This is a genomic window from Rhodococcus sp. ARC_M12, assembly GCF_022810385.1.
Lineage (GTDB): Bacteria > Actinomycetota > Actinomycetes > Mycobacteriales > Mycobacteriaceae > Rhodococcoides > Rhodococcoides navarretei.
The window spans coordinates 54818-112488 of the sequence record NZ_JALGQI010000010.1; the positions used below are offsets into that span (position 1 = coordinate 54818).

Below are 57671 nucleotides of genomic sequence, written 5' to 3' on the forward strand. Positions count from 1 at the left end.
GCAGACTCTCGACACTGGCGATCAACGCGATCGTGATGACGCCGGTCGCGAAAGCGCTCCACTGCCCGTCGGGCATGATCGGGAAGCTCAGCGATTCGATCAGGTTGCCGGGCAGTTCGATTCGTTCGACATCGAGCGAGAAGAAGATCGAGACCGCGGTCGCGGTGACCACTGCGACGAGCGCCGCCGGCACCTTCGTCACCTTCGCCATCATGCCCGACACTCCAGCCAATCGCGGCCAGACGAACATCAGCACGACGACGATTCCGCCGACGACGATCGACGGCCACTGCCCGTTCGCGACGGAGGTGGGGATGGCCAGGAGGTTCCGCACGGCAGAACTCTCGGACTCGCCTCCGAGCAGCACGTGAATCTGCTGCAGCGCAATGGTGATGCCGATTCCGGCAAGCATGGCATGCACCACCACGGGCGAGATGGCCAGTGCGCTGCGCGCGATCCGACTCATACCCAGCAGGACTTGCACCGCTCCGGCCAGAACCGTGATGGCACACGTTACGCCCCAACCGAATTGGTTGACCAGCTCGGCAACCACAACGGTCAGGCCGGCTGCCGGACCACTCACCTGCAGCGGGGATCCACCGAGTATGCCGGCGAGAATTCCACCGACCACGGCGGCAATGAGGCCCGCCATGATCGGCGCACCGGATGCGACGGCGATTCCGATCGAAAGTGGTACTGCAACAAGGAAAACGACCAGCGAGGCGGGTACGTCGTATTTCAGGATCGACCCGACGCGAGACTGCGGCTCGGGTCGGGTCTCGGGACTGGGTTCGGAATCGGGTTCCACGGTCGTGGTCACGGCAGCGTTCCTCCGGGCGTCTAGGCGTCAGGTCGGGTGGATCCAGGTGGTGATGACTTTCGATGTCGCCCCACCCAAAGAATACGCAAAGCCTTGCTTACGAACGTCCGAGGAGAGATGCTTCACAAATCGGAACCCATTGCGGCAGTTGATCTTTGTGAGATGACACGAAAAAGCCCCACGAACCGAGGTTCGTGGGGCTTTGTTCGACCGAAACGGGCCGAAAGCTGAAATCAGCTTCCGACGACCTCCAGCTTGAACTTGGCGGTCACGTCGGGGTGCAGGTTCACGACGATGTCGTGCTTACCCGTGCTCTTGACGTGAGCCTTCGGCAGATCGATGCTGCGCTTGTCGACGACCGGGCCACCGGCAGCCTTGAGAGCAGAAGCGACGTCCGACGCGGTGACCGAGCCGAACAGCTTGCCCGAGTCGCCAGCGGTCTTCACGGACAGCGTGACGGACTCGAGGCCTTCGATGGCCTGCTTGAGCTCGTTGGCGTGCTCGAGGCCGCGGACGGCACGAGCTTCCTGAGCGCGGCGGATGCCGTCGACCTGCTTCTGAGCTCCACGGGTGGCCTGAATGGCCAGTCCGCGGGGCAGCAGGAAGTTACGGCCGTAGCCGTCCTTGACCTCTACGGTGTCGCCAGGCGCACCGAGGTTGTCCACATCAGCGGTGAGGATCAGTTTCATACCAATCGCCCCTTTCTATCGAGCCGTCGCGGCGTAAGGCAGCAGGGCTACCTCACGCGAGTTCTTCACGGCAACGGCCACGTCACGCTGATGCTGGACGCAGTTGCCGGTGACACGGCGAGCGCGGATCTTTCCGCGATCGCTGACGTACTTACGCAGCAACGTCGTGTCCTTGTAATCGATCGCCGTGTTCTTTTCCTTGCAGAAGGAACACGCCTTCTTCTTGAGCACCTTGTCGCGCAATGGCGGTTTGGGCATGGGTCTTTCTCCGTTACATCTGGTTGTTCTCGATCGAAGGATCTAGAACGGTGGCTCTTCGTCTCCGCCACGTCCGCCGAAGGAGCCCGACGCCGCCGGGGCACTGCCCCAGGGATCGTCTCCACCGGAACCGGAGTTGGACGAGGAGTTCGAGCGGCCGCCGCCCGATCCGCCGGAGGAACCGGAGCCGGAGCCGGAGTTGAAGCCGCCTCCGCCGCCACCTCCACCGCGGTTGGCCTTGTTGACCTTTGCGGTGGCGTAGCGAAGTGAAGGTCCGATCTCGTCGACTTCGAGCTCGACGACTGTCCGCTTCTCACCTTCACGCGTCTCGTACGAGCGCTGCCGCAGCCGTCCACTCACGATCACTCGCGAGCCTCGGGTCAAGCTCTCGGCAACGTTCTCCGCTGCCTCGCGCCAGATGTTGCAGCGCATGAAGAGCGCGTCGCCGTCTTTCCATTCGTTCGTCTGACGATCGAATGTGCGCGGGGTGGATGCAACCGTGAAGTTGGCAACAGCCGCACCGGCGGGGGTGAATCGAAGTTCTGGATCAGCCGTCAAGTTTCCGATGACGGTGATGACGGTCTCGCCTGCCATGGTTCCTCTTTCAGTAGTAAGCGTTGTAGATGCCAGCCTAGAGGCGGGCAACGACAATTACTTGCCCTGTCGCAGGACCTTCGTGCGCAGAACGGACTCGTTGAGTCCGAGCTGACGATCCAGCTCGCTGACGGTGGCAGGCTCGGCGTTGAGATTCACAACGGCGTAGATGCCCTCGGCGTGCTTGAGGATTTCGTAGGCCAGACGACGCTTGCCCCACACATCGACCTTGTCGACGGTGCCGCCATCCTTGCGAACGACGTTGAGGAACGTATCGAGCGACGGAGCGACAGTGCGCTCGTCCAGATTGGGGTCGAGAATGACCATCAATTCGTAATGACGCATAAGACCTCATCACCTCCTGTGGACTAGTGAAAACGGCCACGGACTATCCGTGGCAGGAGGGTCGTTGCGTCAGCAACCCCTCGAAGATACACGACAGGGCCCTGACCTGCTAATTCGCGTCGGGCACACGGTCCGGCGTTCGCGCGTCATACTCTTGCACCATGCGATCCGGGGTCCGCGCCAATCCGATGACGGTCGTCGTGGTCGTCGCGATGGCTGCGGTGGGATTGATTCTGGGGTACCTGAACAAGGCCCGATGCGCGGTCGCACCGTTCGACGAGTCCGGTCGCAGCACGGTGTTCGACGCCATCAAGGATTCCTCGGTCTGCTACTCCGACATCCAATTCCTGTGGCTCGGTCGAGACATCGACAACCACATCTTCCCGTACATCCACGGAGCCATCAACAGCGACGGAATCCTCACCGGCGGGACGGTGGAGTACCCCGTCCTCAGTGGATTGCTGATGTGGCTCGGTGCCATTCCCGCGCACACAGACGCGCAATTCCTGTTGACCTCGGCGTTGATCCTCGCGCCGTTCGGGCTTCTCACCGCCTGGATGCTCGGTCGGATGGCCGGCTGGTCCGCGCTGCTGTGGTCGATCGGCCCGCCCTTGGTGATGTACGCCTTCCACAATTGGGAGCTACCTGTCGTGGCCGCGGCCGTCGGCGCGATCTTCGTCATGACGCTGCCGATGTCGCTGCGACGCAGAGCAATTCTCGCGTCTGTGCTGCTGGCGATCGGCTTCTGTCTCAAGCTCTATCCCGGTGCATTCGTGTTGCCGTTGATCGCGTACGTGGTCACCGGCGGCGTCAACGGGCGCGAATCGGCCGACACCGTTCGGGGTCGCTGGGACATTCGCGGCGGCCTGATGGTCGCGGGTGCCGCGATCGGCACGGTCGTGGCGGTGAATCTGCCGTTCGCAGTGCTCGGTTACGAGGGGTGGCGTGCGTCGTTCACGTTCCAGTCGCTGCGGCAGGCAGACCTGACGACCAACTCCATCTGGTACTGGGGACTGCGCCACTTCTACATCAGCGACCAGATGACTCCCGATGCATACGCCGAGGCCGAGGCCTCCTTCCAGGATGTGGTCGACGTCGCGTCGCCGCTGCTGGTGTTCGCCGCGTTCGCTCTTGCGCTGTGGCTCGGATGGCGTCGCGCAAAAGTCGTCGGCACGTACCCGTGGGTCGCGGTGAGCGGATCGATGCTGTGCGGGTTCATGCTGCTGCACAAGGTGCACTCACCGCAGTACACGCTGTGGCTGCTGCCCTTCCTGGTGCTGCTTCGGGTCCCGTGGGGACTCGTCGCGGCCTATCTTCTTGTCGATCTGTCCATGGGAATCGGCGTCTTCAAGTACTTCGCCGCGTTGGCCTCGGGTGCCGATGCCAACGACGAGGAGTTCTTCGTTCTCGTCGGAGTGTGGGGACGAGCGCTACTGCTGGTCGTGTTGTTCGTGTTGTTCATCCGAACGGGCCCGCGGGTTCCTTCGATCGGCGAAACCGACCACAGGTCCGTAACATCTCGCCGACCGACAGCGACATCGCTGACAACATCATCGGGGCAGTAGGGCGCAGAGCGGGGCGAGGACATGACGCAGGTGTCGCAATCGCAGGGTAACGACGAGCATCCGACCACCGCGGTACGACGCGTCGGCCTGGTCGAGGACCACGAATCGGTCGCGCTCGGACTCAAGGCCATGCTCGCGGACGAACCGGACCTCGACCTGGTGTCGATCGCCACCACCGTGGCGGAGTTGCTCGCCCAGCAGCAGGCACTCGATCTGGTGGTCCTCGATCTTCGTCTGGGTGACGGGTCGTCGCCCCGCTCGAATGTGGAGCAACTGCACGCCGCCGGTGCGCGCGTACTGGTGTACACCGGTGCCGAGAACGCATTTCTCGTTCGCTCGGCAGCCCGTGCAGGCGTACTCGGTGTGGTGCGAAAGTCCGCACCTGCGGCCGCGATCGTGTCCGCCATCAGGCGCGCAGCGAGTGGAGGGCAGGTCGTCACGACGGACTGGGCTGCCGCGATCGACGGGGATCCGCAACTTCCCGACGTCGGCCTGAGCCCCCGCCAACGCGAGGTACTCGCCCTCTACGCGTCGGGTGAGAAAGCCGGACGCGTTGCCCGCCTGGCCGGCCTGTCCGAACAGACGGTCAACGATTACCTGGTGCGTATCCGCAACAAATACGCCGAGGCCGGGCGTCCGGCACCGACGAAGACCGATCTGTACAAGCGAGCGGTCGAGGACGGGTGGCTCCCGATGCCCGAACTACCTCCGCAGGACTGATGCACGGTCCGAGCGCCGAGGAACGCCTCGCGCGCTACATGGCCCGCTTCGCCAGTGCCGGTGCATTCGCCTACCTGGCCTTGCTTGCGCCGCAGATTCTGTCGCAGTTCGGTCGCCTGCAGCCTTGGTACACGCCACTGTTCGTGTGTGCGATCTTCGGCCCCGCGCTCGGGCTGTCGTTCGCGTCGTTTCGATGGAGCATGCGACGCATCCGGACACTCGTCACCGCGATGGCAGTCGCATACCTGAGCGGTCAGGTGCTGTGGCTTCCCGCCTTCGATGGACCGCTGCTCGAACTGACCGAATCTGCCTGGATCGCAGTGTTTCCCGGCCTCATCTCGGTCACCACGGCAATCGCATGGTCGAATCGCGCAATCTTCACGTACCTGGTTCTCGTCGCGTCGTTCGGACAGGTTGTCAACTACTACAGCCGAGTCGACCATGGCAACGTTCCACTGTTCTCGGACATCGTCTTCGGCGTCATGTTCTGTGGGCTCTTCACTGTCACAGTCACTTTGGTGGTGCGCACCGGTCGCCTGCTGGACACGACGCGAGTTGCCGCCGAGTATCAGGCCGCAACTGCGGCAGCGAGTGCCGCGAGATCGGTGGAGCGAGAACGGTTCGACGCCCTGATCCACGACGACGTCATGTCGACGCTGCTCTCGGCCGCGCGCGCGGGAAACAGTCCGGCGCTGACCGCGCAATCGAGTACGGCATCGGCCCGGCTGGACCGATTGCGGTCCGGCATCGCCTCGACCGAACGCGTCGGACCCGAGAGTTTCCTCGCCTACCTCCGCTCGGCGCTGTCCGAAGTCGACGACCACGTCGTCATAGATGCCGGCACCGCCGCTGTATCCGTGGACACGACGGTGCCGATGGACGCGGTGCGCGCTCTGTCGGCGAGCGCCGCCGAGGCACTGCGCAACAGCGTGCGCCACGCGGGTGACCGTGCCGAGCGCGAGGTGCACGTTCGCGTCGCCACCGATTCGGTGCGCATCGACGTCCGCGACGACGGATGCGGCTTCGATCCCGGGTCCGTCGCACCGCACCGGCTCGGGCTTGCTGTCAGCATCCGCGGGCGCATGCGTCAAGTGCCGGGCGGATCGGCCGAGGTGACGTCCGAGCCGGGGAGCGGTACCACGGTCACGCTGACCTACCGAGACCCGGGAGATACGACATGACCGACTCCTCCGACGGCGATCGCGACGTCCGGGCGTTTCTCGGGATGAACACCACCAGCGCATACGGCGTGGCCGCGACCTTCCTCGGAACTTACTCGCTGATGAACTTCACGGCGTCGGACGGCGTACACAGCGTCTGGGTGGTGCAGGCGGCGGTAATCCTGGTGTCGTTCGCAGCGTTCGCGCTGGTGGCCGTGCCGGGCGATCCACTCGGTGCAGGGTGGGCGGCGGCCATCAGCGCGGCGGCTCCGGTGGCCACCGCCGTCGTGCTGTCGCAGGTTCCGGTTCCGGTGGCGAACGGACTGCAGACGTGGCCGCTCAGTGCCGCGGTCGCCCTGTGCGGGTTCGTCACTGTGCGAGGACGAACCGCCCTCGGGTGGGCGGCGATGGTGGCCGTGGTCGCAGTGTGTGCCGTCTGGGCAGCGGCCACCGAACAGGGCGCGATGGCAGGCGTTGCCATGTCCGTCATCAGCTTCGCGCCTCTGGTGATGGCAACGTTCTTCGCGTTGACCTTTCGATCCACGGCCGCGGCGGTCTTCGAGCTCCGTGCCCAGTCTCGTCGCCGCGCCGCAGAGGATGCTGCGACGTCGGCCGGCCTCGAAGAGCGAGATCGCCAACTGGAGCAGTTGGACGTTCTCGCCCGGCCCCTGCTGGAGAAGATCGCGAGCGGGTCCGTCCTCGATACCGCGGAGCGTCAGGCCTGCGGACTGCTCGAGGCCACTCTGCGGGATCGGCTGCGTGCACCCGGACTGATGACCGACGACGTCGCCGCGCAAGCGCGGGCCGCTCGGGCACGGGGAGTACAGGTGGTTTTGCTCGACGACGGCGGGCTCGCTGTGGTTCATCCCACAATTTCGGAGCGGGTGAGCGCTGCCGTGTCCGATGCCCTGAGAGGTGCGGTCGGCGGAGTGGTAACCGCTCGGATACTGCCACCCGGCCGAGCGAAGGTCGCATCCATACTGGTCAGCGACTCGAGCGAGGACGTACGAATCGAGGTCGATGCCGACGGTCGACAGTCTGTCGTAGCCCCGTGACACGCTCACGAAACGGTTGACGTTTCAATGCCCCTGAAAATCAGGGCAGAAAAGCCGTGCTTTACCTGTGAGAATCGCTCATGTTGGTTTAGTTGGTCTCAACTCACTTCGGCGTTCGGGAGATTCGATGTCTGCACTACTGGAACCCTTGCCCCACGCGAACGACTCGGCCGTCCCGGCACCGCTGCGTACTCGCGGGTCCATGAGTCTGGTCCCGCCCCCTGTGCAGCTGCACCCCGTGTCTGCCGCCGCGAGCCCTTTTCCGCCTCGACCGGATCTGACGAGCCGGGAGATCGAGGTGTTGCTCTGCTGGATCAGGCATGACTCCAAGACCGAGGTGGCGAAAACACTGTTTCTCTCGCTCGGCACCGTCAATACCCATCTCACCCGAATTCGGGCCAAGTACACCTCGGTCGGGCGACCGGCACCCACCAAAGCCGGGTTGGTCGCGCGAGCCCTGCAGGACGGGCTCGTCGACATCTCGGAGCTGTGAGCCCGTCCGTCAGACGCTGACTGCGGTCTCGACGCCCTCGTTCTCCAGCCGCTTGTTGCGTCGGATGCTGCTCAGCAGGGCGGCTCCGATGAACAGGATCCCCACGAAGCCGGTGATCAGCTCGTTGATGTGCACACCGATCGAGACCAGAAGGATGATGGACAACGCACCGATCGCCCAGTGCGCACCGTGCTCGAGGTACACGTAGTCGGACAACGTTCCCTTGCGGACCAGGAACACCGTGATCGAACGGACGAACATCGCACCGATGAAGCCGAGGCCGAGCGCGATGATGATGGGGTCCGCGGTGATGGCGAAGGCACCGATGACACCGTCGAACGAGAAGGATGCGTCGAGCACCTCGAGGTAGAGGAACAGGAAGAATCCGGCCTTGCCCGTCGCCTTCGCCAGTTCGCTCGGTCCGTGCGAGGACTCCTCGCCCTCTTCTTCGACATGGAAGAGTTCACCGAGTCCGTTGACCGCGATGTAGGTGATCATGCCCAGCACGCCGGAGACCATGACGGTGGAGATCTTGTCGTCGTCGGCGAGGAATTCGGCGCTCAGGACCAGCAGCAGGCCTGCGACGACCACGGAGAGCTGGTCGAGGCGGCCGATGCGGGCGAGGGGCTTCTCGAGCCAGCTCAGCCAGGTGATCTCGCGGTCCTCGAAGATGAAGCCGAGGAAGAGCATCAGCAGGAACATTCCGCCGAATGCAGCGATCTGCGGGTGCGCGTCGGTGAGGAGCGTCTCGTAGCTGGGTGACCCGTCCGGGAAGGTCGCGGCACCGTCGGCGGGCGGGTTGAGCGCCAGATCGATGGCGGCGACCGGACCGAGACCCGACGCAGCCCAGACGATGACCAGTGGGAACAGCAGCCGCATGCCGAATACGGCGATGATGATGCCGATGGTGAGGAAGATCTTCTGCCAGAACTCGCTCATGCGTCGCAGCACGGTGGCATTGATGACGGCATTGTCGAAGGACAGCGACACCTCGAGTACACCGAGGATGAGGACGAGGATCATCGCCTCGATCCCGCCGTACAGGAAAGCCACGATGACGGACACGATGGTGACCGCGATCGACCATCCGAAGATCTTGACAACCACTGGCGTGGCCTTTCTCGAGACTGAAGACGGAAAAACCCCCGCCCATCATGAATGACGAGGCGGGGGTACTCCCAATCTTGAGAGGGCCTTTACTACACGTTTACTCCGAAATCGCGAGCGATTCCTGCGAGTCCGGAGGCGTAGCCCTGACCGACCGCGCGGAACTTCCACTCCGCGCCGTTGCGGTACAGCTCACCGAAGACCATAGCGGTCTCGGTGGAGGCATCCTCGCTGAGGTCGTAGCGAGCGAGCTCGGAATTGTCGGCCTGGTTCACCACGCGGATGAAGGCGTTGCGCACCTGTCCGAACGACTGCGAGCGTGCGTCCGCGTCGTAGATCGAGACGGGGAAGACGATGGTCTCGATCTCCGGCGGCACCGCGGCGAGATCGACCTTGATCTGCTCGTCGTCGCCTTCGCCCTCACCCGTGGTGTTGTCTCCGGTGTGCTCGATCGAGCCGTCGGGAGACTTCAGGTTGTTGAAGAACACGAAATGCCCGTCGCTCAGGGCCTTCTTCGTCGAGTTCAGAGCGATGGCGCTGGCGTCGAGGTCGAAGTCGGTGCCGGTCGTCGTGCGGATGTCCCATCCGAGTCCGACCACGACCGCGGTCAGGTTCGGAGCTGCCTTGGTGAGCGAGACATTGCCACCCTTGCTGAGGCTGACGCCCATGGAGAGGTCCTTTCGCAATTGGTTTCCCGTTACGGGTTCAACCGTAGTGGGAATGTCCGGTTCTTGGACGTACTCTGCCAACGAGTCCGACATCGCCAGGGTTCCCGTCAGTACTATCGAGCAGGTGACAAGTCGCTGGCCTGGGGTGTTCCGCCGAGGTGCCGAATCGGACGCCGCCGCGCGTCGTTCCCAGGACAACGCTGTCGCCGCTTTCCTCGATATGGACAAGCGCCAGTCCATCGCCTCGGCAGGCGTCGAGGCCACCACCGCTCTGCGGCCGCAGGATCGACTCGCCGGCCGATGGGCCGACACCGAGAAGCAATGTTTCGACGCTGGAGCCGCGTATCTCGCCGCCGTCGATCAGTTCGACGGAATCACCACGGCCGCTGCCAGATCGGCATTCGACCGCGCGACCGCGCTGCTGTACGACGCGAGCGCGGCCGTGGATCGGTTCTACGACGCCCATCGAGCCACCCTCGAGCAAGCGTCCGCTCAGTTCGCAGCTACCCCGCGTCTGGTCCAGGACGCACTGGCCGAGGCCGACGCAGCTCGATCCACAGTCGACGAACAGTTTGTCGCGTATCCATCGCTTCGCCAGGCATGGCGCGAACTCGATTCGGCAACAACGCAATTGCAGGCCGATCAGCGTGACCCTCTGCGCGCCCGAGAGCACGCGGCCCTCGTCCGCGACCGGGCTGCCGAACTGCGTGCGGCCGTCGAGTCTGCACCGGGACGTCTCCAGGAAGCCCGAACGGCGCTGGCGTCGGTGCGCACCCGAATGGAAGCCGTACGAACGAGATCCGAGGGCATCGCTCCCGCTTTCTCGAGCTTGCTCCGCGAGTTCAACGCCAAGAGCTCGGCAGACCTGTCACGAAACGAACGGTCGAGTGCGCGCCACATCGAGCAGGCGGACGAGGATCTGCGCGCGGCGAGGTCTGCACTCGACGCAGGCAATCCGGAGCAGTCGCTGGATCTGGTCACTCAGGCTCGCCAACACCTGAGCGATGCCGAACAACTCGTCGACGCTGTCACCGACCGCGTGCATCTCCTCAGAGCGGTCAAGGCGGATCCGAAGGAGACCGAGAACAAAGTGCGGTTCAAACTTCGTGACGCTCAACAACTCGCGATCAATCGCGGTCTGGTTGCCGAATGGGGCTCGGTGTTGGATGCTCAGCTCGCCCGGATCGACAGGGCGAGCACCGCGCTGACGGGTACCCACCCCGACTACTGGTCATACCTGCAGGATCTGGATACCATTTCGGACTTCATCGCAGGCGTTATCGACCGCATGCGCAACTCGCACTGATCACATTCACACGAAGGACAGTGGTGCAACACTTTCGCCATCTCGACGCAGACACCCGTGAACGAGTGTTCTTCATGCAGCCCGAAGACATCGAGACGAGCGACGGAAACAGCCTCGTGGCAACAGCTCTCGGGGCAACGCTGTATATTCCGGCGACACGCCCCGACCTGACTGCGACGGTGAACAAACGCACCGACGAGGGCGTGCGGTCCATCGTCATCGATCTCGAAGACGCTGTAGCGGACCATGATCTGGAAGAAGCACTGGCCAACACCGTGCGAACTCTCAACGAACTCTCGGGTTCGAGATCGCTGGTGTTCGTCCGGGCTCGCACCGCCGAGCACATCCGGAGCATCTGCGCCTCCCTCGACCACGGTGCCACCGGACTCGCCGGATTCGTCGTACCGAAGTTCACGGCCGCACGCGGAGCCGAGTTCCTCGACGAGATCGTCGCCGCGTCGCACGCACACGGCACGCGCCTGTTCGCCATGCCCGTTCTCGAATCACCGGAGGTTGTGCACCGGGAGACACGTGACTCGGAACTGGTCGCCATTCGTGAACTCCTCGGCCGCTACCGCGAGATCGTGCTGGCCGTGCGCATCGGTGCCACCGACATGTGCGGCACATTCGGTATCCGCCGCGACCGCGACCTGACGATCTACGACGTCCGCGTCGTCGCCGATGTCATCAGCGCCATCGTCAACCACCTGGGCCGGTACGACGGGTCCGGATTCGTCATCAGCGGACCCGTGTGGGAGTACTTCGCAGACCACGAGCGCATGTTCCGTCCCCTGCTGCGACAGACGCCGTTCGTCGACCAAGAGGCTGTGCGCTTCCGCCAGCAGCTGGTCAGCAGCGACCTCGACGCCCTGCTGCGCGAGGTGGCCCTCGACCGAGCCAACGGCATCCAGGGAAAGACCGTCATTCATCCCTCGCACGTGCCTGCTGTGCATGCGCTGTCCGCGGTGACGCACGAGGAGTATCACGACGCACTCGACATTCTCTCCTCGGACCAGGGTGGCGTGCAGGCGTCCGGCTACCGCAACAAGATGAACGAGCTGGGTCCGCACCGTAATTGGGCGAAGCAGACGGTGTTGCGATCCAAGGCATTCGGAGTCACCAACGAAGGAATCACGTTCGTGGACCTGCTGACCGCATTGGCACAGCGATGAACGCGAACCCGGCTGACGGGATTGCTCTGACCGACACCGGTTCGTCCTCGTCGTGGACGGCGACACAGTTGGTGCGGCCCGGTCTGCGGCGCAACCCCCGCCGCGCCCACCTGTTGGTCTCGACCGTGCTCGGCAAACACATACCCGTGGATCCGGACGTCGTCATCGCGGCCGGCAGCGAACTGGCCGCCCTGGTGCGCACCGCGGTCGAGGGTGCCGATGTCGACGTTCTCGGATTCGCCGAAACCGCAACGGGATTGGGCCACACGGTCGCGACTGCTCTGGGCGCGCACTGCTACCTGCACTCGACGCGTCGAACCGTTCCCGGCATGACCGTGCACGGGGAGTTCGAGGAGGGCCATTCGCACGCCACCGACCACCTGCTGATGCCCACCTCGGCCGATCTCCTCGCCGGCGACCTGCCGTTGATTCTCGTCGACGACGAGATCTCGACCGGAGCGACCGCACTGGACGCGCTGCGGCAGATTCACTCCTCGGCCGAGCGCACGCACTACGTCATCGCGTCCTTGGTCGACATGCGCACCGACGAGCATCTGGCGGCAGCTGCCGCGGTGGCAACAGAACTCGGCGTTCGGATCGACAACGTGAGCCTGGCCCAGGGGTCGGTGGACCTGGAGCCGGGTCTGGTGGAGACGGTGCTCGCCCTGCCCGACCCGGTATTCAATCCCATTGCTACACAGTCCGGTACGGTGCGCCGCGTCGACGCCCAATGGCCGTCGACCTTGCCCGACGGCGGACGCCACGGATTCCTCCGGTCCGACACGACGGGCTTCGACTCTGCGATCGATGTTCTCGCAGGCAGCGTCGATGCCTCGCTCCCCGAAGCAGGATCGGTGGTCGTCATCGGCCACGAAGAGCTCATGTACCTGCCGCTCCGACTGGCGGCGGCGCTGCAGAAGCGGGGACACCGTGCGCTGTTCCAGACCACGACACGATCGCCCGCATACGTACTCGACATGGAGGGTTATCCGCTGCGCCGCGGCTTCGAATTCGCTGCGCCCGAGGACGAATCGGGACTGCGCTATCTCTACAACGCGTCCGCCCCACACGACGCCACGCTGGTGCTCGTGGCCGACGCCCCCGCAGACACCGAGAACCTCACGGCGGCAGCCCGGACCCTTGCTGCGTCGGGCATCGACGTACTCCTGGTGGTCGTGACGGGGGCCGATCCGGTGGCGCTCGAGATGGCTCGGCGGGCACGTCCGCTCCGCGGACCCGAATTCGGTTCGTACGCAGCGGAAGAAGTCACCTGGTTACTCAAGGACCTTTCGTCCGTCTCACTCGAAGCAGGAATCGAGGAGCGGGAGAAGCGTATCCAGGCCGGTGAGGCACATTATGCAGAGACGCTCCCGGTCGAATATCAACCCGACCTCGCCTACCGCGAACTGTTCGAGAAGGTACTGCAGGAGAGCGCGTCTCGGCTGGCGGTCGCCGTGGGAACCGTCACCGAGGTCGTGCTGGCCGAGCGCGGACGCGGGATCGTCCTCGCGTCCCTGGCTCGAGCAGGCACACCCGTCGGTATCCTGATGCGCCGCTGGGCATTCGCGGCGCACGGCATCGAGATTCCGCACTATGCGGTGTCGATCGTGCGCGATCGGGGCATCGACGCCGTGGCACTGCGCTACCTCGCAGAGCATCACGACTCACGCTCGGTGGTGTTCGTCGACGGCTGGACCGGCAAGGGTGCGATCGCCCGCGAACTCACCGCTGCATTACGGGATTTTCCCGGGGCCGAGTTCGACGACGATCTGGCCGTGCTCGCCGATCCGGGCAACTGCGCTCGCACCTACGGGACCAGAGACGACTTCCTCATCGCGTCGGCCTGCCTCAATTCGACCGTATCGGGATTGGTATCGCGAACAGTGCTCAACGACAGCCTGATTCGTCCCGGAGACTTCCACGGTGCCAAGTACTACGCGGATCTCGCACCCGACGACGTCTCGCGTCACCTGCTCGACACCGTCGCTGCGCGATTCGACGATGTCCGCGACGAGGTCGCCGCCTCGGTGACCGCCGTGCTCGCCTCCGACCGCACCCCCACCTGGTCGGGATGGGCGTCGGTCGAGAGGGTCCGCGCGGAGTACGGAATCTCGCACGTCAATTTCGTCAAACCCGGAGTCGGCGAGACCACGCGGGTGCTGCTGCGCCGAGTCCCGTGGCGGGTGCTGGTGCGGGATGCCGAAGCGCCCGAGCACGAACACATTCGGATGCTCGCCGCGGCCAGGGGAGTGCCGGTGGACGTGGTTCCCGATCTCGCGTACTCGTGCATGGGGCTGATCAAGAACGTCTCGAGCGGAGAGGCGTCGTGAGTGCCCTCGTCGCTGTGGATCTCGATCGCACGATGATCTTCTCCGAGGGCGCACTCGGTGTGCCCCTGGACGATACGTTCGAGTGCGTGGAGATGTACGAGGGAAAACCACTGTCGTACATGAGCTCTCGCTCGATGTCTTTGCTTCGGGAGTTGAGCGAGACCATGGTCGTGGTACCGACCACCACGCGAACCATCGAACAGTTTCAGCGGATCGCGCTGCCCGGTGCACCCTGGCGGTACGCCATCACCAGCAACGGCGGCAACATCCTGGTCGACGGTACGCCCGACTCGAGCTGGCGCAACGGGTTCGAGCTGGATCTGGCGGGCATCGGGGCAGAGTTGAGATCGAGGGTCTCCGAGGACTGGGTACTCAAGTACCGCGAGGCCGACGGCCTCTTCTGCTACCTGGTGGTGAACACGGCCGCCGTGCCCGACGGGTTCGTCGCAGAGTGGTCGCAGTGGTGCGCCGCTCGCGACTGGAACGTCTCACAGCAGGGTCGCAAGATCTACACGATGCCGAACGCGGTGTGCAAGAGCTCCGCGGTGGCCGAGGTTCGTTCCAGGCTCGTTCAGGACGGCACGCTCGACGCCGATGCCCGAGTCTTCGCCGCAGGTGACGGCGCACTCGACGCCGAGATGCTCATCGCTGCCGACGCCGCGATCCGTCCGCGGCACGGCGAACTCGAGTTGCTGGGTTTCGCCCGCCCCGGGCTCACGGTCACCGACTCCTCCGGCGTCCGGGCCAGCGAGGAAATTCTCGAGTGGCTACGGAACCGAACTGCCGTGCGCCGCGTCTAACTGGTCGTCGGGGAGACAGACGCAGGGCAAGGGGTGGGCATGACGGATCCGTACGAGGAACTCGCAGCAACGATCGACAACATCGTCAGCAGTACGTTCGTGACGCCGGTGGGTCCCGAATTTCTCGACTCCGTTCTGGACGCGGCATTCGAGAAGGCGAACGTGGCCCTCGACTACCGCGGCGAGTTCGAGCCGACCGAAGTGGTCATCACCGAGGCGTTCGAGGTGATGCCGCACGAGGAGATCGTGGCCATGGTCGGATCGCTGGGCACAACCACCATCGTGAACTCGTCCAAGAACTGGAACGACTTGTCCGCTGCCGCAACCACCGGATCCGACGGCTTTCGTTCCGGCATCGAGGCGGCCATGACGTCGGGCTGGTCGGGACCGACGGCCGATGCCGTCCGCGGCGGTGTGGGCAACTACGTTTCGTCCGCGACCGCGCTGTCCACCTCGATGAGCTTGATCAGCAACAAATTGCTCGAGGCGCACTCCGGTTTCACGCAGACACAGTCGAGGATGCCACCGGTGGTTGCGGCCGGAAGCAGCATCATGATCGATGCCCTTCTCCCCGTTCCCTTCGCCGCCAAGGAAGCCGTGTCGGCCCGAGAGGAGCAGCAGGAAGAAGCACGCCGAATCATGCGCTCGGTCTACGTACCAGGGGTGCTGCAGTCCGATTCCCAGGTCCCGGTGCTGCCTGCCGCACACAATCCCGTCGCCGACGGTGGCGTGTCCACCGGCAGCTGGGGACTCGGCAATTCCGCCGGGGGCGGAGGTGGGGGCATCGGGTCGACCTCGCCCGGCGGCTCCGGTACCGAGGGCGGGGCTGATTCGGTAGCGCAGACGCAGGCCGGTGGCGCGGAGGCTGCCGGGGCGGGTCGTACCGATTCTGCTGCATCGGAGCAGCCCGGGTCCGGTGGTTCGGGTTCGCTGCCTCCGGCCGACAACTCCGGTGAAACGCGTGCCGCATCTGCCGCGCCCGGATCTGCGGGCGGCGGTGTGAGTTCCGGAGCAGGGTCCGGCGGCTACGGCGGAACAGGGCACGGTGGCAGCGGCTTCGGAGGGTCCACTGGTTCGGGCTACGGCGGCGGTGCGGGATACGGAGGCGGTTCCGGCGGAGGTTCCGGTGCCGGGTCGGGTTACGGCGGCTCGGTTCTCGGCTCTCCGATCGGCGGCGGGACGGGCGGCGGCGGTGCGGGCAGCAACGGGGCGGGCGGTCCGGGCGGCGCAGCTGCGGCGTCGGCCGGCCGCGCGGGAGCGCACGGCATGCCGGGAATGGGTGCCATGGGCGGAGCGGGCGCGCGCGGAGCCGGCGACAACGACGGCGAGCACGCCACTCCCGGTTACCTCGTCGACGTGAGCAACGGCAGCGAACTGATCGGTGACCTGCCCCTGGTCGCACCGCCGGTACTGGGCGGCTGACAATGACGAGTTGGACCTTGCAAGGCATCGACTTCATGATGCTCTGTAGCCGCTACGGACGAGACCGACTGCCGTACCCTCTGGCGGTGACCATGGACGTCGACACCGTGGACGAACTGCGACAACTGCGACAAGAGGCGTCGGCGAGGATCGACGCGCTGATGAACGACGAGCTCAGCACAGCCGTACGGACCATCGTGGAACCGATCGTCCGAGTCGAATGCCGTAGTGACACAACCGATTCCCCGCACACCGGCCTACGCGCGCACGCAGCGATACGGCACGATGTGGCCGCTGTGCTCACTCAGCAACCGGGGCCCGACGCCTCCTGCGGCGGTTCCGTCACGATCGAGTTGACGAGCCCTACCCGCGCACCGGCCCGAGTCCTCGGATCGCTACCGGCCGACGTCGCTGGGCGCCGACCGGCTGCCAGACTCGAACACGTCAGGGGCGCAACCACGTCGGGTGGGTCCCACCTGTCCACCGCAACACGAGGGGCGACCGCGGACGAGCAATTCCGATCGTTCTTCGACCGACCGCGGTCGGCAGTGGGCGAAATCATCGTCGCGCGCGGGACGACCTACGACAACCGACGCGATACGGACGCCGTCTCGTTCTTCTGGATGGACTTCGAGCAGGACGGCCGCTACCTCGTCCGCTCCGCAGAGTCGATCGACATCGTGCCTGCCGATACCGCTGGGCTGGCATCGGAGATCGGACGGCATGTGGCGATCGCGCTGAGGCGGTGATGGCGGCCGGCCCTTGACACCGTATCGATTTTCGATAGGTTATCGATATTCGTTATTATCGACTATCGATATGGAGGCGGCGGAATGGCATACGGACTGGGCTCGGCACGAGCCAACACATGGGCAATGGCGTTCTACGCGGCTGCAGCAATGGTGTGGTCGGGGAGGAGGTTGTGGGAATACCACTCCTCGGACTACGTCAGCGCCGCCGTCACGCCTCGGGAGGGCTCTCCAACGCTCGACCTGTACGGCGGACAGTTGCAGCCGGGCAACGCCATCGAGCTCAGTGTCGCCAAAAGCGACGTCCAGCGACTCATCGGCATGATCGACTTCATGAGGTACGGCGAGATCGTGGCCGGCGGAATCCTCATCCTGGTGGGGATATTCTTCGCGTACCGATTCTTCGACAATGTCATCAAGGAAACCCCGTTCAGCACCCGTGCCAGCATCGACCTGGCCGTGGTTGCCGCCTGCCTGGTGCTGTACCCGGTCATCACCGGAGCACTTCGAGTGATGAGTACGAATGCTGTTCAGGGCGCGCTCGAGACGACCGAGCTCACCGATACTGCACGGAGCCTCGGCGCGTTCTGGCTGGCCGTGATCGTCGCGATCGTCCTGCAGTTCGTCTACGCGGTTCTCCGGCAGGGCACCAAGCTCGCTCGCGATGCCGAGGGCCTGGTCTGATGGCCGAAGAGTTCGTCGACCACCTTGTCGTCTGCCATCTGGGCGAGATTCTCGACGCCCGCGGCATGACGCTCGCCGAACTCTCCCGTCTCGCGGGAGTCAGCGTCGTCAATCTGTCGGTGCTCAAGAACGACCGCGCCAAGGCCATCCGATTCTCGACGCTCACCGCCGTCTGCCGCGTTCTCGGCTGCACACCCGGCGACCTGTTCACCCTGCGCCCGATCTGACGTCCGCTCGGCCACACCAGTCGGACAAATCGAACAAGTACATTGGATGACGGTAACCAGCACTACGAGAGAGAGTCCATCACATTGTCTGCTCCGGCCGGTCAACCGTTGTCCAAGGGTCAGAACGGCCCCCTCACCGTCGGTGACGTCGTCGTCTCCATCTCGCTGGCCGTACCCGCGGACCTGTCCGCGCTGATGGTCACCGACGCCGGAAAGGTGCGCACGGACGCCGATTTCGTGTTCTTCAACCAGCCCACCGGCCCTGGCGTCCGCCTCGAGCCCGGCCAGGGCGGACCGGCTCGGCTCGCCGTATCGCTCGCGTCGATTCCCACCGATATCGAGCAGATCCGCGCGGTCATCACCCTCGACGACGCGTCGAGCAACTTCGGTCGATCCGCCGCGCCCGTTGCACGCGTGAGCGACACGGCTGGAAATGTGTTGTACGAGTACACGATCGACGGCTTGAGCTCGGAGTCGATCGTGATCGCACTGGAGATCTACCGTCGTCAGGGTAGTTGGAAGGTCCGAGCCGTCGGGCAGGGCTACGCCGGCGGGTTCGCCGCGCTGGTCACCGACCACGGTGTGTCCGTGGACGACGCACCCGCTGCCGCGCCGACACCTCCTCCCGCTCCCGCCACTCCACCGCCACCCGCTGCGCCGCCGGCACCCGCTGCGCCGCCGGCACCACCGGCCGCCCCGGTCCGCACCGAGGCTCCGGAAGTCAGCCTCACCAAGTCCAAGCCCGTCAGCCTCACGAAGGGTCAGAAGGTCACCCTCCGCAAGGACGGCGGGGTTGCTCTCACGGTCATCCGCATGGGCCTCGGGTGGGACCCGGTGACCACTCCGAAGAAGGGCGGATTCTTCGGTGGCGGCGGCCGAGCCGCGAACATCGACCTGGACGCGTCGGCGATCATGCTCGCCGACCGCAACGTCAACGATGTCGTCTACTACGGGCAGCTCAAGGCCAAGGACGGCTCGATCGTGCACCAGGGCGACAACCTCACCGGTGAGGGCGAGGGCGACGACGAGGTGATCGTGGTCGACCTGACGAGGGTGCCCAAGCACGTGACCGGCATCATCTTCACGGTCACGTCCTACCGCGGTCAGACGTTCGAGCAGGTCGCGAACGCATTCTGCCGTCTGGTGGACAACACCACCAACACCGAACTGGCCCGGTTCACCCTGCAGGGCGGCATGCCGTTCACCGGCCTGGTGATGGCGAAGGTGTACCGCCAGGGCAGTGAGTGGAAGCTCCAGGCCATCGGCGACGGCATCCAGGCCAAGCACGCCGGTGAAGCCGTCAAACAGCTCGGGCGCTATATGTGACCTTGCGGGTAGTTGTCGGTCGATCTGCAGCGCCGTCGAGCACGCCACCGAGCGGGTCGACGGCGCTGCCGTTTCGAATCAGATCCTCGGCCGGACGGTAGATCTGCCGAACGATCAACGCGCACAACCCGATCACGGCGACGTCGCGCACCACAACGGTCGCGGTGAACCACTGTTCGGGTAGACCCTTGTTCTCCACCCCCAGGTAGTAGTACATCCGCGGGAACCAGACGAACGCGTCGATCGCCATCCACGCCAACAGAATTCGGCGATGGGGCAGGGCCAGTACCGCCAGCGGAACCAACCACAGCGAATACTGCGGGCTCCACACCTTGTTGGTGAGCAGGAACCCGGCCACCACCAGAAACACCAACTGCGCGAGCCGCGGACGCGTCGGTGCCGTCGTGCCGATGTACGCGATCAGCGCACACACGATGGCGAACAACACGAGCGTCACGGCATTGAGAACCAAGGGCTTGTCGCCGGGGTAGAGGGGCCCGTCGAAACCGGTCCACCCGGTGAACGACGTGACGACGTTGTACAGCGAATCAGGGTCGGCTCCGCGTTCGGAATTGAGCCGGAAGAACTCGTACCATCCAGACGGATACAGCAGTGCGAGAGGCAGATTGACCGCCAACCAGGCCCCGATCGCGGAACATGCGGTGATGCCCCACTCGCGCATTTTTCCGGTGCGCCAGCACAGCACCAGCAGCGGACCGAGGAACAGCAGGGGATAGAGCTTGGTGGCACCGCCGAGACCGATCAGAATTCCGGCCAGAACCGGCCGCTTCTTGGCCCACGCCAGAAGCCCGGTGAGCGCGAAAGCCGTTGCGAGAGCGTCGAAATTTGTGAAGCCATGCACGATCACCAACGGTGAGGCCGCCACGAGGGCCGCATCCCAGATGCGGCGTCCGGCAGCTATCGCGGTGGCCCAGACGGTGACCAACCAGGCCACGGCCAGCCCGAGGGCGACCACGTTGAAATACACGACGACCGGCAGCGCTTGCGGCAGGAAACTCAGTGAGTTCCACACCTTTCCGACGACCATCGAGCCGTACTGGTACAGCCCCGCAAGCACCGGGTACTCCATGTACCGAATCTGGCTGGACCCGTCGGCCTTGGTTTCCTCCCAGGACTTCTTGTACGGGAACGCGCCTTGGTCGAGTCGCTCCGCGCCGTAGAGCGGCACGGTGTCGGAATAACACATCGCCACGTACTGCCGACTGCCGCTCCAGTCGAGTCCCAATTCACCGCCCGGCCCCACCGGGGCCTGCTGAATACATGCAGCCTTGGCGAACCAACCGAAGCAGAGGAAGACCACCGCCAGCAGCAGAACGACGCGTAGTGCGGTGAACCAGCGCTGCCGACCGATCAGCGCGTGCTTTCCGACCGGACCACCGATGACCGAGGACAGTTCCCCGGTCATCGGATCGGTGCGACTGGGCAGATCGCGGTCTGCGGCGTTCGCCGAGTCGAGGCGACCGGGGCTGGCCACGGCTCGACCCTTGCGGTCGGGTTCGGTCGTCACCGCTGGAGTCGTTACTGCCCGGGTGCCACTGGTTCGGGCGCTGCCGGTTCGGGTGCCGCCGGTTCAGGTTCCGCGGGCTGCGCCGGTGCCAGCCCGGGTAGCGGAATGGTCACGCCGGGCAGAATCTCGACCTGCCGCGGAGTGATGACCACCGGCGGCGAGATCTCCGTCGGAATCGGCAGAGTCACCTGTGGCGGAGCTGTCGACGGTGCCACCGTGGTCGTCGGGGCCGGTGCGGAGTACTGCGGCACCCCGGCCTGACCCGCGATGGCCTCGGGCGTCGGGAAGGTCTCGTTGGAGGTGCCGTCCAACGTGCCGTCCATCGTGTCTTTCCAGATGTCCGACGGTAGGCCCGAACCATAGATCGGCCCGCCGTAACTGTTCTCGAGCGGTAGACCCTGCTCGGTGCCGACCCACACCGCCGTGGACAGCGACGGCGTGTAGCCGACCATCCAGGCGTCCTTGTTCTGCCCGGTGTCTCCGAGCTGAGCGGTACCGGTCTTGGCTGCCGACTGACGTCCGCCGGCCAGGTTGTGACCGTTGGAGTAGCCAGCGATCGGACGCATCGCCGACGTCACGTTGTCCGCGACTGCGGCCGAGACGACCTGCTGGCCCGCCTCGGGAGCACGATCGAGCAGCACAGTGCCGTCGGCCGTGACGACCCTCTGCACGAAGTGCGGAGTGTGATAGACGCCGGACGCCGCCAGTGTCGCGTAGGCCGAGGCCATGTCGAGGACTCGGGATTGGTACTGGCCGAGCACGACTCCGTAGTTCGGGCCTGCGTTATCGGGCTCGGTCAGGGTGGGGCCGACGCCGTCGATCTCCTGTGGGATGCCGAGCGTGTGGGCCATGTCCGCGATGGCCTGCGGACCGTTGTCCATGCTGAGCATCATGCGGTAGAAGCTCGTGTTGAGCGACCGCTTGAGCGCCTCGGCGATGGTGCAGGTTCCGCAGGATGCGCCCTCGACGTTGCTGATCTCGATGCCGTTGACGTCGAGCGGAGAACTGTCGTACATCTTCGACAGCGGAATGCCCTGGTCCAGCGCGGCGGCCAGACCGAACACCTTGAACGACGATCCGGTCTGCAACCCGGACTGCGCGAAGTCGAACCCTCGTCCATCCGCGCCGCCGTAGTACGAGCGGACCGCGCCAGTGCGGGGATCGATCGACACCGACGCCGTCCGCAGCTCGGACGGTTCGCCCTCGAGGTTGTCGTTCACAGCCTCGACCGCAGCCGCTTGAGCCTTCGGATCGATGGTCGTGGTGATCTGCAGGCCCTCGGTGTTGAGGTCCTGATCGCTGATACCCACAGCTGCCAACTCGCGCAGCACCTGAGCCTTGATCAGACCGTCCGGCCCTGCGTCCTGGGCATCGCCGGTATCGACCTGTGAGGTAGGGACCACCGCCGGGAACATCATCGCCTCTCGCTGGGGCGCGTCGAGCTGACCCTGCGAGACCATTCCGTCGAGCACGTAATCCCAACGAGCTTGCGCGCCGGTGGGGTTCACCTCGGGATCGAGGTTGGATGGCTGCTGGATGACCGCGGCCAGGACCGCACCCTCTTCGACCGAGAGCTGATCCACGGACTTGCCGAAATACGCGGTCGAGGCGGCGGCTATGCCGTAGGCACCGCGTCCGAAGTAGATGGTGTTGAGATACGCCGCGAGAATGTCGTCCTTGGACCACTGACGCGCCATCTTCGAGGAGATCACGAGCTCACGCATCTTGCGGGTCAGCGTCCGATCGTTACCGACCAACGCGTTCTTCACGTACTGCTGGGTGATGGTCGAACCGCCGCCTGCGCTGTCGCGTCCGAGGACGTTGTCACGGAGAGCTCTGCCGAAACCGGTCACCGAGAATCCGGGATTGGAGTAGAAATCGCGATCCTCGGCCGAGAGCACGGCATTACGCACATGCTCCGGAATCTGGTCGATCGTCACGTCGGTGCGGTTGCCCTCGGGTGGCACCACCTTGCCGAGCACACTCGCACCGTCGGCGGCGAAGATCGTGGCGACCTGGTTGGTCCTGATATCGCCGGGGCGCGGCACGTCCTCGACGGTGTACGCCACCATGAACGCCAGGATCGGCACGATCAGACCCAGGGCGATCAACGCGTACATCGTGCGTCGAGCTACCCGCCACTTGGACTTCTTCTTCGTATTCGCGGCGGAACCTCTTTCGGGCGGCTCGGGCGGTTCGCTGCCCGAGGAGAGAACTGATGGATCGTTCGGTTCGTGGGGTGGTGGCACAGCACCGGACCGGGTGACGCCCGTCGGGGCTCCGGATCGAACCGGAGGTGCGACGGGCGGCTCCCCGTAACGGCGTTCACCGTAGGGGCGGTCGCCCGCGGGACGGCCGCTCGCCGGATCGACCGGCGGCCTCCCCTGCGGAGGACGCCCCTGTGGCGGCATCGGACGCTGACCGGGGGGCGGTCCGGGTCGCTGTCCGGGAGGAGGTCCTGGTCGCTGCCCGGGAGGCGGCATCGGAGGTCTGCCCTGTGGCGGCAGCGGACGCTGCCCGGGAGGGGGTACCGGGCGCTGCCCGGGGGGCGGTCCGGGTCGCTGACCGGGAGGAGGTCCTGGTCGCTGCCCGGCAGGCGGCATCGGAGGACGACCCTGCGGCGGCACCGGACGCTGCCCGGGAGGGGGTACCGGACGACGCCCGGGTGGATCGGAATGTCGACTGCCGCGCGGCGACCCGGGCACGTCGGGACGCCGTCCGGAGTCGCTACGGCCCGGTTCGTTGCTACCCGGGTTGTTGTCGTAGGGGGAACTCACGTACGAATCTCCAGTAATTTCGGCGGCCGCGTCGAATTCTCGGTGAATGGGGTCAGCGGAGCGATTGTGTCATTCACTCGCTGTTCGACGGTTCGGTTGACGGGAACCCGATCGCGGACGACGGGGTTGCTTGGGCGCAGGGACGGCCCCGAGGACGTAGGACTGGACGAGGTGGTTCCAACTGCACGACCGACACACCTCGACCACGTGGACCGAGAACTCCTCCTGGGTCGCCGCCAGGCGGACGAGTTCGTCCGCCGTTCTCGCCGACCCGGACAGTGTCCCCAGTTTCTCGCCGAACACCCAGGACACCAGCGTGAGCTGCTCCTTGCGGCAGATGGGACAGACCACGTCGCTGCCACGTCCGTGGAACTTGGCAGCGCGCAGCAGGTACGGATCTGCGTCGCAGACCGCTGCCACGCCCGTCCTACCGGAGTAGACCTCGGCCAGCAGCGACCGACGCTGAAGGGCGTAGTCCACCACCTGTCGCTGAAGTCGCACGGGGACCAGAGTACGTGCGGGCCCACCGATGCGGACCTGCGAACCCCGCCTCGGCAACGAGGAGGTCCCGTTCGAGCCGCCGGAAACAATGCTTCACCTGTGCCGACACGGTCGGCCCCTCGGATCCGGCAAGAGACGGAGATCGCACGAAGATGGCCTCTTCGATGAGCGTCACCGTGCCCGGGCGGCATGGACCGACTCGGGCTACCGACCCTGGTCGTGCCGTCGATCGGTGCGACCATTCATCTTGGGGGCGTGCCTACGCGCAGTTCCGATCACGAGATCGAAGCGAGGATCTGATCCCTACACTTGTTCGCATGTTCGCCACATCGGGAATCCACGTGCGGCCCCGACGACACGGCGACCTGGCCACCCTCCTGCCCATCCTGCAACGTGCCCACGAAACACACCGGTACCCGGTGCGCGCAGCAGCGGTGCGAGCAGACTGGCTTTCACCACCACACGAACTGGCAGCGTGGGTCGCCGAGTACGACGACGCCGTCGTCGGCCATGTCGCGCTGCACCCGACGGCAGCACCGGGAGCCGATCCCGGTGCGGACGACGCGAGTGCGCAGTGGCAGCGAGCAACGGGGGTGGCTGCCGATCGGCTCGCTGTGGTGTCGCGATTCGTCACCGACGGTTCCGTACCGGGCAGCGGAACCACCTTGCTTGCACACGCAATCGATGCAGCGCGCGACGCAGGCCGCGTGGCGGTACTGCTCGTCGACCCGAGTAGCGCCGCCCTCGGCTTCTACCGCAGGCGAGGTTGGCGACAGATCGGGACGTCTGCGCAGCAGTGGGGCGAGTATCGAGTCGACGCAGCGCTGATGGTGGCACCGGCTCGCTGAACCGACAGGCCACTCCACGTCACACCGCTCGATCACGCCAGCAGAGCGAACAGGGCACACGTCACTGCACCGCAGAGACGTACGCGGTCCGCTGATCGCAGCCGCATCATCAGGTGTCCGTTGCGTCCTGCACGCCCCAGTTCGCCATGGGTGGGGGCAGCAACGAAGGCAGTCGCCGCCGCGGAGGCCACCGCGCCCCCAACGCTTGTCAAGACGACCGCGTTGATCGGCCCGGACACCAACACCCACAGACACGCAGCAGCGAGCAGTCCGTAGACCGGCCCGACGACGAGGGTCATCCGCCGCGAATGCGCGTCGTGGGCACGCGACCAGTCGTCGTCCGGAACCTCCGCCAGCGCCGGGTAGACGACGCCGGTCACCACCATTTGAAAGCCCAGGTGGAGGGCAGCGGCGGCGAGAAGCGCGTCGACCGGGGTCATGTGCCGCACGATACGTCCCTGAACTCGTCCGCTGTTGATCGGTGACGTCGAGCGATACACGCCACCGAGTTGTCAGAATATGTATCGGCGCGATACATTCTCCGATAGTGCAGTCAATCGCATCGTCGTGTTGTGATCGCAAGAAATAGAGAAGGGGGAGTTGCATGCTCGAGCTGGCAATTCTCGGTTTGCTTCTCCAATCACCCATGCACGGCTACGAGCTCCGCAAACGGCTGACCGGCCTACTCGGAGCTTTTCGAGCGTTTTCGTACGGATCGCTGTACCCGGCACTCCGTCGACTACAAGCCGACGGTCTCATTGCCGAGGACGCCGGTCCCGACTTGCTCGTGAAGAGACGAGCGAAACGGGTGTACGTGCTCACCCCGCTCGGCAGGGAACGATTTGCCGAATTGGTGGCCGACACCGGACCGCAGAACTACACCGACGACGGATTCGGCGTGCATCTTGCCTTCTTCAGTCGGACTCCAGCGGAAGCTCGAGTTCGCATCCTCGAAGGCAGACGTCGCCAGGTCGAGGAACGCCGAGAAGGCCTCCGCGACGCTGTGGCCAAGGCGAACGGGACACTCGACCGCTACACCAGGCAGCTACACCAGCTCGGACTCGAATCGAGCGAACGCGAGGTGCGCTGGCTCAACGAAGTCATCGCAGCCGAGCAGGCCGAACCCAACACAGCACCGTCCCACACAGCACCGAACATGACAGTCAAGACAGAAGGAGAACCCGACCATGGGTGAGAACAACAACGCAATCCGCGTGGCCATTGTGGGTGTGGGCAACTGCGCCTCATCCCTGGTCCAGGGTGTCGAGTACTACAAGGACGCGGACGAGAACGCCAGCGTTCCCGGCCTCATGCACGTCATGTTCGGCAAGTACCACGTCCGAGACGTCGAGTTCGTCGCCGCGTTCGACGTGGACGCCAAGAAGGTCGGCTTCGATCTCTCCGAGGCCATCTTCTCCAGCGAGAACAACACCATCAAGATCGCCGACGTACCCCCGAAGGACGTCCACGTCCTGCGCGGACCGACCCTCGACGGCCTCGGCAAGTACTACCGCGAGACCATCACCGAGGCCGACGGCGACGCCGTCGACGTAGCGCAGGCACTGCGTGACGCCAAGGTGGACGTGCTCGTGTCCTACCTCCCCGTCGGATCCGAAGAAGCCGACAAGTTCTACGCACAGGCCGCAATCGACGCAGGCGTCGCCTTCGTCAACGCACTCCCCGTCTTCATCGCCAGCGATCCCGTCTGGGCCAAGAAGTTCGAGGACGCAGGCGTCCCCATCGTCGGCGACGACATCAAGAGCCAGGTCGGTGCCACCATCACCCACCGCGTCATGGCCAAGCTGTTCGAGGACCGCGGCGTGCAGCTCGACCGCACCATGCAGCTCAACGTCGGCGGCAACATGGACTTCCTCAACATGCTCGAGCGCACCCGCCTCGAGTCGAAGAAGATCTCCAAGACCCAGGCCGTGACGTCGAACCTCCAGAAGGAATTCAACGCCAAGGACGTCCACATCGGACCGTCGGATCACGTCGGCTGGCTCGACGACCGCAAGTGGGCCTACGTCCGCCTCGAAGGCCGCGCCTTCGGTGACGTCCCCCTGAGCCTCGAGTACAAGCTCGAAGTATGGGACTCGCCCAACTCCGCAGGCGTCATCATCGACGCAGTCCGCGCCGCGAAAATCGCCAAGGACCGCGGCATCGGTGGACCGGTCATCCCGGCTTCGGCCTACCTGATGAAGAGCCCGCCGAAGCAACTCGCCGACGACGTCGCTCGCGAACAACTCGAAGCGTTCATCATCGACGCATAGTCCGCAGCAACACGCGAACACCGCCCGCCGGTCCACTCAACGTGACATTGACCCCCGAAAGGGCCACCAAATGTCACATTGAGTACCGGCGGGCGTTCGCTTATCCGGCCGCGAGGATGGCCCGGGGATCGAAGGTCACCGTGATCTCCCGGATTCTTCCGGCCTCGATTCGCTGCCAGTTGGCGGTAGCGGCCGGCGACGCGATCGACGTGTGCAGGTCGAACCACGTCAGTATGTTCGGACCGTCTACGAAGACGTGTGCGATATCGATGTCGGTGACGATCTCCGACATTCCTTTCAATCCGGCCACACATTCCGCGCCGTCGGCCGCTGTTCCCAGTGGTCCCCGGGACGTCGCGTCCTCGTGCAGGATCGACGCCAGAGTGTCGAAGTCCTTGCCTTTCCAGGCCTCGAAGTAGGTCGCTGCAACTTTTTTCGGTGTCTGTGTCATGACATCGAATCTCGAACGCCCCGGGGCCAGAAGTCCAACAGTTGATTCCGCTGATTGCCAGAACATTTACTCATATCCGCAGCTAGACAACACACGCTATCGTTCTGGCGTGGCCATCGATCCCACCTCGAAGCATCCGGTACTCGAACGCGTCCGCGCGCTGGCGTTCGCCTACCCCGAGGTGTCCGAGAAAATCTCACACGGTCGGCCGACCTTCCGCACGGCCTCGGTGTTCGTCTACTTCGGCGGTGGCGTCAAGGGCGGCGACCAATACGACCTCTCGATCCTCGTCAAGTGCGAGAGCGCCGAGGAGCAACGCGCATGCGAGCTCGAACGTCGCTACTTCCACCCCGCCTATCTCGGACCGGCCGGCTGGGTGGGATTCGACCTGAGCGATGCCGACGACGACGTCTGGGCCGAGGCCGCCGAATTGATCGACTGCAGCTACCGCGTCACTGCCCCGAAGCGCAACATCGCCAGACTGAATTCCGGTGAGGGCCCGAATCTGGGGACTCAGCAATGGAATTGAGACAGCTGGAGTACTTCGTCGCGGTGGCCGAGGAAGCGAACTTCACTCGCGCAGCAGCCCGGGTGCACATCAGCCAATCCGGTGTCAGCGCCCAGATCCGAGCGCTCGAACGCGAACTCGGAGCCGAGTTGATCGACAGATCAGGCGGCACAGCAACATTGACCACCGCCGGTCAGGCCGCGCTGACGCAAGCCCGTGCGACGCTGGCCGCTGCCGGCTCGGTCAGGCAATCCGTCGACGACGTTGCCGGACTCCTGCGCGGCTCGCTTCGCGTCGGGATGGTCACCGCCTGCACCGTCCCACCACTGTTCGACGCGTTGGCCCGCTTCCATTCGGCGCATCCTGGCGTCGAACTGGCTCTCCAGGAGGGCAATTCGGATCGCTTGGTGGCCGATGTGCGCGCCGGAGAATTGGACATCGCACTCGTCGGCGTCGCGGCTCAGGCCCCGGACGGATTGGCATCGATGGTGGTGATCGACGAGCGAATCGTCGCGGCCGTTCCACCGCAGCACCCTCTGGCAGCACAGGACGAGGCGACGTTGGCGCAGGTGTGCGAGCACCCGATCGTGGCCCTTCCGCCAGGCACCGGCATCCGTGCGGTATTCGACCGGGACTGTGCCGGAGTGGGATTGTCGCCGTCGATCACGTTGCAGGCCAGCGCCCCCGACGCCGTGGCCGACCTCGCTGCCCGCGGCTTGGGGGTGGCGATTCTCAGCGCGTCGATGATGGACACCTACGCCGATCGATTGACCGCGGTGGAACTGACGGACTCGACCACCGCAGCACTGTTGGCGCTCGTCTGGGCACCGCAGCCGAACGCCGCGTCCGCGAAGTTGGTCTCGATGGCCGAAGACGCCTTCGGTGCCGCTGCACTCTGATCGCATCCGGAACAAAGGTCGTTCGGCGCGGCTGACGGGACCTCGTACCCCAGCGCCGGGTGCACCTGCGAACCTACCGTCGAAGACATGAAAACTCCCACCTTCCGTCAGCGAGTTCGCTACGACGTCGGCGGCGTTCTCCCGGACGACTTGCAGGACTGGGTTCTGCACGACCTGACCGGACGTGGATCCACACCGCGCTATCTGGCCCGATTCCTCGTTCCACTCGTCGCCGTGCTCTTGCTCTTCCTCCTGTTCCCAGGGCCGAACTGGATTGCAGGTCTGATGATGCTGCTGATCTTCGTCCCGGTCGTCTACTTCGCCTCCGCACTGCATCTGATCTACAGGGCGTTCCGGCTCGGGCAGCACGGGATCGATGCAGCCTCGATCCCACGCGCAACGCCCAGCGCGGAACGCGACCGCAAGACCTACGAGGCCAACTACAGGCACCCGTGACCGCCACGCCCGTTACGCGCACATCCACAACACAGGGCGAGGCCGACATGACCAGCACACAAGCAGCACCCGCAAGCGACGTCGTAATGCCTCGAATCGGTGACCGCGCTCCGTCGTTCACAGCGGTGACCACTCAGGGGCCTATCGACTTTCCCGCCGACTACCGCGGAAAATGGGTCATATTCTTTTCGCACCCCGCAGATTTCACACCCGTCTGCACCAGTGAGTTCATCACCTTCGCCGCCATGTCCGACGAACTGCGCCAGTACAACACCGAATTGGTCGGTCTGTCGATAGATGGGCTGTACAGCCATATCGCGTGGTTACGTACGATCAAGGACAAGATCAGCTTCAACGGTATGTCCGGTGTCGAGGTGAAGTTCCCTCTGGTCGAGGACATTTCGATGGACATCGCACGCGCGTACGGCATGATCATGCCCGGCGAGAGCTCGTCGAAGGCAGTGCGGGCGGTGTTCGTCGTAGACCCGATCGGTGTGGTGCGCGCAGTGATCTACTACCCGCTGAGCACCGGCCGGAACTTCGACGAAATCCTGCGTCTGATCAAAGCCCTACAGACCGCCGACGCATTCGATGTTGCAACTCCGGCAGATTGGCGTCCGGGTGATCCGGTCATCGTGCCACCGGCCGGTTCGTGCGGCTCGGCTGCAGACCGAATGGACGGCACCGACTCCGACGTCGACTGCCAGGATTGGTTCTTCTGCACACGAGAGATCAGTGCCGAAGACATCGAAGGTGCGATCCGCGCACGCTGACAGTCAGCGAATCTTCTTGACCGTGAACCACAGTGCTATCAGCAAGCCCAGCAGCGCCACCGACGCCAGTACGCCGGGATCACCTCCGATGATCCCGGCTACAGCGAAACCGAGAGCAACCAGCGCGAAGAACCCGAGAATGCCTGCCAACAACTGCAGATGATCCTGAGCCGTCACGACTTGACGCCACCTGCGGTCAGTCCGGAGATGATGCGGCGCTGGAACAGCAACACCATGATCACCAGTGGAATCGCCACGATGGTGCCCGCGGCCATGATCGCCGCATACGGCACCACGAGCGGATCGTTGCCGGTGAACCGCGCGATGGCCACGGTCACCGGTTCGGTCTTGTCACTCGAGAGCTGACTGGCCAGCAAGTACTCGTTCACCGCTGCGATGAACGCGAGGATTGCAGTGGTGAACAGAGCGGGTGCGGCCAGAGGCAGCATCACCAGACGGAACGCCTGGAAGCGTCCGGCACCGTCGATCCGTGCGGCTTCTTCGAGTTCCCAGGGCAATTCGGCGAAGAACGCCGCCAGCGTATAGATCGTCAGCGGCAGAACGAACGAGATGTTGGGGATCACCATCGCCTGGTAGCTACCGATCCACCCGATGTTGGTGAAGAACTGGAACAGCGGGGTCACCAATGCGACGACGGGGAACATCGACGCACCCAGGATGATGCCCGTCACCACGTACTTGAAGCGAAAGTCGATACGCGAGAGCGCGTACGCCGTGAAGATGCCGATGACCAACGCGATCAGGGTCGTCGCGCCGCCCACGATCAGGCTATTGGCCACCGCACGCAGGAAGTTGTTTCCGTTCGCCGTCGACAGGGCGGTCTCGAAATTTTGCCAGGTGACGTGCGTCGGCCAGGGCGTCGTATCGAACGTGTAGCGCGGGTCGCGGAATGCGGTGACGACCATCCAGTAGAACGGTGCCAACCCCCACACCAGGATGATGACGACACCGAGATAGATGCGGGCCTGCTTCATCGACCGGACCCCTTGCGCTGGGTTTCCTGTGTAGCAACGGCATTGGCTCCGAGGAACTTCACCAGAATGAAGGCCACCATGAAGATCATGATGAACGAGATGGTCGACAGCGACGCAGCGCTGTTGAATCCCTGCCGGATCTGCTCCACCACCAGAATGGAAATGGTACGAGTGGCGGGGTTGCCCTCGGTGAGGATGGCGGGTAGGTCGTACATGCGCAGTGCGTCCATGGTGCGGAACAGAATTGCCACCATCAGCGCTGGCTTGACCAGCGGCAGTGTGATCTTGGTGAAACGCTGCCACGCCGATGCCCCGTCGACGCGGGCGGCTTCGTAGACGTCGGCGGGAATCATCTGCAAGCCGGCCAGAATCAGCAGCGCCATGAACGGCGTCGTCTTCCACACGTCGGCGATGATGACGGCGAAACGAGCGGGCCACGCGTCGCCGGTCCACAGAATGTTCGTTCCCAGAATGCGATTGGCGATGCCGTCGTACGCGAAGATGAAGTACCAGAGCTTGGCAGTGACCGCCGTCGGGATCGCCCAGGGGATCAGGATCGCTGCGCGCAGCAGAGCGCGTCCGGCAAAGGTCTTGCCCATGATCACTGCCATCGCGAAGCCGATGACCACCTCGATGGATACCGTCACGACAGTGAAGAACGCGGTGTTGCCGACCGCGCCCCAGAATTGCGAACCGAGAGTTCCCGGCGGGCAGGGCACCGATGTGCCCGACGCCGAGGTGCACTGCTGCAGAATCCAATGCGTGTAGTTGTCGAAGCCGGCCGAACCACCGGTGACGAACATGCCGGTGTCGGGATCGAGGCCGGGATCCTTGGAAAAGGACATGACGAGGGCTCGGATCACCGGGTAGACGACGACGATCGCGAGGATCACCATCGTCGGTGCGATCAGCAGCCAGGCCCGACCCGGAGTCAGGCCGAAGCGCTTGTTCTTGGACCGCACATGCCGACCGCGGCCGGGGGACGAGCCCCCGGCCGCGGTGGTTGCGCCGGCCCCACTGGTCACACCAGCAGGTACAGCCATTGGTTCTCCCGAAATCAGTTGGCGCCGGCGGTTTCGATACCGGTCTGCATGTCCGTGATCGCCTGGTCGACGCTCTTCTCACCCTTGATGGCGGCAGAGACGTTGTCCTGCACGGCCTTCGAGACGGCCGGGTAGAACGGGGTGACGGGACGCGGGACGGCGTTCTCGATGGATGCCTTCAATGCGGGAAGGTACGGCATCGCGGCGATCAGTGCCGGATCGTCGTACAGCGACGAGAGCACGGGCGGCAAAGCGCCCTCGGCGATGATGCGCTGAGCCTGCTCGCCCTGCATGAATCGAAGGAAGTCGGCGGCAGTGGCCTTGTTCTCGGAGTACGCGCTGATCGCGGCGTTGTATCCGCCGAGCGTCGAGGTGCCGACTCCGGTGACTCCGGGAAGCGGTGCGACCGAGTACTTGCCGGCCACAGCCGAACCTTCCTCCGCCGCGGTGCCGTAGACATACGGCCAGTTGCGCAGGAACAACGTCTGACCGTCCTGGAACGCCTGCTGGCTCTCGGACTCCTTGAACGTGGTGTCCTGGGCCGGGATGACGCCGGTCTCGAACGCGGTGACCAGAGTCTGCAGTCCGGCCTTGGCTTCCGGGCTGTCGACGGTGGGGGTCTTGCCGTCTTCGGCGACGATCGATCCGCCGTGCGCGTTGATGATTTCCGACGCGTTGGCCGTCAGACCCTCGTAGGGCGCGAATTGCCCTGCGTAGCAGTCGATGTTGTTGTCCCTGGCAACCTGGCAGTCCTCGGTGAGCTCGGCCCAGGTGGTGGGTGCCTCGGGGAGCAGATCACTGCGGTAGTAGAGCAGTCCGCCGTTGGTGTTCTTCGGCGCGGCGTACTGCGTGCCGTTGTAGGTCGCACTCGCGACGGTCGCGGGCAGAACGCCTGCGTTGTCGAGTGCGAATTCGCCCTCGAGCGGCACGAGCCAGCCCTTGGCCGCGAACTCGGCGGTCCAGACGACGTCGAGTGCCATCACGTCGTAGTCGCTCTGCTGTGCCTGGAGCTGCTGGACGAAGTCGTCGTGGGCCTGATCGGCGTCGGCGGACTGTTCCTTGAAGGTGACCTGCTCGTCGGGGTGGCTGGAGTTCCACTCCGAGATGATCTGCTGGACGACACCGGTCTCGGTGGTGTCCTGGCCCTCTACATAGGTGATAGGTCCACGGCCGTCGGCGTTTTCGGATGCAGCACCCGAATCGCCGCTCGAACCGCTATCGCTCGAACATCCGGTGAGCGTCAGCAGCGTGGCTGCCGTTGCAACCACCGCCACCTTCGTGATCAAAGACGCCATTGTTCTCTCCACTTACTTCTACGCGGTGGTATGTGCCCGGAGATGGGCACGCAGAATCTCGCTGTGATGCTCCCCCCGACACATATGTCGATGGGTACTGTGGCACACATCGCACCGCGTAGTGGTCATTTCCGAGTTCCTGAATCGGTCAACCCGGACCTGTCGGAGCCGGCCGGTACCCTTTCGCTCATGAGTTCGGACAAGATGCTGACGCGGATCGGCGGGTTGCTGCGCCAGGCCGAGTCCACCGACAACCCCCACGAGGCCGAGGCCTTCATGGAGGCCGCTCAGCGTCTGGCGACGTCGGCATCGGTCGATCTTGCGGTGGCGCGTTCGCACAGCGCGTCCAGGGAGCGGCAGGCGACGCCCACCCAAAAGGTGATCCCCATCGGAGAGCCGGGCAAACGTGGGCTCAAGACCTACGTCCATCTGTTCCTGTCCATCGCACACGCCAACGATGTCCAGTGCGATGTGTCCCGATCGTCGACGCAGGTGTTCGCCTACGGCTTCGACTCCGACGTCGAGACCACCGAGGCCCTGTACTCCTCGTTGCTGATCCAGATGGTGCGAGCATCGGACGCGTACATCAAATCCGGTGCCTACAAGTCCGAGACGGCCATTCGTACCGTCACCGAGATCAAGAATCGGCGACGCTACACCCGGCGCGAGGAAGTTCCCGTCGCTGCCGTGACGGCCCGGTTGAACTTCCAGACGGCATTCGCGTCGCGCATCGGCCAACGGCTGAGCGAAGTGAAGAAGGATACCGAGGCCACAGCGATCGCCCAGGAACAACAGGGTGCCGGTACCGCATTGGTATTGCGCGACAAAGAGATCGAGCTACGCGACTACTACCGGCAGACCTCGACCGCGCGCGGACACTGGCGGGGCCAGAGCGCGAATGCCGGGTACTCCGAGGGCGCACGGAAAGCCGGGGATCGAGCGGGGCGAAACGCGAAAATCGGTGCGCACGCCGAACTCGACGGAGCAAGCAGGCAGTTGGGTCGCTGACTAGGGCGTTCGTGTCGAGGCCGCGAATACCGGCCATCCGATTTCCGTGCGCCACCGCGACGAATCCTCTGTATCTCGTGGTCCGACGGCGTAGACCTCACGAACCGGTCCCGCGATGGCCAGGCCGTTGGCCTCCACGTACATGCCGAGTGCCCCGTAGGTGACGTCGATATCGTCGTGAGGACCCTGATGGACCGTCACCGCCAGTTCGGTGGGATGCAACGTCATCGGTCGAATTCTGTTGGCGGACGGCGCAGTTGCGGTAGGCACGTACACCGTCATGACTCCACGACCTTCGGTGAACAGCTCGTTGTCGTACAGCCCGCCCGGTGGTCCGGTGGTGCCGGAAACGACCGAGTCGATCTCGGCCATGGCGTCGGAGTACCAACTCAGCACCTCGGACGCGTCGACCATCTCGGAAATTGATGCGACGGAACACTGTTCGGTGAGTATGCGCCGAACCTCGATGATCGGTGGCGTCGGGTCGAGAAGTCGCCGCAGGGCAGCCACCGCTGATCGGGTGTCGTCCAACTGCCGCTCGAGCCGAGTGAGGTGTTCGGTGATCAGTCGGGCTCGGGCGTCGGGATCAGGTGTGGTGACGATCGTCCGCACCTCACGCTCGGGCATCTGCATGCTGCGGAACCGACTGATGATCTGTGCAGTAGCGACCTGGTCCGTGGTGTAGTACCGGTAGCCGGAATGGTCGTCCACTGTCGCCGGCTCGAGCAGTCCCGACTCGTGATATCGACGCAGCGTCTTGACCGACAGGTGCGTGATCCGGGAGAACTCGCCGATCGTCAGCAATCCGTTCATGTCGATATTCTGACCCCTCCCCCTGGGGGAGAGTGGACTCTCCCTCTGGGGGAGGGGCGAGTCTCGGTTCATGAACAAATCACAGATCATCGACCGCTACTTCGAGCTCGCCACCCGAGCCGACTCGGAGCCCTACTTCGCCCTGTTCGCCCCCGACGCCGTGGTGGAGGACGAGGGCCGTGAACACCACGGCATCGACGCGATCCGCCGCTGGCGAACCGAGGTACCGCAGGTGCGCTACGACGTACTCTCCGTCGTCGAATCCGGCACAGGCAGCACCACTACCGCACAGATTTCCGGCGACTTCCCCGGCAGCCCGGTGAACCTGTCGTACTGGTTCGAGCTTGCCCAGGACGGGCGAATCGCGGTGTTGCGGATTCGGGTGTAGTCCCCGGGCCGCCGCAAACGCGAGCGCATTCGCCAGGTGCGCGCGGAATAGCCCCGAATCCGAGGCGAATCTGCTCGCGTCTGACAAACGCGCGCGCGTTTGCGGGCGCGGGGGGAGCGGGGGATGGGGGGAACGGGGGATGGGGAGCGCGGGCCGCTCAATCGAGGCGAGCGAGCACCAGGCGCAATCCGACGACACTGGCGATGGGGAACAGAGCCGCGACCAACCACGGGATGGCCGCTCCCCAGCCGGCGTCGGGGGAGGCGTCGATCACCACACCGAGAGCAGTCGATCCGATGAGCACTCCGATGCCCCCGAGCGAGGCCATGAAGCCGTAGTACGAACCGAGTCGACGTTCCGCGGCCATGCGCGGCACCAGATCCCGCGCCTGGGGCATAGCGATCATCTGCCCCAGGGCGAGCAGCAACACGAACAGCGCAGCCGGGATCAGCCCTACCAGACCTTCCAGCTCCAAGGGACTGAATACCGCGACCAGGACGAAAGATGCTGCCATGAAAGCGAATCCGATCGGCAGCGTGATTCGCGGTGATACCCCGGCGACGCGTCGGGTGATGGGCAGTTGCCCTGTCACCACGAGTACTGCCGAGATCGCGAAGAACCAGCCGAGCACGGTCTGCGAGCCCCACGCGCGTTCGACCTCGAGTGGCAGCAGCAGGTACAGCTGGTTGTAGGCCACCAACTGCGCGCTCATCGCCACTGCGAACAGCACGAAGGTCCGGTTGCGCACCACGTCGGTCCAGCCCGATAGCCATGGGTCGTCGCGATGTTCACCGCGCTCGCGCGGCAACCATCGCACGTGCGCGGCAACGACCAGAACGAAGATCGCCGCAGCCACGAGGAACGCGATCCTGAAATCGACGAGCAACAACACCGATCCGACGAGCGGGCCGGTGAACGAGCCGATCTGACCGCACACCGACATCAGCGCGAAGCTCTCGACACGGGTGGGTCCGCCGTCGCGTTCGCTCTTGCCCGCCTCGATCGCCACTGCTGATTCGACTGCGGGCGAGAACAATGCCGCCGCGAATCCGATCGATACCGTGGCGATCAGCACGGCCGGCAGCGAATCCGCGAAAGCCAGACCGACAAACCCCACCACCCGCAACACACAGCCGACGAGTACGACCGGCTTGATGCCCCACCGATCGGCGAGAGTGCCACCGACGAAGAACAGCCCCTGCTGCGAGAAGGTCCTGATCCCGAGGACCACCCCGACGAGTGCGGCCCCGAGCCCGAGATCACTCGTCAGGTGCACCGACAGATACGGCAACACCATGAAAAAGCCGATGTTGAAGGTCATTTGGGTGAGGACGAGCAGGCGGACGGTGGGGGTGGCCCGCCGCAGATCGACCAGAAACGACCACCGCCACCGCGTCGGCGAGCGATCGGTCTTCGTGCTCACGTGCTGCGTCCTCCTGCGTCGACTTTCTCGATGACGCTACCGGTCCTCCTCACCCGGCCCGAGGTGGCACCGGCGAGAGACACGGCAAGTACGGCGAGTGCGATCAGCGACGCAAGCGGAGCGGCCGCGACCCACGGTGCCCGCTCGACGGCGGCGACCCCGTCGGACAGAATCAGTCCCCAATCCGCGGTGGGTGGTTGCGGACCGAGGCCGAGAAATCCGAGGGCCGCCAGAGCGAGAGCGACACCGGGGAGCCGAATCATGGCGTGCCGCAGCACGACCGGAGCGACGGCGGGCACGACGGAGCCGAACAGGATTCGCGCATTGCTCGCCCCCAGCGTCGGCAGAATCGAGATGTACGGTCGAGCGTGGGTCTCCTCGACGAGAGCTGCAGTGTGCGCGGCGAGCGGAGCCCAGGTGACGATGAGAACCGCTACGGCCGCCCCGCCTGCACTCGGGCCCCAGATCGCCGCGATCAGAATGCCGGTGACGACGGGCGGCGCTGCATTGGTGACCTCCACCAGTCCACGGGATGCTCGGGGAATCAGTCCGAGCAGCACACCGACCACCAGGGCCGCGAGTGTGACGGCAAGCGAGAGACCGATGGAGCGCAGTGCGCCGTCGGCGACGCGCGCCAACAGATCTCGGCCCGACGCGTCCGTGCCGAAGGGGTAGGCCAGTGACGGCGCCGCGTACTTGTCCCGCGTGGTCGCCTGGCCGTCGCGGGGGAGTCCGGCAAGGACCATGACCAGGAGGAGCGACGCCGCAACGATCGGCACCACCCAGCGCCGCGATGACGAGTGGAAGACGCCGGACGGGATGGGCATCGCCTTCTCGTGCAGTGCGCTGCCGAGGAGCAGACGCCGGCCGATCTCGGCCGCGATGCCGAGAGCTGCGCTGACGGCCAGCAGAAGGATGATGTCGATCTGCAACGCGGGAAGATCCTGCGACTGCGCGTCGCCGAGAGTGGTGCGGCCCAATCCCGGTATGGCGAAGACCTTTTCGACAGCGACTGCGCCGCCGGTCATGGCGACCATGATCAGGCCGATCTGCGACGCGAGGCCGGGGAGCGCGCGGCGCAACACCGCCACGGCGATCTGGGGCCGGGAGAAGCCTGCGACCGTCCACGTGATGACCCACTCTTCGGTGAAGGTGACGGCAATCGCGTCGGCGAGCAGTCGCCCGATCAACCCGCCCGCAGGCAACCCGAGCGCGAGTGCAGGAAGCACCGCGTACTCGGGACCGTTCCAGCCGTAGGCCGGAAACGACAACCACACGGCACCGAGCACGACCAGTAGCGACGCCAGCAGAAACTCCGGCATCGACGTCAGCGCTGCGGCGACGCCGCCCCCCGTACGTCTCGGTGTGCCCCGGAGCCCGGCCCGGACGCTGGGCACGACCACCAGGACGGCGACGGCGATCGCGACGACCATCGCGAAGCCCATCAGCGTCAGCGACACCAGCAGCGCATCGAGGGCCCCCGGCAGCACCGGTTCACCTGTGTTCCAGGATGTTCCGGGATTGCCCGACGCGATGGCGGTGAGCCAGTCCCAGAACATCCGCAGCGGCCCGGCATCGAGACCGAGGTTCTCGCGAATGGCGGCCAGGGCCTCGGGGGTTGCTTCCTGCTCGGCCGAGCGGGCACGCAGAATGCTCAGTGCCGGATCGCGATTCGACAGCCACGGCAGCATTCCGACGAGGAGGACGACACCGGCGACGGCAACCAGACGCGAGGCGGTTGTTCTCACTGCTTACTCGAAGGCGGTCTGGTCGGTGATGAGCGTGCGTTCCCTGGGATCGCGGGCGACGCCGGTCACACCTTCGGATTCGCCCTGGATGACGCGTTCGTGCAGCATCGGTACGGCTGCGTCCTTCTCCAGAATCAGCTTCTCGGCAGCGAGGATCGCGGCGCGGCGGTCGTCTCCGGGTTCGGTGGCCGAGGCGTCTGCCAACGCGGCGTCCACCTGCGGGTCGCAGAACTGGGAGATGTTGAACGATCCCTCGCAGGCGAAGTCGGAGTACATGTATGCCACGGGATCACCGGAATCGAGCACGGTGGCGCGGGAGAGGATGAAGGCGTCGAATGCGCCACTGAGCGCGTCGGTTTCGATGAACTGGTACTCGCGCACCACCTGCTCGACGACGAAGCCCTTCGCCTCGAGTTCCTGCTGCAGCAGTACGGCGACCTCGGGGAGCTCGGCCCGATCGGTGAACGTAGCAAGGGTTATCTTCTTACCGGTGGCATCGCCCGCCGGTGTCTCGGTGCGAGCGGGACGGTCTGCGGCCCACGGCAGCGCGGGGCCGAGCAATCCGTTCGCGGTGTCTGCGCGACCCTCGTAGACCTGCTCGACCAGACGATCCTTGTCCACCGACTCGCGTGCGGCGGCGCGCATGGCCGGATCCGCGAACACGCCGGACGAGGTGTTCAGGTACAGGGTGTTGGTACGCGGCATCGGAACCTCGTGCACCAGCGACGCGTCGATGTTGGCGGCCTGCGACACCGGAATCGCCTCCACCACATCGGCGGTACCGTTGCGGAGCGCCGCCGCGCGGGCCGTACCGTCGGGCACGAAGTCGACGTCGATGCCGGCGAGCTTCGCGGGTTCACCCCAGTAGTCCTCGTTGCGGTCCAGCGTGGCACTGGATGTGCCGTTCACGGCGGTCAACACGAACGGTCCCGTGCCGGTTCCGACGGGGTCGCTGCCGCCCGCGGAATAGGCCGCGGGTGCCAGGATGGCGAGCTGCGGGCTCGACAGTCGTTGCGGCACCAGTGGATCCACGTCCTCGGTGGCCACCTCCACCGTGTCGTCGTCGGTGGCAGTCACCGTCAGCTCGACGCCGTCGAGGATGCGCGGCTTCGGCGCGGCGGTAGTGGCAGCGGTCAAAGCGGTGACGACCGCGGCGGAATCCAGAGGCGCACCGTTGTGGAACCTCACGTCGGGTCGGATGTCGAAACTCCACGTGCGCTCGTCGACGCGATTCCAGGCGGCGGCCAAACCGGGCTGGGCGTCACCGAGATCGTCGAGCGTGACGAGGGTTTCGGCGGTGGACCAGCGCGAGAGCTTGAAGGCATCGTCGCTGAACTGCGAGAGCCCCGACCGGGGCGGTTGCAGCATCGCAACGCGGGCCCGATCCGAGGTGTCGTCGGCAGCACCCGAAGAGAAGCAGCCGGTGAGCGTGAGGGTGCCTACCGCTGCCAGGGCACCGATACGGAACACGTTGGTAGACAACAGAGTGGTGGTCAATGGATCTCCTGTGATGGTCGTGCAAGCCGGGGTACGGCGTCGATCAGGTCTCGGGTGTATGGGTGCTGCGGGTCGGTCAGAATGCCTCGTACGCCGCCGGTTTCGACGATCCGGCCGTCGTGCATCACCGATACGTCGCTGCAGAGTCGAGCGACCGCAGACAGGTCGTGGCTCACGATCAGCACTGCGCTCGGCAGGCCGGCCAGTACTGCGAGCACCTGCTCGCGCAGATCGGGGTCCAGTCCACTGACCGGCTCGTCCGCCAACAGGTACTGCGGTTCGCATGCCACCGCACGCGCAATGGCGACGCGTTGGTTCTGCCCACCGGACAGCTCCGTCGGGCGTCGCTGCAGATAACGCTCGTTCAGCCCGACGGCAGCGAGTGCGGCACTTGCCTTCGCTCGCTGATCGCCGTCGACGCCGAGAAGTCGCAGCGGCGTCGCCACCAGATCCAGGACACTGCGGCGTGGGTCGAGGCTGGTCGCGGGATCCTGGGGTACGTACTGCACGAGTCTGCGAAACCAGCGCAGCGAGCGGACGGAACCGGGACGCACTGTGCACCGGTTCAATTCGACGGTTCCCTCAGAGGGCACATCCAACGCCAACAGAATGCGCAACAACGTGGTCTTGCCCGAGCCGGATTCGCCGACCACGGCGATGCGACCGCCCGGCGGCAGCGTGAACGATACGCCGTCCAACGCGGTACGAGAAGAACCGTGCCGAACGTACGTGCGCGTGATGTCCGTCGCCACCAAGCCGGTCATGGTGCCACCAGCTGACGAAACGGGTCGGCGGCGCGAGCTCGATCGAGCATACGCGCCACGACATCGGACTCCGGACTGTCGAGAATTGCTGCTGTGGAACCGGATTCGATGACGCAACCCGAATCGAGCACCATCAGGTGGTCGCACAGCTGCGCGGCGACAGCGATGTCGTGCGTGATGAGCAGCAGCGAGGCAACCTCGCGAAGAGCGTCGAGCACCCGCGCCTGACCGATCACGTCGAGGGCCGTCGTGGGTTCGTCCGCGATCACCAGCGGGCTCTCGCGCGCCAATGCGACTGCGATACAGACGCGTTGACGCTGACCCCCGGACAGCTCGAGCGGGTGCGAGGCCAGGATGCGTCTGGTGTCGCGCAGGCCCACCCGCTCGAGCAGCGCGGAGGCGTCGGGCGTGCGGAGTTGCCTGCCCACGGTGACCATCGGATTCAGTGCGGTGGCCGAATCCTGGAACACCATCGCCGGGCGGGCGGTACGCGGCCGGCGGGGCGTCGGAACTCCGGCGACATCCTGGCCGTCGACGGCGATGCGACCGGTGCAGGCGATGCCGGGTGGTAGCGCTCCGACGAGCGCAGCGGCGATCAGAGACTTTCCCGATCCCGACGCACCCAGTAGGCCGAGGCGTCGGCCGTCGGGGATCTCGAAGGACACTCGATCGACGATGCGGGACCGGCCCGCGTCGATGCAGAGGTCATCGACGGCGAGCACGATTTCTCCTGAGGATAGAGATGGGAACGACTTCGACATTCGTTGTCGATACGCAACTGTAGGCGAGACGGCAGGACGACACAAATTAGGCTGATCGGATGAGCAGGGCGAGGGACGCGCAACGAGCGGCCGTCTACGACGCAGAACAACTGGTCCGCACCATGTTCGATCGCGCCGAGGAGCGCGATATTCGCGTGGTGCACGTGATGGGGTCGCAGCTCACGCTGCCGGTCGAGCGCAAGTTCGCCTCCATCGACTCGGTGCAGGCCTACGTCGATGCGGTGTTGGCGCTGGACTGGGTCGCGGCCACATGGCCCGACGCCGGGCGCGTGATCACCGTCAGGGCTCGGTCGGGTTCGGCTGCGGCGCACTACGAGACGGACACCGCCACCATCGCCGTGCCACTCCATCGGGGCAACAGCGCGTGGGCGCTGCGGGAACTGGTGGTGTTGCACGAGCTCGCACATCACTTCGCAGACGAGAACGAGCAGCAGCACGGCGGCGCATTCGTCGATCGCTACATCACCCTCGTCAGCGAGATCGTCGGCTTCGAGGCCGGATTCGTGCTGCGCGCGATGATGGCCGAGAGCGGCGTCCGCATCGGCTGATGCCGTTCGGGTGCATCATGGGAGACGCAGCCCACACGACGAGGAGACGTACATGACCGTCAAGATCGGTGTTCAGCTTCAGCCCCAGCATGCTCCCGACTATCAGTTGATCCGCGACGCGGTGTTGCGCTCGGAAGACGCAGGCGTCGACATCGTGTTCAACTGGGATCACTTCTACCCGCTGTACGGCGACCTCGACGGTCCGCATTTCGAGTGCTGGACGATGCTCGGTGCCTGGGCCGAGCAGACCTCGAACGTGGAGATCGGCGCACTCGTCACCGGTGGCGGTTACCGCAACCCCGACCTGCTGGCCGACATGGCGCGCACCGTCGACCACATCAGCGGCGGACGCTTGATCCTCGGCATCGGTGCCGGGTGGAACGAGAAGGACTACGACAACTTCGGGTACGAGTTCGGCACGGCCGGTTCGCGTCTGGCCTTGCTGAAAGAGAGCCTGGGCCGAATCCGCCACCGCCTCGACGTCGGGAACCCCGCCCCCACCCGCGACATTCCGATCCTCATCGGCGGGGGCGGCGAGAAGAAGACCCTGAAGATGGTGGCCGAGTACGCGCACATCTGGCACAGCTTCGCCGACCTCGAGGCGCTGAAACGCAAGTCCGAGATCCTGGCCGAGCACGGCGCCACCGTCGGACGCGACGTCTCGGGCATCACCCGATCGGTCGCGTGGCCGGGCGCGGATACCGCTCAGGATTTCGTCGACGCCGGCGCCACCCTGTTCACCGTGGGCGTCAACGGACCCGACTACGACCTGGCCGAACTGGGTCAGGCCATCACGTGGCGGGACGCACACCGGTAGGCACCAATTCGTTGAGCGAAACCCTTGTGCGTCGGCCGTTTGGGTGAGTGGGCCCCGGTCCGCTTAGGGTTTTGTACATGCTTGCCGTACGCGCCTCACGCGCGCTCGTGGTTCTCGTTCTCGGACTGTTGATGGCCCTCACGCTCGCCGCGTGTGGAACGTCCTCCTCCGATGATCAGGCGGCCGCAGGTCCCACCGACCTGTGCGCCCCTCCCGGAGTCGACAGTGCGTCGTCCACCCCGACGAACTTCGACGCCGCCGCAGCGGCCGCGACGGAGGACAGATACACGACGGCGAGCGTCACTCCGCTCGACCGAGTGGACACCGACGCACTGGGATTGGCGACGCCGGGAGTGCTGACCGTCGGCACCCTGTCCGACGCCCCGCCGAGCATCTGTCTCGACTCGTCGGGCCAGTACACCGGCTACGACAACGAGCTGCTGAGGGCCGTCGCCGAGAAGCTCGGCCTGCAGATCAACTTCTCGGGCACCGAGTTCTCGGGTCTGCTCGCCCAGGTTGCGGGCCGCCGCTTCGACGTCGGGTCGTCCTCCATCACGACGACGGACGAGCGACGCAACACCGTCGGGTTCACCAACGGCTACGACTTCGGCTACTTCTCCCTCGTTGCTCAGACCGGCGGCCCCATCAGCCGGTTCGAGGACCTGAACGCGGGCAGCAGAATCGGCGTGGTGCAGGGCACCGTGCAGGACGACTACGTGGTGAACACGCTCGGCCTGGATCCGGTGAAGTTTCCCGATTACAACACCGCCTACGCGAACCTGCGGACCGGTCAGATCGACGCCTGGGTGGCCCCGTCCCAGCAGGCGGAGGGCTTGGTCAAGCCGGAAGACGGCACCGCGATCACGCAGAACACGTTCTCGCTGAACAACTTCGTCGGCTGGGCCGTCGCTCGCGACAATCAACCGCTGATCGACGCACTGAACTCCGGGCTCGACGCAGTGATCGCCGACGGCACCTGGGCCACGCTCTACTCCGACTGGGTTCCTCGCGAATTGCCCGACGGCTTCAAGCCGGGCAGCAAGGCCGCCCCCGAGCCGGAACTACCGGACTTCGCCGCCATTGCCGCCCAGAACGACGCGAACGCACCCGAAGCCGTTGCCGTTCAACCCAAATCCACGCTGGCGCAGCTGGGGGACACGTTCTTCGACTGGTCGCTGTACAAGTCCGCCATCCCCGACCTGTTCAAGGTGGGCCTGCCGAACACGCTGATTCTGGCGTTGGCGTCGGGCATCATCGGCACGGTTCTGGGCATGCTGCTGGCGTTGGCGGGCCTGTCTCGTACCCGCTGGCTGCGCTGGCCCGCTCGCGTCTACACCGACATCTTCCGCGGGCTGCCCGCCGTGGTCATCATTCTGATCATCGGACTCGGTATCGGCCCGGTGGTGCAGGGTGTGACCGGCGGCAATCCGTACTGGCTGGGCGCGGCGGCACTCTCGCTGCTCGCGGCGGCGTACATCGGTGAGATCTTCCGATCCGGCATCCAGAGCGTCGAGGCCGGACAGATGGAAGCTGCACGTGCACTGGGCTTCAGCCATCGTCGATCGATGAACCTGGTGGTCGTTCCGCAAGGTATCCGACGCGTCCTGCCGGCGCTGATGAACCAGTTCATCTCACTGATCAAGGACTCGTCGCTGATCTACTTCCTCGGACTGCTCGCCACCCAACGCGAGCTGTTCGCCGTCGGCCGAGATCTCAACGCACAGACCGGAAACCTGTCCCCGCTCGTCGCGGCCGGATTGTTCTACCTGGTGCTGACCGTGCCACTCACTCATCTCGTGAACTACATCGACAAGCGACTGCGGACCGGCAAGGCCGAGCAGACGCTGGACCCGGTCGAGCAGGCCGTCGTCGTGGAAAGAGGCTGACATGACTTCTGTTGCGCTCGCAGGCAAGGACATCCACCTGTCCTTCGGTACCAACAAGGTGCTGCGCGGGGTGAGCATCGACGTCCCGGCAGGCACGACCACCACGGTCATCGGGCCGTCGGGCTCGGGCAAGTCGACGCTGCTGCGCGCCCTCAATCGGCTGCACGAGCCGGAGCAGGGCGACATTCTGCTCGACGGCAAGTCGGTCCTGAAGGACAACCCCGACGAGTTGCGTCAACGCATCGGCATGGTGTTCCAGCAGTTCAACCTGTTCCCGCACAAGAGCGTCGCGGACAACATCGCGCTCGGCCCACACAAGCTGCTCGGCCTGTCCAAGGAAGCGGCCCGCGCAGCCGCGATGGAGCAACTCGAGTTGGTGGGCTTGGCCAACAAGGCGGATTCGCGTCCGGGCAACCTCTCGGGTGGTCAACAGCAGCGCGTCGCCATCGCGCGAGCACTGGCCATGAAGCCCGAGGTGATGTTCTTCGACGAGGCCACCTCCGCCCTCGACCCCGAGTTGGTCAAGGGCGTGCTGGCGCTGATGGCCGACCTCGCGAAGGGCGGAATGACCATGGTGGTGGTGACCCACGAAATGGGCTTCGCGCGATCGGTGTCCAACAGGGTGCTGTTCATGGATCACGGCAGCGCCGTCGAAACCGGAACTCCGGAGCAGTTGTTCGACGATCCGCACACCGATCGACTGAAAGCGTTTCTGTCGCAGGTTCTGTAGCACGTTAGGGCAGCCTCGTTGTCCGCGACTTCACCTGAGCGTTCCTTTACTTTCGCTTTTGGGTGACAGCGTGCCCACTCATGAAGCCACTACCCTTGTTCGCGGTTCACGACGGAAGCTCCAAGCGATCATCATTGACGTGCAAGTACAAGTGCGGAGATGCGTGTTTCCACGAGGTTCCCAACACGTCGAAGGGTGAGTACTTCGGCGATATCGTCAAGACCGCGATGTCGCGGCGCGGTGTCATCAAGGGCGGTGCCATGGCGGTGCTCGCCGTGGGTGCGGGTAGCGCTCTTGCGGCGTGCTCGACCGACGAGCCGGCCACCACCGGAAGCGCGAGCTCGAGCACCTCGGGTGCCGATGCCCCGCCGGTCGACGGCGTGGATTTCGTTGCGGTGGAACCGAACACCGAGGACGCCGTGGTGATCCCCGAGGGCCACGAGCAGGCCGTCGTCATCCGCTGGGGCGACCCGGTGGTCGACGGTGCTCCGGCATTCGACTTCGACAACCAGACCGCGGCCGCACAGGCGATGCAGTTCGGCTTCAACAACGACTTCGCCGGTCTGCTGCCGGTGGAGGGAACGCCCAACGCCTTCCTGCTGGTGGTCAATCACGAGTACACCACCGAGCCGGCGATGTTCAAGGGCTACGACGAGGAGAACCCCACGCGCGAGCAGTTCGACATCGCGCTGGCCGCACACGGTCTGAGCGTGGTTCAGGTTCAGGGCGAGGGCAACTCGGGCAAGCTCACCCCCGCGATGGGCCGGTACAACCGCCGCATCACCGGCACCACGGAGTTCGTCGTCACCGGACCCGCTGCGGGCAGCGACCTCCTCAAGACCAGCGTCGATCCGACGGGTACCCGCGTGCTCGGCACGTTCAACAACTGCTCGGGCGGCCTGACGCCGTGGGGCACGGTGCTGTCCGGCGAGGAGAACTTCAACCAGTACTTCGGCAACGCGGAGTCGGTCACCGAGACCGTGGCCGCCGATCGACTCGCCCGTTACGGCATCGAGGGTGCCGCCAGCGATCGCAAGTGGGAGACCTTCGACAAGCGCTTCGATATCGCGCAGGAGCCCAACGAGCCCAACCGATTCGGGTACGTCGTCGAGGTGAACCCGTGGGATCCGCAGTCGGCTCCGATCAAGCACACCGCGCTGGGACGCTTCAAGCACGAAGCCGCCACCATCTACGTCACCGACGACGGCACCGTCGTCGCCTACAGCGGTGACGACGAGCGCTTCGACTACATGTACAAGTTCGTCTCCAGCCGAAAGATGATGCCCGGCACCGGCGCTGCCGCGATGCGCAACAACATGACGTTGCTCGACGCGGGCACGCTGTACGTCGCCACCCTCACCGGTGACTCCCCGGACGAGATCGACGGGTCGGGCACACTGCCCGCCAGTGGCGAGTTCAAGGGAACCGGAACATGGATCCCGCTGCTCGAGACCGGCAAGGACGGCCGTGGCACGTCACTCGTCGACGGCATGTCCGCCGAGGAGGTCGCGGTGTTCACCCGCCTGGCAGGCGACAAGGTGGGCGCAACCAAGATGGACCGTCCGGAGGACTTCGAGCCCAACCCGGTCACCGGCAAGGTCTACGTCGCGCTGACGAACAACTCCAACCGCGGCACCGAGGGCAAGGCCGCGGCCGACGAGGCCAATCCTCGCAACACCAACAAGAACGGTCAGGTGCTCGAGCTCGACGACGACCATGCGGGCACGTCCTTCACCTGGAACCTGCTGCTGGTGTGCGGTGACCCGAACGAGGCCGACACGTACTTCGGCGGCTTCGACAAGAGTCAGGTCAGCCCCATCTCGTGCCCGGACAACCTCGCCTTCGACTCCAAGGGCAACCTGTGGGTCTCCACCGACGGAAACGCGCTCGACTCCAACGACGGTCTGTTCGCGGTGGTCCTCGACGGGCCGCGACGCGGTGAGACTCGTCAGTTCCTGACCGTTCCCGCCGGAGGTGAGACCTGCGGTCCGATCATCTCCGACGAGCGAGTCGTGGTGTGCGTGCAGCACCCGGGCGAGGGCGACGACGCCTCTGCCGATGCACCGATCTCGCATTGGCCCGACGGCGGCGACACCCAGCCGCGGCCGTCCGTCGTGGCAGTCTGGAAGTCTGCCTGACAGCTACCGACCAGCAGCACGCGAAAGGCGTCCATAGTCGATCACAGTCGATTATGGACGCCTTTCGGCATTGTCAATTGTCATCGAATGGCCGAGTGGGATTCTGTGTATTCACAATGTCCCCGCCGATGCAGCGCAGGCAGTTGACCCATTTCCAATGCGTGTGCAAACCTGACTCGATAGGCCGGTGGCTGGAACTCCGTTCGGGCAATGCTCGAAATGGAGGACGTTCGGGGCAACGTCGATTTCCATTCTCAGCGTGACGACGCGCCGGACACCGCTCCCCTACGTGCGCGAAGAGGCAAGTCTGTGGAATCCGTTGATTCACTGACGATTCGGGAAGAAGAGATCGATCGTACGTCAATCGACGACACCGAACCGTTTCCACTCACGGCCTCCCAACGCGGATTATGGTTTGCTCAACATTTGTTGAGTGCAGTACCCATCACCATTGCGAATTACCTCGATATTCGCGGTGCCGTCGATATCGATCTGATGAGATACGCCGGCAGGCGTACTGCGCGCGAATTCGGCGCAGGATCATTGCGCTTGATCGAAATCGACGGAGAACCGCACCAGTACATCGACGTCGAGCAAGGCGACGACACCGTAGTGCTCGATTTCCGTAGCGAAACGGACCCCGAGGCAGCAGCGCGGGAGTGGATGCGTGCCTCGTACAGCACCCCCATCGATCTGACCCACGGTCGCCTCATCAAAGGCGCGATACTCCTCATCTCCAGCGACCGGGTGTTCTGGTACTCCCACGTCCACCACATCGTGCTCGACGGATACGGTGCCGTTCAGTTCATGCGGCGCGTCGCGTCGATCTACACCGCCGTCAGCGGCGGTCGCGAGCCGGAGCACTCGACCGCAGGGTCGCTGGGAGCGGTGTATGCCGCCGAAACGCAGTACCGGAACTCCCCACGGTTCGACAAGGATCGCCGGTACTGGCAGAGCAAGACGACCGATCTTCCGCCGCCGACGTCCATCACGGGCGTCCTCGCACCTCCGGCGCCCCGGGCGCATCTGTGCGGCGGATATCTCCCCGAGGTCATGCAGCAGGCCCTGGGTCGTGCAGCGGACCGACTCGACTCGGCGTTCGCTCCGCTCGCCATCGCCGCGGTGGCAACGTTTCTCGCGCGGATGACGGGGAGTACCGACGTGGTACTGAGCCTGCCCGTGGCCGGCCGCACCACAGCTGTGCTGCGACGTTCCGGCGGGATGGTCTCCAACGTACTGCCGATCCGGGTTCGTATCACCCCGCAGTGCACACTGGCGACGCTGGTGGCCGAGGTGCAGTTGGAACTGACCGGAGCTCTGCGACACCAGCGGTATCGTGCCGAGGACATTCGCCGCGACGCAGGCGGAGGTACCGAGACCCGCGGGTTCTTCGGCCCCGCGATCAACATCATGGCGTACGAGAGCGAGGTGCCGTTCGGACCGCTCACCGGGGAGTTCAACGTGCTCTCCACCGGCCCCGTGGAAGACCTCTCGGTCAACATCTACCCGGCGACCGACGGGACGCGCTCCCGCCTCGAATTCGAGGGCAACCCCAACATCTACGGCACCGAGCAGTTCGAGACGCTGCATCGTCGGTTCCTCGCGTTGTTCGAGGACTTCCTCACCGCAGACTCCCGGACACCCGTTCTGGAACTCGACCTGCTCGACGACGCCGAGAGGTCCGCGCTCGTACCACTCGCAGGCCCCGACGCCGTTGCCTGCGAACTCTTTCCGAACCTGCTCCGACGCGGCGCCGAATCCGCACCCGAGAACACGGCCGTCGAGTTCCAGGACGAGAGACTGACGTATCGCGAGCTCGACGACCGCGCCAACGCCGTTGCGCGCGCTCTGATCGCCCGTGGAGCCGGGCCGGGCAGCGCCGTCGCCGTCGCCCTGCCGCGCGGGACGGCGTCCGTCGTCGCGCTGTGGGCCGTCGCCGCGTCCGGTGCCACGTTCGTGCCGATCGATCCCGGGTACCCTTCCGAACGCATCACCCACATGCTCGTCGACTCCGGTGTGACCATCGGGATCAGCGAACAGGGGCTCTCGCAGCAACTTCCACAACGGGTGCACTGGCTCGATCTCGACGACACGGAGTTCGGCGAGGAATGCGCGGCACGATCGAGCGCACCGATCACCGACGCCGATCGACGCGCAGCCCTCACCGAGCACCACGCCGCGTACATGATCTACACCTCCGGCTCGACCGGCACCCCCAAGGGCGTTCTGGTCACCCATACCGGGCTGGCCACCTTCGCGGCGGACGCCAGACCCGAACTGCGCGTGAGCACCTCGTCGCGACTGCTGCGATTCTCGTCGTCGAGCTTCGACGCGTCGCTGTTCGAGATGATCCAGGCATTCAGTGCAGGAGCGACCATGGTGGTCGCCCCGCCCTCCGTGATCGGCGGCGCAGAGCTGACGCACCTGCTGCGCGAGCGCCGCATCACCCACATCATCTGCGCACCCGCGTTGCTCACCACGGTCGATGCGGCCGAGCTCGGTCACCTGGAAACCGTCGTCGTCGGTGGCGACATCATGCCACCGGACCTGGTGGATCGCTTCGGTGGGAAAGCATTGCTGTTCAACAGCTACGGACCCACCGAGACCACCATCGTGGTCACGATCACGCGGCCGCAGTCCGACCCCCGTGCCGTCACGATCGGGCGACCCGTTCAGGGCTCCCGCGCCGTGGTGCTGGACCGCTGGTTGCGTCCCGTGCCCCCCGGATCGGCGGGAGAGCTGTATCTCGGCGGCCCGGGCATCGCGCGCGGCTACCAGCACCGAACCGGTCTGTCGGCCGCGCGCTTCGTCGCCGACCCGTTCGGCCACGGACGCCGTCTGTACCGCACCGGAGACATCGTGCGGTGGACCGGTCCGCTGGACTCGGCCGAGCTCGAGTTCGTCGGCCGCAGCGACTTTCAGGTCCAGGTGCACGGGCACCGCATCGAACTCGGTGAGATCGACGCGGTCGTGTCCCAGCACGAGGGCGTCGACTTCGCGGTATCGGTCGTCCACCACCACGGCGAAGCATCGATCCTGGTCTCGTACGTCAAGCCGGCCCACTCCATTGCACTGGACCACACGGCGTTGCGTACCTTCGCCTCTCGATTCCTACCGATGCACATGCAGCCCGCGATGTTCGTCGAACTCGACGCCATCCCACTGACCCCCACCGGCAAGGTCGACAGATCCGCACTGCCACAACCGACCTTCGAGTCCGACGCGGCCGCCTACCGCGCCCCGGTCACGCCGGTCGAGAAGACCATCGCCGACGCCATGGCCGCAGTACTGCAACGTGATTCGGTGGGCGTGGACGACTCGTTCTTCGCCCTCGGCGGCGACAGCATCGTCGCCATCCAGTTGGTCTCTCGCGCCAAGTCGCTCGGAGTGGTGTTCACCCCGCGCGACGTGTTCGAGCGTCGGACCGTCGCCGGCTTGGCGGAGGTGGCGACGGACGCCGCCCATCAGGTGACGCTCGACGAGCTTCCCGGCGGAGGGGTCGGCGCCATGCCGTTGACACCGATCATGTCTCACACCGTCCGCTCGTCGACCCGAGCCGAGGCCATGGACACGTTCCACCAGAGCATCGTGCTGACCGCACCGGTCGATCTCGAGCTCGACGGGTTGCGGCGCACCGTTGCCGCGATACTGGACCATCACGACGCGTTGCGCTCGGTCCTCACCGAGGACGGTCTCACGGTGCAGCCGAAGGGCAGCATCGATCTCGATGCCGTCGTCACCCACGTGTCCACCACCACCAAGCCCGGCAGCCATGAATTCTCCTCCGTCATAACGGAATCCGTACGTGCGTTCGCGTCGCGGCTACGGCCGCGCGACGGCGTGATGCTGCAGGTCGTCTGGGTCGCCCCTCGGTTCGGCACTCGCGAGATCATCGACACCCACGGAGTCGGCCGGATCATCGTCATCGCGCACCACCTGGTGATCGACGGTGTCTCGTGGCGCATCCTGATTCCGGATCTGGCCACAGCATGGCACCAGGTGCAGGCGAAGTCCGCAGTGGTCCTGCAGCCGGTGGCCACCTCCATGCGTCGCTGGGCCCACGGACTGAGCGAGGCCGCCCAACGCGCCGAATCCGAATTGCCCGACTGGACGGCAATTCTCGACGGGCCCAACGAACCGATCGGTCGGCGTGCGCTCGATCCCGCGATCGACCTCGGTCGCACCCGAGATCGGGTGTCGGTCGAATTCAGCGCCGAGATCACCGAAGCGCTGACGGGACGGCTGACCCGCGCCTACCGCGCCACCGTCAACGACATTCTGCTCACGGCGCTGGCCGTAGCGGTCCGAGCCGACGTATCGTCCTCGTTTCTGGTCTCGGTCGAAAGTCACGGCCGCGACGAGGATCTCGTGCCCGGAGCCGACCTGTCCAGGACCGTCGGCTGGTTCACCTCGACGCATCCGGTTCGGCTCTCGCTCGACGGTGTCGACGCCGAGCGCATCCTGGCCGGCGACGGCTCGGTGGCCGCCGCCGTCAAGCTCGTCAAGGAACAGGTCCGCGCCATCCCGAGCCACGGCACCGGCACAGACCAGGGCAGTGGATTCGGGCTGCTCCGATACCTGAACCCCCGCACCGCCGCACTACTCGCCGAACACGACGCCCCGCAGATCGGAGTCAACTATCTGGGGCGGATCACCACCGACATTCCCGACGCCCTCCGCGGGCGCGGGTGGCTCCCGGATGCGTCGGCCGACATCGAGTCGAGCAGTGGAGACAACCTGCCGGTGGCAGTGGCACTCGACATCAATGCCGTTGTCACCAACGGGCAGCTGCGCGCCACGTTCGCGTACCCCCGCGGTGCCTTCGACGGAGACGCCGTCAGCGGCATGGCGGATCGGTGGACGACTGCGCTGCATCGTCTCGCCGAGCACGCCGGAGCCGCCCACGTCGGCGGGCTGACGCCGAGCGATGTTCCGCTGGTGGCCGTCGCGCAGGATCGAATCAATCAGTGGGAGAGCACTTTTGGCGAGCTGGCCGACATCTGGCCGCTCGCCCCGCTGCAACACGGACTGATGTTCCACTCCGAACTCACGCGCGGACACGTCGATGTCTACACCGCCCAGTTGGTGTTCGATCTCGGCGGCGACATCGACGAAGCCCGGTTGCACCGAGCCGCGAGTCGATTGCTCGCGCGCCACGACAGCCTGCGTACCGCGTTCGTCAGGGACACCAGGGGAGCAGCGGTACAGCTGGTACTCGCCGACCCCGAATTGCCCTGGCGTACCGTCGATGCCGGTCGCGTCGACGTTCCGGCCATCGCTCACGCCGAGCGCAGTGCGAGATTCGACCTGGACGCGCCACCGCTGCTGCGTTTCGTACTGGTCACGACCGAGGACGGGGCGTCCCTGGTGGTGACCAACCACCACATCCTGTTCGACGGCTGGTCGATGCCGATCTTCGTCAAGGAACTGCTGGTGCTCTACGCAGCCGACGGTCCCATCCCGATCCCGGCCAGAACGTACCGCGACTACCTGAAGTGGCTCGACGAACGCGATCACGCAGGGGCACTGGACAAGTGGTCCGAGGCCCTGGCAGGCGTCGAGGAACCGACGCTGCTCGCCCCCGGTCACGGCGGCGAACAGGAGATGCCCGCCGAACTCGCCGTCGTTCTCGACGACGCCTCGGTGACGGCCCTGAAGGCCACGGCGCGAGAGCTGTCGGTGACCGTCAACACCGTCGTGCAGGCAGCCTGGGCACTGGTCCTCGCCGCAGAGCTCGGTCGGGACGACGTCGTGTTCGGAGCGACGGTCTCCGGTCGGCCGGCCGATCTGACCGGTGTGGAGGACACCCTCGGACTGTTCATCAACACCCTCCCGGTCCGGGTGCACGTGCACCGAGACGACACCGTCGCATCGCTGCTCGCCCGCCTCCAGACCCAGAACGTGGACTTGCTGGACAGCCACCACGTAGGTCTGCCCGAGGTTCGCGCACGGGTGGGGGTCGGGGCCGGATTCGACACGTTGACGGTGTTCGAGTCCTACCCGGTGGACCACTCCGCGCTCGATCGCGACACCGACATCGCCGGCCTGCGGGTACGCGACCTCCGCGTCACCGATGCCACCCATTACCCGCTGACACTGATCACCGTCCTCGAGCCGACCGTGCGCATCACGCTCAAATACGCTGCGGCGTACGTTCATCCAGCACGGGCGTCGTCGATCGCCGATCGGTTCGCTCGCGCTCTCCGTGGACTCAGCGGCGACGCTCGGACCCCGGTGACGCAACTCGACCTGCTCTCGGAGGACGAGCATGCGCGTCGGGCAGCCTGGAACAGCACCGAACACCCGGTGGCCACCCACACGCTCGTCGACCTCCTTGCTGCAGCGGCGGACGAGCATTTCTCCACCACGGCAGCGGTGTTCGAGAATCGGAGTCTGACGTACGGGAACTTCTGGGCCCGAGTTCGATGCTTGGCCAGGTATCTGCGCAGCACCGGGGTGGGACCGGACGTGGTGGTGGGGGTGGCGATGGCCCGCTCGCTCGATCAGCTCGTCGCAGTGCATGCGGTGGTCGCCGCGGGTGGTGCCTACCTCCCTATCGACCCGTCGATGCCGACCGCCCGCATCGAGCACATGATCACTGCCGCATCACCGTCGATGATTCTCGGTGCGCTGGACGACGTCGGCATCGACGTCGTGGATCCCGACACCCTCGACCTCGACGGCGTCAGCACGGCACCGCTCGATCCCCTGCCACACCTGCGTCCCGACCACGCGGCGTACGTACTGTTCACCTCCGGCTCCACCGGAAAGCCCAAGGGTGTCACCGTCTCTCACCGCGCGATCGTCAACCGGTTGCTGTGGATGCAGCACGAGTATCCGCTCACGCCCCAGGACGTCGTGCTGCACAAGACTCCGGCGACGTTCGACGTCTCGGTGTGGGAGTTGTTCTGGCCACTGCTGACCGGAGCACGAACGATCATCGCCGAACCCGACGGCCACCGCGACCCGATGTACCTGTCGGCTCTCGTTCGTGAGCACGGGGTCACCACTGTGCATTTCGTACCGTCGATGCTCGAGCTGTTCCTGTCCTACGGCTCGCCCGAACGATGCAGTTCGCTGCGGCAGGTGTTCGCGAGCGGGGAGGCGCTGCCCCGAGCGATCGTCGATCGCTTTCACGAGGCGGTCGATGCCGAACTGCACAACCTGTACGGACCGACCGAAGCGGCCGTCGACGTCACCTACCACCGCACCCGGCCCGGCGAGCAGGGGTCGGTGCCGATCGGCGTGCCGGTCTGGAACACCACCGTCCACGTACTGAACTCGGCGCTGCAGCCCGTGCCGATGGGCGTCACCGGTGAGCTGTACCTGGGCGGAGTGCAGTTGGCTCGCGGCTACGCCGGGCGCGCCGACCTCACGGCCGGACGCTTCGTCGCTGCGTCCGCCGGACTCCGGTTGTATCGCACGGGAGATCTCGTTCGGTGGTCCGAGGACGGGTCACTGCAGTACCTGGGCCGCAACGACTTCCAGGTCAAGCTTCGTGGTCAGCGTCTCGAGCTCGGCGAGGTCGAGACGGCTCTGCACGCCGTGGCGGGGGTGAACTCCGCCGTCGCTCTGGTCCGCGAGGACCGCCTGATCGCGTACATCGTCGGAACGGCGAACAGCGACGAGGTGTCCGCCCACGTGGCGCGCACTCTGCCCGACTACATGATGCCGTCGAGCATCGTCGTGCTCGACGCGATGCCTCTCGGTGCCACCGGAAAGCTCGACCGCACCGCACTTCCCGACCCGCTCGTATCGGCCGAGAAGTTCGTCCCGCCGTCGGGCGACGCCGAACACGCTGTTGCACAGATTTTCTCCGACGTGCTCGAGCTCGAGAGCGTGAGCGTCACGCGGTCGTGGTTCACCCTCGGCGGCGACTCTCTCACCGCCACGCAGGTGATTGCGCGCATCAATGCCGAGCTCGATGCCGACCTCGGAGTCCGAGACCTGTTCGAGGCACCGACCGTCCGTGCCCTGACACAGCGTCTCGGCCGCGGCGGCGGTCATCGGGCCATCGTCGTAGGCGCACGGCCGCACCATATTCCACTGTCTCCGGCACAGCACCGGATGTGGCTGCTCAACCGCTTCGACCCGTCCTCGGGTGCGTACAACATCGCCGCGGCGTTCCGAATCACCGGCGCACTCGACGTCGATGCCCTGCGTGTCGGTCTGAACGATGTCGTCGAGCGCCACGAAGTGCTGCGCACCGTCTACCCCGACGGCCCGGCCGGCCCCGAGCAAGTCGTCACGTCTCGGTACCCGGACGTGACCGTCGCCACGACCACAGAATCGTTGCTCGACGGAGCCCTGTACGCCCTCGCGTCACAGGGATTCGACGTCACCGTCGCTCCGCCACTGCGCGTGGCCGTGCTCGAGCTGGCACCGGAAGACCACGTCCTCGTGGTCGTGGCGCACCACATCGCCGCCGATGGATGGTCGATGAATCCGCTCGCGCGCGATGTCATGATCGCGTACGGATCTCGCGCCGCCGGCCACCACCCGCAATGGACGCCGCTCGAGGTGCAGTATGCCGATTACGCGCTGTGGACTCTCGAACGCCTCGGCGACGAATCCGATACCGATTCGCCTGCGTCCCAGCAGATCCGGTACTGGACGTCCGCACTGCACGACCTGCCCGAGCGGCTCACGCTGCCCGCCGATCGACCGCATCCACCGGTGGCGTCCCACCGGGGTGATCGAGTCTCGATCGACATCGAACCCACCACCGTCGCCGCACTGAGTACATTCGCCGAGCGCACCGGAAGCACCCGCTTCATGATCGTGCACGCCGCCTTGGCAGTGACGCTCGCCCGTGTCTCGGGTCAGCGCGACATCGCCATCGGCACTCCGGTGGCCGGACGCGGGCAACGCGAACTCGACGACCTCGTCGGGATGTTCGTCGGGACCCTCGTGCTGCGCGCACACATCGACCCGGCCGAATCGTTCACCGACGTCCTGGCCTCGGTGCGTGAGCGCGACCTCGACGCCTACGCCAACGCAGACATCCCGTTCGAGCGACTGGTCGAGATCCTTCAGCCGCCGCGATCGACGGCCCACCACCCCCTGTTCCAGGTGATGCTCTCGATCGAGGACACGAGTCCACCGTCCGTCGAGCTGCCGAATCTGTCCGTCCGTCCACTCGACACCTCGCACGTCGCGGCCAAGTTCGATCTGCATGTCACCGTCTCGCTCGCCGCAGGGACCGCGTCGGTGGAGATCGTCTATGCGACAGATATTTTCGACGCATCGACGGTGACCTGTCTTGCCGAGCGGTATCGATCGATCCTCACGGCCG

The 57671-nt window shown here is 65.3% G+C and carries 51 protein-coding genes (2 of these 51 running past the window's edge); 29 read left to right on the forward strand and 22 right to left on the reverse strand.

Annotated features, from left to right (window positions below; translation table 11 throughout):
• The 5 genes from MTX35_RS14265 to rpsF all read right to left on the reverse strand — a co-directional run.
• On the reverse strand, positions 1-820 hold the start of the coding sequence (locus MTX35_RS14265; protein ID WP_243595613.1) for a bifunctional SulP family inorganic anion transporter/carbonic anhydrase. 1460 nt of this gene lie to the left of the window's left edge; only the first 820 of its 2280 coding nucleotides appear in the window; the start codon lies at positions 818-820; its stop codon lies beyond the left edge, outside the window.
• A gap of 233 nt (positions 821-1053) precedes the next feature.
• Positions 1054-1509: a 50S ribosomal protein L9 gene (gene rplI, locus MTX35_RS14270; RefSeq protein ID WP_027495081.1), complete on the reverse strand. Its 456-nt coding sequence runs from the start codon at positions 1507-1509 to the stop codon at positions 1054-1056.
• A 15-nt stretch (positions 1510-1524) separates the two neighbouring features.
• Positions 1525-1767, reverse strand: coding sequence for a 30S ribosomal protein S18 (rpsR, locus tag MTX35_RS14275; protein ID WP_027495080.1), 243 nt, complete (start codon positions 1765-1767; stop codon positions 1525-1527).
• Between the two features lie 42 nt (positions 1768-1809).
• Positions 1810-2361, reverse strand: a complete 552-nt coding sequence (locus tag MTX35_RS14280) for a single-stranded DNA-binding protein (protein ID WP_037195207.1) — start codon at positions 2359-2361, stop codon at positions 1810-1812.
• A gap of 57 nt (positions 2362-2418) precedes the next feature.
• Complete coding sequence (rpsF, locus tag MTX35_RS14285) at positions 2419-2706, reverse strand: 30S ribosomal protein S6 (protein ID WP_008711385.1); 288 nt, start codon at positions 2704-2706, stop codon at positions 2419-2421.
• 161 nt (positions 2707-2867) lie between these two features.
• Between rpsF and MTX35_RS14290 the strand changes: the two genes are divergently transcribed.
• From MTX35_RS14290 to MTX35_RS26295, 5 genes are all read left to right on the forward strand, one after another.
• On the forward strand, positions 2868-4271 hold the full coding sequence (locus tag MTX35_RS14290; protein WP_243595614.1) for a glycosyltransferase family 87 protein: 1404 nt from the start codon (positions 2868-2870) through the stop codon (positions 4269-4271).
• A gap of 21 nt (positions 4272-4292) precedes the next feature.
• Entirely contained in the window at positions 4293-4991 is a 699-nt protein-coding gene (locus MTX35_RS14295) for a response regulator (RefSeq protein WP_243595615.1), read from the forward strand.
• Positions 4991-6172: a sensor histidine kinase gene (locus MTX35_RS14300; RefSeq protein ID WP_243595616.1), complete on the forward strand. Its 1182-nt coding sequence runs from the start codon at positions 4991-4993 to the stop codon at positions 6170-6172. The genes MTX35_RS14295 and MTX35_RS14300 overlap by 1 nt, the downstream gene beginning before the upstream one ends.
• Positions 6169-7206 (forward strand): hypothetical protein, encoded by a 1038-nt coding sequence (locus tag MTX35_RS14305; protein ID WP_243595617.1) that lies wholly within the window; start codon positions 6169-6171, stop codon positions 7204-7206. The genes MTX35_RS14300 and MTX35_RS14305 overlap by 4 nt, the downstream gene beginning before the upstream one ends.
• Positions 7207-7333: 127 nt before the next feature.
• Entirely contained in the window at positions 7334-7699 is a 366-nt protein-coding gene (locus tag MTX35_RS26295) for a response regulator transcription factor (RefSeq protein WP_374230300.1), read from the forward strand.
• Between the two features lie 9 nt (positions 7700-7708).
• On the opposite strand, the gene MTX35_RS14315 is transcribed toward MTX35_RS26295, so the two are convergent.
• Positions 7709-8806, reverse strand: coding sequence for a DUF475 domain-containing protein (locus MTX35_RS14315; protein ID WP_243595618.1), 1098 nt, complete (start codon positions 8804-8806; stop codon positions 7709-7711).
• A 92-nt stretch (positions 8807-8898) separates the two neighbouring features.
• Positions 8899-9474, reverse strand: coding sequence for a TerD family protein (locus MTX35_RS14320; protein WP_243595619.1), 576 nt, complete (start codon positions 9472-9474; stop codon positions 8899-8901).
• A 220-nt stretch (positions 9475-9694) separates the two neighbouring features.
• On the opposite strand from MTX35_RS14320, the gene MTX35_RS14325 reads away from it, so the two are divergent.
• From MTX35_RS14325 to MTX35_RS14365, 9 genes are all read left to right on the forward strand, one after another.
• On the forward strand, positions 9695-10780 hold the full coding sequence (locus MTX35_RS14325) for a hypothetical protein (protein ID WP_243595732.1): 1086 nt from the start codon (positions 9695-9697) through the stop codon (positions 10778-10780).
• Positions 10781-10803: 23 nt separating this feature from the next.
• Complete coding sequence (locus tag MTX35_RS14330) at positions 10804-11952, forward strand: HpcH/HpaI aldolase/citrate lyase family protein (protein ID WP_243595620.1); 1149 nt, start codon at positions 10804-10806, stop codon at positions 11950-11952.
• Positions 11949-14282, forward strand: coding sequence for a phosphoribosyltransferase (locus tag MTX35_RS14335; protein ID WP_243595621.1), 2334 nt, complete (start codon positions 11949-11951; stop codon positions 14280-14282). Before MTX35_RS14330 ends, MTX35_RS14335 begins: the two co-directional genes overlap by 4 nt.
• Positions 14279-15082, forward strand: a complete 804-nt coding sequence (locus MTX35_RS14340) for an HAD family hydrolase (RefSeq protein ID WP_243595622.1) — start codon at positions 14279-14281, stop codon at positions 15080-15082. Before MTX35_RS14335 ends, MTX35_RS14340 begins: the two co-directional genes overlap by 4 nt.
• A 39-nt stretch (positions 15083-15121) precedes the next feature.
• Positions 15122-16504, forward strand: coding sequence for a hypothetical protein (locus MTX35_RS14345; RefSeq protein ID WP_243595740.1), 1383 nt, complete (start codon positions 15122-15124; stop codon positions 16502-16504).
• 38 nt (positions 16505-16542) lie between these two features.
• On the forward strand, positions 16543-17253 hold the full coding sequence (locus MTX35_RS14350; protein WP_279395965.1) for an ESX secretion-associated protein EspG: 711 nt from the start codon (positions 16543-16545) through the stop codon (positions 17251-17253).
• An 84-nt stretch (positions 17254-17337) separates the two neighbouring features.
• Positions 17338-17937, forward strand: coding sequence for a DUF2975 domain-containing protein (locus MTX35_RS14355; protein WP_243595623.1), 600 nt, complete (start codon positions 17338-17340; stop codon positions 17935-17937).
• Entirely contained in the window at positions 17937-18164 is a 228-nt protein-coding gene (locus MTX35_RS14360; protein ID WP_243595624.1) for a helix-turn-helix transcriptional regulator, read from the forward strand. Before MTX35_RS14355 ends, MTX35_RS14360 begins: the two co-directional genes overlap by 1 nt.
• An 84-nt stretch (positions 18165-18248) precedes the next feature.
• The gene (locus MTX35_RS14365) at positions 18249-19490 is read left to right on the forward strand and encodes a TerD family protein (protein WP_243595625.1); all 1242 of its coding nucleotides are present in this window, start codon (positions 18249-18251) and stop codon (positions 19488-19490) included.
• Here the strand turns inward: MTX35_RS14365 and MTX35_RS14370 are convergent.
• From MTX35_RS14370 to MTX35_RS14380, 3 genes are all read right to left on the reverse strand, one after another.
• The gene (locus MTX35_RS14370; protein ID WP_374230301.1) at positions 19465-21018 is read right to left on the reverse strand and encodes a glycosyltransferase family 87 protein; all 1554 of its coding nucleotides are present in this window, start codon (positions 21016-21018) and stop codon (positions 19465-19467) included. The genes MTX35_RS14365 and MTX35_RS14370 overlap by 26 nt on opposite strands.
• A gap of 11 nt (positions 21019-21029) precedes the next feature.
• The gene (locus MTX35_RS14375) at positions 21030-23501 is read right to left on the reverse strand and encodes a transglycosylase domain-containing protein (protein WP_374230302.1); all 2472 of its coding nucleotides are present in this window, start codon (positions 23499-23501) and stop codon (positions 21030-21032) included.
• A 363-nt stretch (positions 23502-23864) separates the two neighbouring features.
• Entirely contained in the window at positions 23865-24296 is a 432-nt protein-coding gene (locus MTX35_RS14380; protein ID WP_283273679.1) for a DUF5318 domain-containing protein, read from the reverse strand.
• A gap of 317 nt (positions 24297-24613) precedes the next feature.
• On the opposite strand from MTX35_RS14380, the gene MTX35_RS14385 reads away from it, so the two are divergent.
• Complete coding sequence (locus MTX35_RS14385; protein ID WP_243595627.1) at positions 24614-25144, forward strand: GNAT family N-acetyltransferase; 531 nt, start codon at positions 24614-24616, stop codon at positions 25142-25144.
• A 32-nt stretch (positions 25145-25176) separates the two neighbouring features.
• On the opposite strand, the gene MTX35_RS14390 is transcribed toward MTX35_RS14385, so the two are convergent.
• Complete coding sequence (locus MTX35_RS14390) at positions 25177-25584, reverse strand: hypothetical protein (RefSeq protein WP_243595628.1); 408 nt, start codon at positions 25582-25584, stop codon at positions 25177-25179.
• A gap of 164 nt (positions 25585-25748) precedes the next feature.
• Here MTX35_RS14390 and MTX35_RS14395 point away from each other — a divergent pair, with 164 nt between their 5' ends.
• A complete protein-coding gene (locus MTX35_RS14395; RefSeq protein WP_243595629.1) occupies positions 25749-26339 on the forward strand; it encodes a PadR family transcriptional regulator in 591 nt (196 codons plus the stop codon).
• Positions 26332-27414: an inositol-3-phosphate synthase gene (locus MTX35_RS14400; protein ID WP_243595630.1), complete on the forward strand. Its 1083-nt coding sequence runs from the start codon at positions 26332-26334 to the stop codon at positions 27412-27414. The genes MTX35_RS14395 and MTX35_RS14400 overlap by 8 nt, the downstream gene beginning before the upstream one ends.
• A 100-nt stretch (positions 27415-27514) precedes the next feature.
• Here MTX35_RS14400 and MTX35_RS14405 read toward each other — a convergent pair whose 3' ends face one another.
• A complete protein-coding gene (locus MTX35_RS14405; RefSeq protein ID WP_243595631.1) occupies positions 27515-27865 on the reverse strand; it encodes a nuclear transport factor 2 family protein in 351 nt (116 codons plus the stop codon).
• Between the two features lie 109 nt (positions 27866-27974).
• Between MTX35_RS14405 and MTX35_RS14410 the strand changes: the two genes are divergently transcribed.
• The 4 genes from MTX35_RS14410 to MTX35_RS14425 all read left to right on the forward strand — a co-directional run bounded on the left by MTX35_RS14410 (position 27975) and on the right by MTX35_RS14425 (position 30501).
• Positions 27975-28394: an MmcQ/YjbR family DNA-binding protein gene (locus MTX35_RS14410; RefSeq protein ID WP_243595632.1), complete on the forward strand. Its 420-nt coding sequence runs from the start codon at positions 27975-27977 to the stop codon at positions 28392-28394.
• Entirely contained in the window at positions 28385-29272 is an 888-nt protein-coding gene (locus MTX35_RS14415; RefSeq protein WP_243595633.1) for a LysR family transcriptional regulator, read from the forward strand. The genes MTX35_RS14410 and MTX35_RS14415 overlap by 10 nt, the downstream gene beginning before the upstream one ends.
• Positions 29273-29359: 87 nt before the next feature.
• Entirely contained in the window at positions 29360-29728 is a 369-nt protein-coding gene (locus MTX35_RS14420; protein WP_243595634.1) for a DUF5313 family protein, read from the forward strand.
• Positions 29729-29775: 47 nt separating this feature from the next.
• On the forward strand, positions 29776-30501 hold the full coding sequence (locus tag MTX35_RS14425) for a peroxiredoxin (RefSeq protein WP_243595635.1): 726 nt from the start codon (positions 29776-29778) through the stop codon (positions 30499-30501).
• A gap of 3 nt (positions 30502-30504) precedes the next feature.
• Here MTX35_RS14425 and MTX35_RS14430 read toward each other — a convergent pair whose 3' ends face one another.
• Genes MTX35_RS14430 through MTX35_RS14445 form a run of 4 tightly spaced genes read right to left on the reverse strand, consistent with a single transcriptional unit; the run spans position 30505 to position 33834 of the window.
• Positions 30505-30678, reverse strand: a complete 174-nt coding sequence (locus MTX35_RS14430; protein ID WP_243595636.1) for a hypothetical protein — start codon at positions 30676-30678, stop codon at positions 30505-30507.
• Positions 30675-31496 carry a carbohydrate ABC transporter permease gene (locus tag MTX35_RS14435; RefSeq protein ID WP_243595637.1) on the reverse strand — a complete coding sequence of 274 codons (822 nt, stop codon included), beginning with the start codon at positions 31494-31496 and terminating at the stop codon, positions 30675-30677. Before MTX35_RS14435 ends, MTX35_RS14430 begins: the two co-directional genes overlap by 4 nt.
• Positions 31493-32539 carry a carbohydrate ABC transporter permease gene (locus MTX35_RS14440; protein WP_243595638.1) on the reverse strand — a complete coding sequence of 349 codons (1047 nt, stop codon included), beginning with the start codon at positions 32537-32539 and terminating at the stop codon, positions 31493-31495. The genes MTX35_RS14435 and MTX35_RS14440 overlap by 4 nt, the downstream gene beginning before the upstream one ends.
• A gap of 14 nt (positions 32540-32553) precedes the next feature.
• Positions 32554-33834: an ABC transporter substrate-binding protein gene (locus tag MTX35_RS14445; RefSeq protein WP_243595639.1), complete on the reverse strand. Its 1281-nt coding sequence runs from the start codon at positions 33832-33834 to the stop codon at positions 32554-32556.
• A gap of 189 nt (positions 33835-34023) precedes the next feature.
• Here MTX35_RS14445 and MTX35_RS14450 point away from each other — a divergent pair, with 189 nt between their 5' ends.
• Positions 34024-34842 (forward strand): DUF2786 domain-containing protein, encoded by an 819-nt coding sequence (locus MTX35_RS14450; protein ID WP_243595640.1) that lies wholly within the window; start codon positions 34024-34026, stop codon positions 34840-34842.
• Here MTX35_RS14450 and MTX35_RS14455 read toward each other — a convergent pair whose 3' ends face one another.
• A complete protein-coding gene (locus MTX35_RS14455) occupies positions 34843-35655 on the reverse strand; it encodes a MerR family transcriptional regulator (protein WP_243595641.1) in 813 nt (270 codons plus the stop codon).
• Positions 35656-35725: 70 nt separating this feature from the next.
• On the opposite strand from MTX35_RS14455, the gene MTX35_RS14460 reads away from it, so the two are divergent.
• On the forward strand, positions 35726-36043 hold the full coding sequence (locus MTX35_RS14460; RefSeq protein ID WP_243595642.1) for a nuclear transport factor 2 family protein: 318 nt from the start codon (positions 35726-35728) through the stop codon (positions 36041-36043).
• 157 nt (positions 36044-36200) lie between these two features.
• Here MTX35_RS14460 and MTX35_RS14465 read toward each other — a convergent pair whose 3' ends face one another.
• Genes MTX35_RS14465 through MTX35_RS14485 form a run of 5 tightly spaced genes read right to left on the reverse strand, consistent with a single transcriptional unit; the run spans position 36201 to position 42197 of the window.
• Positions 36201-37466 (reverse strand): MFS transporter, encoded by a 1266-nt coding sequence (locus MTX35_RS14465; protein ID WP_243595643.1) that lies wholly within the window; start codon positions 37464-37466, stop codon positions 36201-36203.
• Positions 37463-39214 (reverse strand): ABC transporter permease subunit, encoded by a 1752-nt coding sequence (locus MTX35_RS14470; protein ID WP_243595644.1) that lies wholly within the window; start codon positions 39212-39214, stop codon positions 37463-37465. The genes MTX35_RS14465 and MTX35_RS14470 overlap by 4 nt, the downstream gene beginning before the upstream one ends.
• Before the next feature lie 3 nt (positions 39215-39217).
• Positions 39218-40711: an ABC transporter substrate-binding protein gene (locus tag MTX35_RS14475; protein ID WP_243595645.1), complete on the reverse strand. Its 1494-nt coding sequence runs from the start codon at positions 40709-40711 to the stop codon at positions 39218-39220.
• Positions 40708-41475 (reverse strand): ABC transporter ATP-binding protein, encoded by a 768-nt coding sequence (locus tag MTX35_RS14480; RefSeq protein WP_243595646.1) that lies wholly within the window; start codon positions 41473-41475, stop codon positions 40708-40710. Before MTX35_RS14480 ends, MTX35_RS14475 begins: the two co-directional genes overlap by 4 nt.
• The gene (locus MTX35_RS14485) at positions 41472-42197 is read right to left on the reverse strand and encodes an ATP-binding cassette domain-containing protein (protein ID WP_243595647.1); all 726 of its coding nucleotides are present in this window, start codon (positions 42195-42197) and stop codon (positions 41472-41474) included. Before MTX35_RS14485 ends, MTX35_RS14480 begins: the two co-directional genes overlap by 4 nt.
• 98 nt (positions 42198-42295) lie before the next feature.
• Here MTX35_RS14485 and MTX35_RS14490 point away from each other — a divergent pair, with 98 nt between their 5' ends.
• The 6 genes from MTX35_RS14490 to MTX35_RS14515 form a co-directional block, all read left to right on the forward strand.
• The gene (locus MTX35_RS14490) at positions 42296-42805 is read left to right on the forward strand and encodes a TIGR04338 family metallohydrolase (RefSeq protein ID WP_243595648.1); all 510 of its coding nucleotides are present in this window, start codon (positions 42296-42298) and stop codon (positions 42803-42805) included.
• A 52-nt stretch (positions 42806-42857) separates the two neighbouring features.
• On the forward strand, positions 42858-43622 hold the full coding sequence (locus MTX35_RS14495; protein ID WP_243595649.1) for an LLM class F420-dependent oxidoreductase: 765 nt from the start codon (positions 42858-42860) through the stop codon (positions 43620-43622).
• Between the two features lie 77 nt (positions 43623-43699).
• Complete coding sequence (locus tag MTX35_RS14500) at positions 43700-45508, forward strand: ABC transporter substrate-binding protein/permease (RefSeq protein ID WP_243595650.1); 1809 nt, start codon at positions 43700-43702, stop codon at positions 45506-45508.
• A 1-nt stretch (position 45509) separates the two neighbouring features.
• Complete coding sequence (locus MTX35_RS14505) at positions 45510-46238, forward strand: amino acid ABC transporter ATP-binding protein (protein ID WP_243595651.1); 729 nt, start codon at positions 45510-45512, stop codon at positions 46236-46238.
• Positions 46239-46318: 80 nt separating this feature from the next.
• Complete coding sequence (locus tag MTX35_RS14510) at positions 46319-48376, forward strand: PhoX family phosphatase (RefSeq protein WP_243595652.1); 2058 nt, start codon at positions 46319-46321, stop codon at positions 48374-48376.
• Positions 48377-48685: 309 nt separating this feature from the next.
• Positions 48686-57671 carry the 5' portion of a non-ribosomal peptide synthetase gene (locus MTX35_RS14515; RefSeq protein ID WP_308198132.1) on the forward strand. It continues 5696 nt past the right edge of the window, so only the first 8986 of its 14682 coding nucleotides appear in the window; it begins with the start codon at positions 48686-48688; its stop codon lies beyond the right edge, outside the window.

Bases quoted from the DNA above. Each gene is read 5' to 3' on its own strand.
- MTX35_RS14290 (WP_243595614.1), top strand. From the start codon at position 2,868: ATGCGATCCGGGGTCCGCGCCAATCCGATGACGGTCGTCGTGGTCGTC.
- rpsF (WP_008711385.1), bottom strand. From the start codon at position 2,706: ATGCGTCATTACGAATTGATGGTCATTCTCGACCCCAATCTGGACGAG.
- MTX35_RS14350 (WP_279395965.1), top strand. From the start codon at position 16,543: ATGCTCTGTAGCCGCTACGGACGAGACCGACTGCCGTACCCTCTGGCG.
- MTX35_RS14295 (WP_243595615.1), top strand. From the start codon at position 4,293: ATGACGCAGGTGTCGCAATCGCAGGGTAACGACGAGCATCCGACCACC.
- MTX35_RS14480 (WP_243595646.1), bottom strand. From the start codon at position 41,475: ATGACCGGCTTGGTGGCGACGGACATCACGCGCACGTACGTTCGGCAC.
- rpsR (WP_027495080.1), bottom strand. From the start codon at position 1,767: ATGCCCAAACCGCCATTGCGCGACAAGGTGCTCAAGAAGAAGGCGTGT.
- MTX35_RS14325 (WP_243595732.1), top strand. From the start codon at position 9,695: ATGGACAAGCGCCAGTCCATCGCCTCGGCAGGCGTCGAGGCCACCACC.
- MTX35_RS14305 (WP_243595617.1), top strand. From the start codon at position 6,169: ATGACCGACTCCTCCGACGGCGATCGCGACGTCCGGGCGTTTCTCGGG.
- MTX35_RS14425 (WP_243595635.1), top strand. From the start codon at position 29,776: ATGACCAGCACACAAGCAGCACCCGCAAGCGACGTCGTAATGCCTCGA.
- MTX35_RS14385 (WP_243595627.1), top strand. From the start codon at position 24,614: ATGTTCGCCACATCGGGAATCCACGTGCGGCCCCGACGACACGGCGAC.
- MTX35_RS14495 (WP_243595649.1), top strand. From the start codon at position 42,858: ATGACCGTCAAGATCGGTGTTCAGCTTCAGCCCCAGCATGCTCCCGAC.
- MTX35_RS14510 (WP_243595652.1), top strand. From the start codon at position 46,319: ATGAAGCCACTACCCTTGTTCGCGGTTCACGACGGAAGCTCCAAGCGA.
- MTX35_RS14375 (WP_374230302.1), bottom strand. From the start codon at position 23,501: ATGCCGCCTCCCGGGCAGCGACCAGGACCTCCTCCCGGACAGCGACCC.
- MTX35_RS14420 (WP_243595634.1), top strand. From the start codon at position 29,360: ATGAAAACTCCCACCTTCCGTCAGCGAGTTCGCTACGACGTCGGCGGC.
- MTX35_RS14300 (WP_243595616.1), top strand. From the start codon at position 4,991: ATGCACGGTCCGAGCGCCGAGGAACGCCTCGCGCGCTACATGGCCCGC.
- rplI (WP_027495081.1), bottom strand. From the start codon at position 1,509: ATGAAACTGATCCTCACCGCTGATGTGGACAACCTCGGTGCGCCTGGC.
- MTX35_RS14490 (WP_243595648.1), top strand. From the start codon at position 42,296: ATGAGCAGGGCGAGGGACGCGCAACGAGCGGCCGTCTACGACGCAGAA.
- MTX35_RS14500 (WP_243595650.1), top strand. From the start codon at position 43,700: ATGCTTGCCGTACGCGCCTCACGCGCGCTCGTGGTTCTCGTTCTCGGA.
- MTX35_RS14355 (WP_243595623.1), top strand. From the start codon at position 17,338: ATGGCATACGGACTGGGCTCGGCACGAGCCAACACATGGGCAATGGCG.
- MTX35_RS14505 (WP_243595651.1), top strand. From the start codon at position 45,510: ATGACTTCTGTTGCGCTCGCAGGCAAGGACATCCACCTGTCCTTCGGT.
- MTX35_RS14415 (WP_243595633.1), top strand. From the start codon at position 28,385: ATGGAATTGAGACAGCTGGAGTACTTCGTCGCGGTGGCCGAGGAAGCG.
- MTX35_RS14395 (WP_243595629.1), top strand. From the start codon at position 25,749: ATGCTCGAGCTGGCAATTCTCGGTTTGCTTCTCCAATCACCCATGCAC.
- MTX35_RS14455 (WP_243595641.1), bottom strand. From the start codon at position 35,655: ATGAACGGATTGCTGACGATCGGCGAGTTCTCCCGGATCACGCACCTG.
- MTX35_RS14460 (WP_243595642.1), top strand. From the start codon at position 35,726: ATGAACAAATCACAGATCATCGACCGCTACTTCGAGCTCGCCACCCGA.
- MTX35_RS14280 (WP_037195207.1), bottom strand. From the start codon at position 2,361: ATGGCAGGCGAGACCGTCATCACCGTCATCGGAAACTTGACGGCTGAT.
- MTX35_RS14345 (WP_243595740.1), top strand. From the start codon at position 15,122: ATGACGGATCCGTACGAGGAACTCGCAGCAACGATCGACAACATCGTC.
- MTX35_RS14445 (WP_243595639.1), bottom strand. From the start codon at position 33,834: ATGGCGTCTTTGATCACGAAGGTGGCGGTGGTTGCAACGGCAGCCACG.
- MTX35_RS14435 (WP_243595637.1), bottom strand. From the start codon at position 31,496: ATGAAGCAGGCCCGCATCTATCTCGGTGTCGTCATCATCCTGGTGTGG.
- MTX35_RS14320 (WP_243595619.1), bottom strand. From the start codon at position 9,474: ATGGGCGTCAGCCTCAGCAAGGGTGGCAATGTCTCGCTCACCAAGGCA.
- MTX35_RS26295 (WP_374230300.1), top strand. From the start codon at position 7,334: ATGTCTGCACTACTGGAACCCTTGCCCCACGCGAACGACTCGGCCGTC.
- MTX35_RS14390 (WP_243595628.1), bottom strand. From the start codon at position 25,584: ATGACCCCGGTCGACGCGCTTCTCGCCGCCGCTGCCCTCCACCTGGGC.
- MTX35_RS14335 (WP_243595621.1), top strand. From the start codon at position 11,949: ATGAACGCGAACCCGGCTGACGGGATTGCTCTGACCGACACCGGTTCG.
- MTX35_RS14360 (WP_243595624.1), top strand. From the start codon at position 17,937: ATGGCCGAAGAGTTCGTCGACCACCTTGTCGTCTGCCATCTGGGCGAG.
- MTX35_RS14450 (WP_243595640.1), top strand. From the start codon at position 34,024: ATGAGTTCGGACAAGATGCTGACGCGGATCGGCGGGTTGCTGCGCCAG.
- MTX35_RS14400 (WP_243595630.1), top strand. From the start codon at position 26,332: ATGGGTGAGAACAACAACGCAATCCGCGTGGCCATTGTGGGTGTGGGC.
- MTX35_RS14440 (WP_243595638.1), bottom strand. From the start codon at position 32,539: ATGGCTGTACCTGCTGGTGTGACCAGTGGGGCCGGCGCAACCACCGCG.
- MTX35_RS14405 (WP_243595631.1), bottom strand. From the start codon at position 27,865: ATGACACAGACACCGAAAAAAGTTGCAGCGACCTACTTCGAGGCCTGG.